General features: G+C 65.3%; 55 protein-coding genes, 1 tRNA gene and 2 pseudogenes (2 of these 58 only partly in view). 38 read left to right on the top strand and 20 right to left on the bottom strand.

Annotation, left to right across the window (positions count from 1 at the left end):
* Positions 1–1,524, bottom strand: partial view of an APC family permease gene (locus tag IWX64_RS02445; RefSeq protein ID WP_196865520.1) — the 5' portion only. 36 nt of this gene lie to the left of the window's left edge; the window shows 1,524 of its 1,560 coding nt (coding positions 1–1,524); its start codon is at positions 1,522–1,524; the stop codon falls past the left edge of the window.
* Between the two features lie 107 nt (positions 1,525–1,631).
* Here IWX64_RS02445 and IWX64_RS02440 point away from each other — a divergent pair, with 107 nt between their 5' ends.
* A complete protein-coding gene (locus IWX64_RS02440; RefSeq protein WP_196865519.1) occupies positions 1,632–2,174 on the top strand; it encodes a TetR/AcrR family transcriptional regulator in 543 nt (180 codons plus the stop codon).
* Between the two features lie 60 nt (positions 2,175–2,234).
* On the opposite strand, the gene IWX64_RS02435 is transcribed toward IWX64_RS02440, so the two are convergent.
* The gene (locus IWX64_RS02435) at positions 2,235–3,353 is read right to left on the bottom strand and encodes an alcohol dehydrogenase catalytic domain-containing protein (RefSeq protein ID WP_196865623.1); all 1,119 of its coding nucleotides are present in this window, start codon (positions 3,351–3,353) and stop codon (positions 2,235–2,237) included.
* A 107-nt stretch (positions 3,354–3,460) separates the two neighbouring features.
* Here IWX64_RS02435 and IWX64_RS02430 point away from each other — a divergent pair, with 107 nt between their 5' ends.
* Positions 3,461–4,687, top strand: a complete 1,227-nt coding sequence (locus tag IWX64_RS02430; RefSeq protein ID WP_196865518.1) for a TerC family protein — start codon at positions 3,461–3,463, stop codon at positions 4,685–4,687.
* Positions 4,688–4,888: 201 nt separating this feature from the next.
* Here IWX64_RS02430 and IWX64_RS02425 read toward each other — a convergent pair whose 3' ends face one another.
* Positions 4,889–5,113, bottom strand: coding sequence for a hypothetical protein (locus IWX64_RS02425; RefSeq protein ID WP_196865517.1), 225 nt, complete (start codon positions 5,111–5,113; stop codon positions 4,889–4,891).
* A 197-nt stretch (positions 5,114–5,310) separates the two neighbouring features.
* On the opposite strand from IWX64_RS02425, the gene IWX64_RS02420 reads away from it, so the two are divergent.
* Both IWX64_RS02420 and IWX64_RS02415 read left to right on the top strand, forming a co-directional pair.
* Positions 5,311–6,633 carry a M20 family metallopeptidase gene (locus IWX64_RS02420; RefSeq protein WP_196865516.1) on the top strand — a complete coding sequence of 441 codons (1,323 nt, stop codon included), beginning with the start codon at positions 5,311–5,313 and terminating at the stop codon, positions 6,631–6,633.
* A 70-nt stretch (positions 6,634–6,703) separates the two neighbouring features.
* Positions 6,704–8,278, top strand: coding sequence for an AbgT family transporter (locus tag IWX64_RS02415; protein WP_196865515.1), 1,575 nt, complete (start codon positions 6,704–6,706; stop codon positions 8,276–8,278).
* An 18-nt stretch (positions 8,279–8,296) separates the two neighbouring features.
* On the opposite strand, the gene IWX64_RS02410 is transcribed toward IWX64_RS02415, so the two are convergent.
* Complete coding sequence (locus tag IWX64_RS02410; protein ID WP_196865514.1) at positions 8,297–8,698, bottom strand: hypothetical protein; 402 nt, start codon at positions 8,696–8,698, stop codon at positions 8,297–8,299.
* Positions 8,699–8,864: 166 nt separating this feature from the next.
* On the opposite strand from IWX64_RS02410, the gene IWX64_RS02405 reads away from it, so the two are divergent.
* The 4 genes from IWX64_RS02405 (at position 8,865) to IWX64_RS02390 (ending at position 11,984) form a co-directional block, all read left to right on the top strand.
* The gene (locus IWX64_RS02405) at positions 8,865–9,839 is read left to right on the top strand and encodes an ATP-grasp domain-containing protein (RefSeq protein ID WP_196865513.1); all 975 of its coding nucleotides are present in this window, start codon (positions 8,865–8,867) and stop codon (positions 9,837–9,839) included.
* 90 nt (positions 9,840–9,929) lie between these two features.
* Positions 9,930–10,325, top strand: a complete 396-nt coding sequence (locus tag IWX64_RS02400; protein WP_196865512.1) for a ChaB family protein — start codon at positions 9,930–9,932, stop codon at positions 10,323–10,325.
* 110 nt (positions 10,326–10,435) lie between these two features.
* On the top strand, positions 10,436–11,500 hold the full coding sequence (locus IWX64_RS02395) for an iron-siderophore ABC transporter substrate-binding protein (RefSeq protein WP_196865511.1): 1,065 nt from the start codon (positions 10,436–10,438) through the stop codon (positions 11,498–11,500).
* 178 nt (positions 11,501–11,678) lie between these two features.
* Entirely contained in the window at positions 11,679–11,984 is a 306-nt protein-coding gene (locus IWX64_RS02390) for a PRC-barrel domain-containing protein (protein ID WP_196865510.1), read from the top strand.
* Between the two features lie 166 nt (positions 11,985–12,150).
* On the opposite strand, the gene IWX64_RS02385 is transcribed toward IWX64_RS02390, so the two are convergent.
* Both IWX64_RS02385 and IWX64_RS02380 read right to left on the bottom strand, forming a co-directional pair.
* Positions 12,151–12,384 (bottom strand): DUF6480 family protein, encoded by a 234-nt coding sequence (locus IWX64_RS02385; RefSeq protein ID WP_196865509.1) that lies wholly within the window; start codon positions 12,382–12,384, stop codon positions 12,151–12,153.
* 10 nt (positions 12,385–12,394) lie between these two features.
* Positions 12,395–12,661 carry a hypothetical protein gene (locus tag IWX64_RS02380; RefSeq protein ID WP_196865508.1) on the bottom strand — a complete coding sequence of 89 codons (267 nt, stop codon included), beginning with the start codon at positions 12,659–12,661 and terminating at the stop codon, positions 12,395–12,397.
* A gap of 252 nt (positions 12,662–12,913) precedes the next feature.
* Here IWX64_RS02380 and IWX64_RS02375 point away from each other — a divergent pair, with 252 nt between their 5' ends.
* Complete coding sequence (locus IWX64_RS02375; protein WP_196865622.1) at positions 12,914–13,849, top strand: bile acid:sodium symporter family protein; 936 nt, start codon at positions 12,914–12,916, stop codon at positions 13,847–13,849.
* Between the two features lie 67 nt (positions 13,850–13,916).
* On the opposite strand, the gene IWX64_RS02370 is transcribed toward IWX64_RS02375, so the two are convergent.
* Positions 13,917–15,302 carry a dihydrolipoyl dehydrogenase family protein gene (locus IWX64_RS02370; protein WP_196865507.1) on the bottom strand — a complete coding sequence of 462 codons (1,386 nt, stop codon included), beginning with the start codon at positions 15,300–15,302 and terminating at the stop codon, positions 13,917–13,919.
* A gap of 108 nt (positions 15,303–15,410) precedes the next feature.
* On the opposite strand from IWX64_RS02370, the gene IWX64_RS02365 reads away from it, so the two are divergent.
* Both IWX64_RS02365 and IWX64_RS02360 read left to right on the top strand, forming a co-directional pair.
* Complete coding sequence (locus tag IWX64_RS02365; protein WP_196865506.1) at positions 15,411–16,232, top strand: CPBP family intramembrane glutamic endopeptidase; 822 nt, start codon at positions 15,411–15,413, stop codon at positions 16,230–16,232.
* Positions 16,233–16,380: 148 nt separating this feature from the next.
* Positions 16,381–17,433: a mechanosensitive ion channel family protein gene (locus tag IWX64_RS02360; protein ID WP_196865505.1), complete on the top strand. Its 1,053-nt coding sequence runs from the start codon at positions 16,381–16,383 to the stop codon at positions 17,431–17,433.
* Positions 17,434–17,440: 7 nt separating this feature from the next.
* On the opposite strand, the gene IWX64_RS02355 is transcribed toward IWX64_RS02360, so the two are convergent.
* On the bottom strand, positions 17,441–19,312 hold the full coding sequence (locus IWX64_RS02355) for a glycogen debranching N-terminal domain-containing protein (protein ID WP_196865504.1): 1,872 nt from the start codon (positions 19,310–19,312) through the stop codon (positions 17,441–17,443).
* A 158-nt stretch (positions 19,313–19,470) separates the two neighbouring features.
* Between IWX64_RS02355 and IWX64_RS02350 the strand changes: the two genes are divergently transcribed.
* The 4 genes from IWX64_RS02350 to IWX64_RS02335 all read left to right on the top strand — a co-directional run bounded on the left by IWX64_RS02350 (position 19,471) and on the right by IWX64_RS02335 (position 24,155).
* Entirely contained in the window at positions 19,471–20,514 is a 1,044-nt protein-coding gene (locus IWX64_RS02350; RefSeq protein ID WP_196865503.1) for a LacI family DNA-binding transcriptional regulator, read from the top strand.
* Positions 20,515–20,598: 84 nt separating this feature from the next.
* Positions 20,599–21,864, top strand: a complete 1,266-nt coding sequence (locus IWX64_RS02345) for a sugar ABC transporter substrate-binding protein (protein ID WP_196865502.1) — start codon at positions 20,599–20,601, stop codon at positions 21,862–21,864.
* Positions 21,865–21,996: 132 nt separating this feature from the next.
* Entirely contained in the window at positions 21,997–23,250 is a 1,254-nt protein-coding gene (locus IWX64_RS02340; protein ID WP_395939785.1) for a carbohydrate ABC transporter permease, read from the top strand.
* Positions 23,247–24,155, top strand: a complete 909-nt coding sequence (locus IWX64_RS02335) for a carbohydrate ABC transporter permease (protein WP_196865501.1) — start codon at positions 23,247–23,249, stop codon at positions 24,153–24,155. The genes IWX64_RS02340 and IWX64_RS02335 overlap by 4 nt, the downstream gene beginning before the upstream one ends.
* 50 nt (positions 24,156–24,205) lie before the next feature.
* Here IWX64_RS02335 and IWX64_RS02330 read toward each other — a convergent pair whose 3' ends face one another.
* Positions 24,206–25,243: an NAD-dependent epimerase/dehydratase family protein gene (locus tag IWX64_RS02330; protein WP_196865620.1), complete on the bottom strand. Its 1,038-nt coding sequence runs from the start codon at positions 25,241–25,243 to the stop codon at positions 24,206–24,208.
* Positions 25,244–25,366: 123 nt separating this feature from the next.
* Here IWX64_RS02330 and IWX64_RS02325 point away from each other — a divergent pair, with 123 nt between their 5' ends.
* The 8 genes from IWX64_RS02325 to IWX64_RS16910 all read left to right on the top strand — a co-directional run bounded on the left by IWX64_RS02325 (position 25,367) and on the right by IWX64_RS16910 (position 33,007).
* Entirely contained in the window at positions 25,367–26,476 is a 1,110-nt protein-coding gene (locus tag IWX64_RS02325; RefSeq protein WP_196865500.1) for a YihY/virulence factor BrkB family protein, read from the top strand.
* A gap of 89 nt (positions 26,477–26,565) precedes the next feature.
* Complete coding sequence (locus IWX64_RS02320) at positions 26,566–27,552, top strand: glutathione S-transferase family protein (RefSeq protein ID WP_196865499.1); 987 nt, start codon at positions 26,566–26,568, stop codon at positions 27,550–27,552.
* A gap of 13 nt (positions 27,553–27,565) precedes the next feature.
* On the top strand, positions 27,566–27,754 hold the full coding sequence (locus IWX64_RS02315) for a hypothetical protein (protein ID WP_196865498.1): 189 nt from the start codon (positions 27,566–27,568) through the stop codon (positions 27,752–27,754).
* Positions 27,755–27,874: 120 nt separating this feature from the next.
* A complete protein-coding gene (locus IWX64_RS02310; RefSeq protein ID WP_196865497.1) occupies positions 27,875–28,930 on the top strand; it encodes an iron chelate uptake ABC transporter family permease subunit in 1,056 nt (351 codons plus the stop codon).
* Between the two features lie 56 nt (positions 28,931–28,986).
* Positions 28,987–30,000: a FecCD family ABC transporter permease gene (locus IWX64_RS02305; protein ID WP_442859022.1), complete on the top strand. Its 1,014-nt coding sequence runs from the start codon at positions 28,987–28,989 to the stop codon at positions 29,998–30,000.
* A gap of 1 nt (position 30,001) precedes the next feature.
* On the top strand, positions 30,002–30,889 hold the full coding sequence (locus IWX64_RS02300; RefSeq protein WP_196865496.1) for an ABC transporter ATP-binding protein: 888 nt from the start codon (positions 30,002–30,004) through the stop codon (positions 30,887–30,889).
* A complete protein-coding gene (locus IWX64_RS02295; RefSeq protein WP_196865495.1) occupies positions 30,886–32,022 on the top strand; it encodes a siderophore-interacting protein in 1,137 nt (378 codons plus the stop codon). The genes IWX64_RS02300 and IWX64_RS02295 overlap by 4 nt, the downstream gene beginning before the upstream one ends.
* Positions 32,023–32,317: 295 nt before the next feature.
* Positions 32,318–33,007, top strand: coding sequence for a M23 family metallopeptidase (locus IWX64_RS16910; RefSeq protein WP_312883921.1), 690 nt, complete (start codon positions 32,318–32,320; stop codon positions 33,005–33,007).
* Between the two features lie 152 nt (positions 33,008–33,159).
* Here IWX64_RS16910 and IWX64_RS02285 read toward each other — a convergent pair whose 3' ends face one another.
* On the bottom strand, positions 33,160–34,122 hold the full coding sequence (locus IWX64_RS02285) for a diacylglycerol/lipid kinase family protein (protein ID WP_196865617.1): 963 nt from the start codon (positions 34,120–34,122) through the stop codon (positions 33,160–33,162).
* A 109-nt stretch (positions 34,123–34,231) separates the two neighbouring features.
* Between IWX64_RS02285 and IWX64_RS02280 the strand changes: the two genes are divergently transcribed.
* The 11 genes and pseudogenes from IWX64_RS02280 to IWX64_RS02235 all read left to right on the top strand — a co-directional run bounded on the left by IWX64_RS02280 (position 34,232) and on the right by IWX64_RS02235 (position 43,696).
* Complete coding sequence (locus tag IWX64_RS02280) at positions 34,232–35,002, top strand: SGNH/GDSL hydrolase family protein (RefSeq protein ID WP_196865494.1); 771 nt, start codon at positions 34,232–34,234, stop codon at positions 35,000–35,002.
* Positions 35,003–35,058: 56 nt separating this feature from the next.
* Entirely contained in the window at positions 35,059–35,556 is a 498-nt protein-coding gene (locus IWX64_RS02275; protein WP_196865493.1) for a MarR family winged helix-turn-helix transcriptional regulator, read from the top strand.
* Positions 35,553–35,645: pseudogene (locus tag IWX64_RS16905) on the top strand (sugar phosphate nucleotidyltransferase); the annotation flags it as partial. The gene IWX64_RS02275 and the pseudogene IWX64_RS16905, both read left to right, overlap by 4 nt.
* A gap of 76 nt (positions 35,646–35,721) precedes the next feature.
* Positions 35,722–36,675 (top strand): glucose-1-phosphate adenylyltransferase family protein, encoded by a 954-nt coding sequence (locus IWX64_RS02270; RefSeq protein WP_312883922.1) that lies wholly within the window; start codon positions 35,722–35,724, stop codon positions 36,673–36,675.
* Between the two features lie 238 nt (positions 36,676–36,913).
* A complete protein-coding gene (gene rpmB / locus IWX64_RS02265; RefSeq protein ID WP_019481733.1) occupies positions 36,914–37,150 on the top strand; it encodes a 50S ribosomal protein L28 in 237 nt (78 codons plus the stop codon).
* Positions 37,150–37,317 carry a 50S ribosomal protein L33 gene (gene rpmG, locus IWX64_RS02260; protein ID WP_019481734.1) on the top strand — a complete coding sequence of 56 codons (168 nt, stop codon included), beginning with the start codon at positions 37,150–37,152 and terminating at the stop codon, positions 37,315–37,317. Before rpmB ends, rpmG begins: the two co-directional genes overlap by 1 nt.
* A 4-nt stretch (positions 37,318–37,321) precedes the next feature.
* On the top strand, positions 37,322–37,627 hold the full coding sequence (rpsN, locus tag IWX64_RS02255) for a 30S ribosomal protein S14 (RefSeq protein WP_171584607.1): 306 nt from the start codon (positions 37,322–37,324) through the stop codon (positions 37,625–37,627).
* A gap of 131 nt (positions 37,628–37,758) precedes the next feature.
* A complete protein-coding gene (locus IWX64_RS02250; RefSeq protein ID WP_196865492.1) occupies positions 37,759–38,928 on the top strand; it encodes an MFS transporter in 1,170 nt (389 codons plus the stop codon).
* Positions 38,929–39,066: 138 nt separating this feature from the next.
* Entirely contained in the window at positions 39,067–39,357 is a 291-nt protein-coding gene (locus IWX64_RS02245; RefSeq protein WP_019481737.1) for an HU family DNA-binding protein, read from the top strand.
* A 179-nt stretch (positions 39,358–39,536) separates the two neighbouring features.
* Positions 39,537–41,693: a cytochrome c oxidase assembly protein gene (locus IWX64_RS02240; protein ID WP_196865491.1), complete on the top strand. Its 2,157-nt coding sequence runs from the start codon at positions 39,537–39,539 to the stop codon at positions 41,691–41,693.
* Entirely contained in the window at positions 41,690–43,696 is a 2,007-nt protein-coding gene (locus IWX64_RS02235; protein WP_196865490.1) for an NHL domain-containing thioredoxin family protein, read from the top strand. Before IWX64_RS02240 ends, IWX64_RS02235 begins: the two co-directional genes overlap by 4 nt.
* A 66-nt stretch (positions 43,697–43,762) precedes the next feature.
* Here IWX64_RS02235 and IWX64_RS02230 read toward each other — a convergent pair whose 3' ends face one another.
* From IWX64_RS02230 to IWX64_RS02195, 8 genes and pseudogenes are all read right to left on the bottom strand, one after another.
* The gene (locus tag IWX64_RS02230; RefSeq protein WP_334683121.1) at positions 43,763–44,749 is read right to left on the bottom strand and encodes a hypothetical protein; all 987 of its coding nucleotides are present in this window, start codon (positions 44,747–44,749) and stop codon (positions 43,763–43,765) included.
* A gap of 154 nt (positions 44,750–44,903) precedes the next feature.
* A pseudogene (locus IWX64_RS16900) lies at positions 44,904–45,098 on the bottom strand (hypothetical protein); the annotation flags it as partial.
* A 16-nt stretch (positions 45,099–45,114) separates the two neighbouring features.
* On the bottom strand, positions 45,115–46,449 hold the full coding sequence (locus tag IWX64_RS02220) for an ABC transporter ATP-binding protein (protein ID WP_196865488.1): 1,335 nt from the start codon (positions 46,447–46,449) through the stop codon (positions 45,115–45,117).
* Between the two features lie 52 nt (positions 46,450–46,501).
* A complete protein-coding gene (locus tag IWX64_RS02215; protein ID WP_196865487.1) occupies positions 46,502–47,344 on the bottom strand; it encodes a carbohydrate ABC transporter permease in 843 nt (280 codons plus the stop codon).
* Complete coding sequence (locus IWX64_RS02210; RefSeq protein ID WP_442859020.1) at positions 47,344–48,321, bottom strand: carbohydrate ABC transporter permease; 978 nt, start codon at positions 48,319–48,321, stop codon at positions 47,344–47,346. The genes IWX64_RS02215 and IWX64_RS02210 overlap by 1 nt, the downstream gene beginning before the upstream one ends.
* Entirely contained in the window at positions 48,318–49,565 is a 1,248-nt protein-coding gene (locus IWX64_RS02205) for an extracellular solute-binding protein (protein WP_245345850.1), read from the bottom strand. The genes IWX64_RS02210 and IWX64_RS02205 overlap by 4 nt, the downstream gene beginning before the upstream one ends.
* A gap of 242 nt (positions 49,566–49,807) precedes the next feature.
* Positions 49,808–50,239, bottom strand: a complete 432-nt coding sequence (panD, locus tag IWX64_RS02200; protein ID WP_196865485.1) for an aspartate 1-decarboxylase — start codon at positions 50,237–50,239, stop codon at positions 49,808–49,810.
* 248 nt (positions 50,240–50,487) lie between these two features.
* Positions 50,488–51,348, bottom strand: a complete 861-nt coding sequence (locus IWX64_RS02195) for a LysR substrate-binding domain-containing protein (RefSeq protein WP_196865484.1) — start codon at positions 51,346–51,348, stop codon at positions 50,488–50,490.
* A 116-nt stretch (positions 51,349–51,464) separates the two neighbouring features.
* Here IWX64_RS02195 and IWX64_RS02190 point away from each other — a divergent pair, with 116 nt between their 5' ends.
* Together IWX64_RS02190 and IWX64_RS02185 are read left to right on the top strand one after the other, a co-directional pair.
* Positions 51,465–52,844, top strand: a complete 1,380-nt coding sequence (locus IWX64_RS02190) for an MFS transporter (protein ID WP_442859019.1) — start codon at positions 51,465–51,467, stop codon at positions 52,842–52,844.
* 74 nt (positions 52,845–52,918) lie between these two features.
* Complete coding sequence (locus IWX64_RS02185; RefSeq protein ID WP_196865483.1) at positions 52,919–53,257, top strand: YnfA family protein; 339 nt, start codon at positions 52,919–52,921, stop codon at positions 53,255–53,257.
* Between the two features lie 40 nt (positions 53,258–53,297).
* Here IWX64_RS02185 and IWX64_RS02180 read toward each other — a convergent pair.
* Positions 53,298–53,371, bottom strand: a tRNA-Gly gene (locus IWX64_RS02180).
* A gap of 196 nt (positions 53,372–53,567) precedes the next feature.
* Between IWX64_RS02180 and kynA the strand changes: the two genes are divergently transcribed.
* Both kynA and dcd read left to right on the top strand, forming a co-directional pair.
* Positions 53,568–54,422 carry a tryptophan 2,3-dioxygenase gene (gene kynA, locus IWX64_RS02175; protein WP_196865482.1) on the top strand — a complete coding sequence of 285 codons (855 nt, stop codon included), beginning with the start codon at positions 53,568–53,570 and terminating at the stop codon, positions 54,420–54,422.
* 34 nt (positions 54,423–54,456) lie between these two features.
* Positions 54,457–55,032, top strand: a complete 576-nt coding sequence (dcd, locus tag IWX64_RS02170) for a dCTP deaminase (RefSeq protein ID WP_196865481.1) — start codon at positions 54,457–54,459, stop codon at positions 55,030–55,032.
* Between the two features lie 3 nt (positions 55,033–55,035).
* Here dcd and IWX64_RS02165 read toward each other — a convergent pair whose 3' ends face one another.
* Positions 55,036–56,478, bottom strand: partial view of an MFS transporter gene (locus tag IWX64_RS02165; RefSeq protein WP_334683126.1) — the 3' portion only. 69 nt of this gene lie beyond the right edge of the window; the window shows 1,443 of its 1,512 coding nt (coding positions 70–1,512); its start codon lies off the right edge, out of view — the gene reads right to left on this strand; the stop codon is at positions 55,036–55,038.

Here is a 56,478-nt window from a genome sequence, read left to right as displayed (position 1 = left end):
ATCGGGGGAATCGGGGACGAGCACGGGGGTGTCGGCGTTTAGGCTCTTCCCCCGGAAGAAGGGCAGTGACCCGGAGCGGGTCCGCCAGAGAATCATCAGTACCAGCCCCAGGGCGAGGGAGCCGATGCCCACCACGAAGGTGCCGCCGACGCCGAGCAGCACGCTGTACCCGTAGTCGACGTCGGCCATGTCGATTGCCGACTTGATGAAGGCGGCGGTGAGCATCAGCGCACCCAGCAGGGGAAGCAGGAACCGGAAGAAGAAGTTGTGCCGTGAGTTGAAAAGCTCCCGGCGGAAGTACCAGACGCAGGCATACCCGGTGATGGCGTAGTAGAACGCGATGGCGAGTCCCAGGGACAGGATCGAGTCCGCCAGGATATTCTCGCTGACCAGGGTCATCACCACGTAGAACCCGATCGCGGCCACCCCCATCACCAGGGTGGAGAAGGAGGGGGTCTTGAAGCGGTGGTGCACGGTGCTGAACCGGTGCGGGAGTGCCCGGTAGACGGCCATGGACAGGGTGCCCCGGGCGGTGGGCAGGATGGTGGTCTGCGTGGAGGAAACCGCTGAGACGAGTACGGCCACCACCAGCAACCAGGCGGCAGGGCCCAGCACTGCGTCCTTGAGGGCGAAGAACACGTCCTCGGCGTTGACCTCGTTCCCGAGCCCGGATCCCTCCTCGCCCACCCCGGCGTACATCATCGCAGCGACGGTTACCCCCACGTAGGTGATGAGGAGCAGTACCGTGGAGATCAGTGCAGCCCGGCCGGGGATCCGGCGGGCATCGCGGGTTTCCTCGTTCAGGGCCAGGCAGGCGTCCCAGCCCCAGTAGATGAACAGGGCGAGCAGCACCGCCTCGGTGAACCCTTCAACGCTTTCGAAGGCGAACGGGTTGAACCAGTCCAGCGAGGGCGCGGTGGCGTTTTCGGCCGTGCCGTTGGCGATGCCGATCAGAGCGAACACCACGAACAAACCCAATGCCAGGTACTGGATGCCCAGGAGTACGTTCTGCAGCTTCGCGCCGATTTCAACGCCGCGGTAGCTGACGTACGTCATCGAGGCGATGAAGAAGACTCCGGTCGCGGTCACGAGAAGGGTGTTGTCAGCGAGGGACCCGTCGCCGATCAGCAGCCACAGGTAGATCCCGGCGATCTGGGCGAGATTGGCCAGAACGATGATCCCGGCAACAGCCACTCCCCAGCCAGCCATCCAGCCGACCCAGGGGCCAAAAGCCTTGGTGGCCCAGGTGAAAGACGTGCCGCAATCAGGGATTTCCCGGTTGAGCTCGCGGTAGGCGAAGGCGATGAACAGCATAGGGATGAACGCGAGGATGAAGGCGATGGGGGCCTGAGCCCCGACCGCAAGGACCACGAAACCAAGCGAGGCCGCCAGCGAATACACCGGGGCCGTCGACGCCAGGCCGATCACCACCGAGCCCCAGACGCCGAGCGTGCCGGTGGCAAGTCCCTTTCCCTCGCCCGACGGCGCGCCGGGGGCGTCCTTCCCAACTGTTGCGTGACTCATGGTGCGCCTCCGATGTCCGGTGGGCCGGCGTCGTTGGCCGGTAACCCTGTAACGCAAGTCACTATACCGACTAGTCGGTTTTTTTGGAAGGCCCTAGAATCGAGCCCATGGGTCACGCTCCGAGCACTGTTCACCGCCTGATTGACGCCTACCAGGACATTCTGGTGTCCGACGGCGAACGCAGCGCCACGCTCGACGCCATCGCGCAGCGGGCCGGAGTCTCCAAAGGCGGTCTCACCTACCACTTCAAGTCCAAGGACGAACTGGCGTCCGCGCTGTTCGAGCGGCTGCAGGCGTTGGTGGAGGCGGACCTCGAGGTGATGCGGGCCGATCCCGGGCAAGCGGCCACCTACTACGTGAAAAGCTCCCTCGACGTCGAGAGCTCGTTGGAAAGGTGCAACATGGCTGTCACCCGGCTGGCGCAGGGATCCTATCCGGAGGCCAACGAACTACTCGCCAGGTGCCGGACCCAGTGGTTTGACGTGCTCATGGACGCGGTCGGACATGAGGACATGGTCCACCTGGTGATGCTGCTCGGCGACGGGATCTACTTCAACGCCTCGCTCACCGGGACGGGGGCCATGCCGGAGGAGACCGATCCGGCCACCATCGACCGGATCATTGGCCTGATCGGGACCATCGATTACTGACCCGCGACGTTCACCGGCAGCGCCCACCGCGGGTGGCTGGCTCTACCGGGCAGCTAAGCCCTACCGGAGGGTGAAGATCCGACGAACTACCCGGCCGTCGGCCAGGGCGTCGAGGCTCTCGTTCAGGTCACCGAGATCCCGGGTATCCGTGTGGAGCAGCTCGACCGGCAGCTTTCCCTCCCGCCAGAGGGCAAGGTAGGCGGGGATGTCCCGGGCCGGGACCGAGTCTCCCATGTAGGAGCCGAGCAGCCGTTTACCGGCCCCGGCGAACTGCAGCGCCTGGGTGGTGATCGTCTGGTCGGGGTGCGGCAAGCCCACCGACACCAGGGCTCCGCCCCGGGTCAGCAGCGCCAGACAGGCCTCCATCACCCGTGCACTGCCGACCGCTTCGAGCGCCACGTCTACCCCGTCTCTGCCGAGGGCCTGCACCAGCGTCGATGCTTCGTCGGGGGCGCCCACGGTGGTCGCCCCGCAGCGCAGCGCCAGGTCACGCTTCGCGGGCAGCGGGTCGATCGCTATCACCGTGGTGCCCGGAACCTGCGCGGCAGCCATCACGGCCATCAGCCCCACCGCGCCGAGCCCAAACACGATGACCGACTGGCCCTCGGACACCCGGGCTGTGTTCAACACCGCGCCGATCCCGGTGAGCGCCGCGCAACCGAACATGGCCGCCACATCGAAGGGAACGTCGTCGTCAATTACCACCACCGACTCCCGGGCCACCACCGCGTACTCGGAAAACGCCGAGACGCCAAGGTGGTGGTTGATCCGGTCACCGTCAGCGGTCTGCAACAGGGCGGGCCCATGCAGCAGGTCCCCACTGCCGGTGACCTCGGCCGCGCGGTGGCAGAGGGCGGGGCGGCCGGCGTCGCACGCGCGGCAGGACCCGCAACTGGGCACAAACACCAGCACCACCCTGTCGCCAACTGTGATATCAGCGACATCCGGGCCCACCACATCGACGACGCCGGTCGCCTCATGCCCCAACGCCATCGGCAGCGGCCGCACCCGGGAGGCGTCGATCACTGACAGGTCGGAATGGCAGAGGCTTGCCCGTTCAATCCTTACGCGTACCTCGCCCGATCGTGGCGACGGGACATCCAGTTCCTGCAGGTGGAGGGGAGTGCTGTCCGCGTAGGGCCGGCCGGCACCGGCTTCGTAGAGGACGGCGCTGCGCATCGTAGAGGGGCTCATGGGTTCAATGTACGGCCTGAAGCTGTCTTGCCGTCCACTCCCTCGGCAAACTACCGTGAGTACACGCCACCTGCACGAGGAGAAAAAACCGCATGGACGTATCCCCAATTGTTTGGGCTCTGACGATCGCCGGAATTGTGGGGTTGCTGCTTTTCGACTTCTTCTTCCACGTCCGGAAGGCGCACACTCCCACCCTGAAAGAGGCGGCGGTGTGGTCCTCAATCTATGTGGGCCTCGCGATCCTCTTCGGCCTGGGCGTCCTGGTCTTCGGTGGACCCACCATGGGCACCGAGTACTTCGCCGGGTATGTCACCGAGAAGGCTCTCTCGGTGGACAACCTGTTTGTCTTCCTCATCATCATGGCCAGCTTCAAGGTGCCACGCGCCGACCAACAGAAGGTGCTCCTCTTTGGCATCGTGTTCGCACTGATTGCCCGCAGCGGGTTCATCTTCCTGGGCGCCGCACTGATCAACCAGTTCGCCTGGATTTTCTACATCTTCGGTCTGGTCCTGCTGCTGACCGCCGGTAACCTGCTCAAGCCGACATCCGAGGACGACCACGGTGACATGATCGTGGTGCGCCTGGCCAAGCGCTTCCTGCCAGCCACCGATCACTACGACGGCGACAAGCTGTTCACCATCGAGAACGGCAAACGCGTCCTCACCCCGATGCTGTTGGTCATGATCGCCATCGGCGGCACCGACATCCTGTTCGCACTGGACTCCATCCCGGCTATTTTCGGCCTGACCCAGAACGTGTTCATCGTCTTCACGGCCACCGCGTTCTCCCTGATGGGGCTGCGCCAGCTGTACTTCCTGATTGACGGTCTGCTGGACCGCCTCATCTACCTGTCCTACGGCCTCGCGATCATCCTGGGCTTCATCGGCGTGAAGCTGATCCTCCACGCACTGCACGAGAACAACCTGCCGTTCATCAACGACGGCGAGCCGGTTCCGGTGGTGGAAATCGCCACCGGGTTGTCCCTCACGGTCATCCTCGGAGTGTTGATCGTTACGGTCGTCGCATCGGTCATCAGCCCCAAGGGCAAGGCAAAGACTGCTGTCAGTGGCGCGAGGCGCCACGCCGTCGAGTACATGGATCTGGACTACGAGACAGATTTTGACGAGCGCGAAAAGATCTACAACCGCATGGTGGATGAAGAGAATATGCTCCGCAAGCTCCCCGAGAAGTACAAGCGGTTGATCCGGAACGAGACCGATTTCATGGACCTGATCAGGCGCGCCCACGAAGCCCATGGTGCGGCTATCGATCGGGAGCCGAACCACGAGTCAGGTGTGACCGGTCCAACCAGGCTCTAACCGGCTCAACTCAGAACCACCCAGGTCCGAGACGGACCCTAACGCAAAGGCGACCCCGCAGTTCATCACTGCGGGGTCGCCCTTTTGTTGCGGTGCCGGCGACTTTCAAACGCCGGCTAGCTGCGGGTGGTAGCCAGCTCGGCGGCCGTCGGGTCGCCAGGCCCGGAAACGCACTCACGGAGACTTGCTGGGGCGGTGCTGCTACTCGGCGCTGATCTGCCAGATCGCGTACTCGTCGGCATGCAGGATGGCCCGTCGGCCGTCGGAGAGGTCGCGGATCCACACGATCCCGAGGCCGGGCGCCGTGTCTTCCACGTAGCCGCTGTAGTGGACCTCGCGGTTGCGGTGAGCTTCAATTTCATCCCCCCGGCGGAGCATGCCGAGGTCATGGATGCGGGTGATGGCGGTGGCGGTAAGCAGGGGCATGGTGACTCCTTGGTTCTGTGGCCGGGTCAGGCAGGTCCGGCCGATGGTTTTATTCAACTCCTGTGGTGTTGCGGGGGTGTTTCAGCACGGTGAATTTGTCGCGACCAGTGCCGTGCAGCCGTGCCAGGACCCGCATTATTACCCAGGATTGCGCTCCGCGGCTGCCATGCCAGCAATTAGTTGCCTAAGCTACCAGGATGACCGAACCAGCCTTGCCGGACCCGGCATACCTTAATCAGATCGACGCCGATACCCAGCGCCGCCTCCTCACAGCCGTTCCCCCGACGTCGGAATTCGACGGCGGCGCGCCGGAAGACCTCCGCGCCGCCGTCGACGGCAATATCGCGGCTCTCCACGACGACCTGCAACGGATCGTGCACACCCTGCATGCCCACCCGGAGACCGCGTTCCAGGAGCATGACAGCGCCCGCCTGATCGCCGATATTCTCACCGAACACGGGATCGACGCCGAACTCGGCGTCCACGGCGTCGACACCGCCGTCCGGGCCGAGATCCGGGGGACAGGCGACGGGCCCACCATTGCCGTCCTCAGCGAGTACGACGCCCTCCCGGGTATCGGGCACGCCTGCGGCCACAACGTTATTGCTGCCACCGGTGTGGGCGCCTTCCTGGCACTCGCCGGGGTCCGGGACCGGCTCAACGGCACCGTCGTCTTCCTCGGCACCCCCGCCGAGGAGGGTCACTCCGGCAAGGAACTGCTGGCCCGCAACGGTGCGTTCGACGGCGTCGACGCCGCCATCATGGTCCACCCGTACGGCTACGACCTGGCAGACCAGGTCTGGCTGGGACGCCGACTGCTCACCATCACGTTCACCGGTATTGCCGCGCACGCCTCAGCCCAGCCGTTCATGGGACGCAACGCGCTCGACGCCGCCAGCCTCACTTACCAGGGCATCGGACTGCTCCGCCAGCAGCTGCCACCATCGGACCGCGTCCACAGCAACATCACCGAGGGCGGGCGCAGCCCCAACATCATTCCGGAGAAGGCAGTGATGAAGCTCTACGCCCGCTCCAAGTACCCTGAAACGCTGAAGGATCTCAGCAAACGGCTGGAGGACATCGCCCGCGGTGCAGCGCTGATGACCGGCACCACCGTGGAGCTGGACTGGGACCAGCACCCGCCGTCGCTCCCAATCCGCACCAACGACGCTCTCACCGGCCGCTGGGTCGAATCACAGCAGCGGCGTGGACGGAGCCCGCTGCCCGCCGGCGTGGTCTCTGACACGCTCGCCGCCTCCACTGACTTCGGGAACGTCAGTTACCGCATCCCGGGCATCCACCCGCTGATCAAGATTGCCGACCAGAGCACCGCGCTGCACACCACCGACTTCGCAGCCGCGGCCGCGTCCGAGGCAGCGGTGCAGGGTGCGTACGACGGCGCCGCCGGGCTCGCGCTGACCGCCCTGGATTACCTGATGGATCCGCTGCTTCAGCAGCAGGTCCGCCAGGAGTTCGACGATCAGGGTGGGGCCATCGACGTGCCTTCCTACTTCGACTGAACTCCTGCGCCACCGGCACGAACCCTCCGCCACTGAAACCCGCGTGACCTACGTCAAGGGAGCACGACCCATGTCCACCACCGCAAGCGCACCGAGCGGATTAACCGACAAGTTCCTCAACGGGGTGGAACGGGTCGGCAACAAACTTCCCGACCCGTTCATGCTCTTCCTTATCCTGTTCGGCATCACCGCCGTGGTGTCGACGGCGATGGCCTGGTCCAGCGTCACCGTGCAGCTGCCCGGCAGCGACGAGATCACCGAGATCAAGGGACTGTTCACCGCAGAGGGGCTCACTTGGCTGACTACCAACCTGGGAGCGAATTATCTGGGGTTCCCGCCACTGGCCACCGTGCTGCCGATCCTTCTGGCGGTCGGTGTCGCCGAGAAGTCCGGTCTGCTGGGTGCGATGATCCGCAAGGCCTTCGGCAGCGCGCCCCGCTGGGCGCTGCCTTACGCCGTCGGTGTTGTGGGCGTGACAGGTTCCATCATGTCCGATGCAGCGTTTGTGGTGATCCCGCCGCTGGCCGCACTGGTGTTCAAGGCCGCTGGCCGCCACCCGGTAGCCGGGCTGCTCGGCGGTTTCGCCGCCGCTGGAGCCGGCTATTCGACCAACATCCTGGTCACCAGCCTCGATGCTCTCTTCGCAGGGATCACGACGGCGGTCACCGAGACCCTGCCCAATGCGGGGTCCCCGGTGACCCCGGTGTCGAACTATTTCTTCAATGTGGTGGCATCGATTGTCCTGATGGCGATTGCCGGTTTCGTGATTGACAAGATCCTTGAACCGCGCCTGGAACGGCAGGGCATCCCCCGCGAAGAGACCGTCGATGAGGACGCCCCCGCTGCGCCCACCAGCGCCGAGCTGAGCGCCGACCTGACTCCCCGGGAAAGCAAGGGTCTGCGGTGGGCATTGATCGGAGGGGTCACCCTCGCCGTCGTCCTGGTGTTGGCGTTCGTGCTGCCGGGTTCGCCCTGGCGGAACGAGGAGGGCGGGTACCTGCCCACGTCGCCGTTGCTCAGCTCGATCGTGTTCGTGGTCTTCAGCATGTTCGTGGTGCCGGGGCTGGTGTACGGGAAAATTGTTGGCACCATTACCACCGGACGGGATATCCCGCGGGTGATGGGCGAGGCCATCAAGGACATGGCCGGGTTCCTGGTCCTGGCGTTCATTCTGGGCCAGTTCATTGCCCTGTTCAACTGGTCGGGCATCGGCCAGTGGATCGCAGTAGCTGGCGCGGGCGGGCTTGAAGCGATCGGGTTGACCGGGTATCCGGCGATCCTCGCGTTCATCCTGTTGGCCTCGCTGCTGAACCTGTTCATCATTTCCGGATCGGCGATGTGGACGCTGATGGCCGCCGTCTTCGTGCCCCTGTTTGTGCTGCTCGGCTACGAGCCAGCCTTCATCCAGGCTGCGTTCCGGGTCGGTGACTCGGCCACCCAGGTGATCACCCCGCTGAACCCCTACATGATCGTGCTCCTGACGATGCTCAGGAAGTACGAGCCCGACGCCGGCCTCGGCACCCTGATGGCGAGGATGCTGCCCTTCGTGGTGCCCTTCTGGCTCGCGTGGGTGGCCATCCTGAGCGTGTTTTTCTTCCTTGACCTGCCGCTCGGACCGGGTAACGGCATCTTTCTGCCCGAGTAACCAGCCCAGTGGGTCCCGCTAGTCCGCAGGGGCGACCACACTCAAACGAAGCCTTTCGGGAGCCGTCAGGGTTGGCTTGAGGCGCGCAAAAATCGACAATTCGTTCAACTCCGACCGGAGCGATTCCCACGTATGTGCTTCGCTCAGATCCAGAATGACGCGTGCCTGCGGCGAAAGTGCACTCGCCCGTCGCACCACCAGGTCCAGGCCGTGAATGTTGACCGGGGAGACGCATCCGTGCACCCGAATGTGCACACTGATGAAGTTGTCATCAGTGGTTACGAGGATTTTCAGTTTTCGTTGGGAGGCCGAGGGGTGTGCTGCCATGGCACGCTCGCGGGGCGTTTCCTCCCAGATGCCAGCCGCACCTTGTGTTCCGCCAGAGGCACCCGTTTCTGGTGACGGTGTGTGAGTCTTCATTGGTCTGGCACCTTGCCTCTCATGCCGAATCTTTGGCGTAGTACCTATGAGACCGGGATAACCTGGCGGCTGCTAGGGCACAAAGTCCTCGCTGGGCCGACCTGCTGGCGGAATACGCCCGCCGGCCGGGAGGTTGTGCCTAACGAACCCAAGCTGGAGGTACGTCGTGACCAAGATTTTTGCCCTGCACGAGAACCCTGAGTGGTTCCCACCCTTCGCCAAGGCTTTCGAAGCCGAGGGCGTCGAAGTGGAAGAGTGGCTGTTGACCGACGGCGTGCTCGATCTCGACCAGGCGCCACCCGAGGGCATCTTCTGGTCCCGGATCAGCGCCTCCTCGCACACCCGCGACCACCACCTCTCCAAGGACTACGCCCGCGCTGTCCTGTCCTGGCTGGAGGCGCACGGACGCCGGACCGTCAACGGGCGCCGCATCCTTGAGCTCGAGATGAGCAAGATCGACCAGTTGACGGCACTCAAGGCTGCGGGCATCGACACGCCGCGCACCGTCGCAGCCATCGGCAAGGATCGGATCCTCGACGCCGCGGCCGGTTTTCCCACCCCCTTCATCACCAAGCACAACCAGGGTGGCAAGGGCCTGGGCGTCCGCAAGTTCGAGAGCCATGAGGAGCTTGCCGAGTACGTCGGTTCGTCCGAGTTCGAGGAACCCCAGGACGGCATCACCCTGATCCAGGAGTTCATCCAGGCAGCCGAGCCCATCATCACCCGGGTGGAAATCGTCGGCGGCGAGTTCATCTACGCCATCCAGGCAGACACGGCGCGCGGCGGCTTCCAGCTGTGCCCAGCCGACGCCTGCGCGATCGACCCGGTCACCGGCAAACCCATCATGCCGCCCGGGGCCACGATCGAACCCGCGGAAGGCCAGCAGCTGTTCAGCCTCCGCGAGGGCTTCGATCACCCGATCATCGGGAAGTACCTTGAGTTCGCACGCCGGAACAACATCGAGGTCTGCGGGATCGAATTCATCGAGACCGCCGACGGCCGGGTCCTCACCTACGACGTGAACACCAACACCAACTACAACGCAGTGGTCGAAGCCCAGGCGCCCCGCTCGGCGCCTGGCGCGCTCGTTGAGTACCTGTCCGGCCTTACCGCCCCTGCGCCCGAACCCGCACTTCGCTAGGGTAGGCGCACGGGACGCGGTACTCGAGGACTTTCCGCGGCCCAGGAATGCGTGGCCGTCCTCGACGTCGAGGCGAGAAGGAGCCGAGCAATGAAGAAGAGCGACCTGCCGAGCACGCTGCAGCGCTCCGGGAAGAAGGCTCAGGACACCTTCGGCAAGACCCTGGAGTCGGCGGAGGAGGAGTACGGTGTGGGTGAGCGGGCGAGCCGGACCGCGTTCAGCTCGCTGAAACACACCCACGAGAAGGTGGGCGACCATTGGGAACCGAAAGAGGAAAGCGGCCCATCGGATGCAGCCGCCGAGCGCGGCGGGCGGAACCCCGGTGAGACGGCCGGCGGCGTGGACGCGAATGCCTCCAGGAAGCACCTGTACGAAATAGCCCGCGCGCTCGACGTCGCGGGCCGTTCACGGATGACGAAGACCGAGTTGGTGGAGGCCATCCAGCGGGCCAACGACCGTGAAACCCGCCGCGCGCGTGATGCCTAAGCCAATTACGCAACATAAACATTTCGTAATCGATGTGAGGGTAGGGTAGCCTTACTTCGTCCGTCCGAACGGGCGTGAGTCACAGTTTCCCGAAAGTCGAGGAGCCCTCCATGGCCCCCACCCGCATGCGCGGTTTCGCCGCGGCAGCTACGGCCGCCGCAGCAATCCTGGCCCTATCCGCCTGCAGCACCGGTCCCGCCGATGGCGGTTCGGGTTCCGAAGCCCCCGAAGCGGCCGGCGCCGCAGATCAGTTCCCCGTCACGATCGAACACGTGTACGGCGAGACAGTGATCGAGGAACTGCCCGAGCGGGTGGCCACCGTTGACTGGGTCAATGCGGATGTCGCCCTGGCGCTCGGCGTCGTGCCCGTTGGCATGCAGAGCGACGAATACGGCGGCAACGAGAACGCCTCTACGCCGTGGAAGGACGCCAAGCTGGAAGAGCTTGGTGCCGCGATCGGCACGGAGAACGCTCCCGTGCAGTACTCGGAAGCTGATGGGTACGCGTTCGATGAGGTTGCAGCGACGAACCCCGACGTCATCCTGGCCGCCTACTCGGGGCTGACACAGGAGGACTACGACACCCTGAGCGCCATCGCGCCGGTCGTCGCGTTCCCCGAGGTCGCCTACGGCACCCCGTGGCAGGAATCGACGCTCATCATCGGTGAAGCGCTCGGCCTGGCCGGTGAAGCTGAAGAATTGGTAGCCGAAACCGAAGAGACCGTTGCCAACGCTGCGGCCGACTACCCTGCGATCGTGGGCAAGACCTTCATCTATGGGAACCTCGAGCCCGCCAGCGCAGAAGGCGTCAGTATCTATACCGCCAATGACAACCGGCCCCGGTTCCTGGAGTCGATCGGTATGGTCCAGGCCGACGTCGTGACCGAAAACACTGAGGGTTCGGAAGAATTCTTCATCCCTTGGTCCGCAGAACGGGCCAACGAGCTGGAATCGGACATCTTCGTGACCTGGGTGCCCGACGAGTCCACGATCGAGGCCATCGGCGAGGACCCTTTGCTGAGCCAAATCCCGGCAGTGGAATCCGGCGCACTCGTTGCTGATCCCGACAACACCCTCACCCTGTCCATCTCGGCAGCCAACCCGTTGAGCCTGCCGTGGGCCCTGGACACCTTCCTCCCCATGCTGGATGAGGCGGCCCAGCAGGCGGAGGGCTAGGCTTCCCTCGCACAAACGGCCCCCAGGGCAAGAATCGCCGGTTGCACTCGGCGGGCCTTGCCCTGGGGGCCGTTTCTGTGGGTGCACCTGGTGTGGACGCGTCTCCAGTTGCTCGCAGGGGCATCCTCGGATGAAATAGGATCAGTCCACTTAGTTTTATCGACGATGGAGATGCACCATGGCACAGCCGGACATTCAGGAACTGCAGGAAGCCACCGCCTGGGACGCCGACGGCGAAAAGCTGGGAGAGGTGTCGCAGGTCCACCTCGACGCCCGCACCGGCGAACCCGTATGGCTGACCGTGTCGCTGGGACTGTTCAACACCCGGGAGCATTTCTTCCCCTATCAGGGGGCGCTGCTCGACGGCGGCGACATCCACGTGGCGTACACCAAGGACAAGATCACCGATGCCCCGGACCTGGATGCGGCGTCGGAACTCACCGACGAGCAGATGGCTTCCCTGCGCGAGTACTACGGGATCTAGGGCCTGCGCCCGTCGCGGGCGTTGGTTAAGCCAGAAACGCGCCCACGGTCAATGGGAGATACCGGCCCTGTATGGGCCGCTATCGCCCGCTGACTGTGGGCGCGTTTGCGTGGTGATGCTGTGAGGTGTCAGTGCTCTGGAAGTCAGTGCTTCATAACTCCGGGCTCTAGAAAAATTCGATCAGCCGGCCGACCACAAACAGGGCGATGCAGGCCACGAAGACCACGCCGATGCCGATCAACCACGGGAGCGGGTTATTGGACTTCGAGGTGCCCTCGTCATGACCCTGCGGTCCTACCGTTGAGGACTCACCAGGAGGGGTCTCACCCGGTGGGACGCCGCCGCCCGGCTCAAGCCCGGTGACCTTGTCACCTTGTGGATCGGGATTCTCTCCAGTCATGCAGTTCCTCCTAGATTTCCCAATCAGACCTCTTGGGTGATGGGTCTTTTGTGTCACGTGGCGTCCAGGACATAGTGATATCCGCGCCCTCTTCTGTTTCACGAACAAACAGGTGAAGGTCTTCACCGTAGAGGTTCTCATCCTCAACCACGTCACCCGCCTCGTGGGCCATTTCCACCAGACGGCTGATAGCCACAGCCATGGCGCGGCCCCAATCGTGGGGATGCTTGCTCGACGATTCCTCGGTTACAGAGAACTTTCTATCCATAGTTGCCATTGTGCTCCTTAGGTCTCTGCAGCGGGAACGCCAGCGGGGCAGCAAATTCATACCCCGCATCAAAGAATGGTAAGTCCCCTGTGCAGTTTCGGAATGATCCAACCCTAGCAGCACAGTCGTTAACATTGACCTGACAATTGCGGGCACCGTCTGCCGCCGTGATACTCCAGTAGACATGTCTTCCTCCCCAGACGCGCCCAAGACCCATCCAGCACTGTTGCCCCGCTCGCCGCCGAGGAGCGCAGCGCCCGGATCACCGTCACGTTGTTTCCGCTGCTGATTCTTGCGGGCGGCGCGGTGGCTGTCCTGCCCCCCGAAACGTTCGCGGGGATGGGCCCCTGGATCAACCCGCTGCTCGGGCTGATCATGTTCGGGATGGGGCTGACCCTCACCCCGCCGGACTTTGCGCTGATCGCCAAACGCCCCATCCCTGTCGCCATCGGGGAGGTGGCCCAGTTCATGATCATGCCTCTGCTCGGCTGGCTGATCGCAGCCGCGCTGGGGTTGCCACCGGCGTTGGCGGCCGGAGTGATCCTGGTGGGATGCTGCCCCGGCGGTACTGCCTCCAACGTGGTCGCCTACCTGGCGAAGGGCGATGTTGCCCTGTCCGTGGCGATGACCTCGGTGTCGACCCTCATCGCACGCCTGTTCACCCCGGTGCTGGCGCTCTGGCTCGCCGGCCAGTACCTGCCGGTTGACGCCGGCTCCATGGCTTTTTCGATTGTGCAGATTGTTCTGCTTCCCGTCCTGCTGGGCCTGGTGGTGCGCCGCTTCCTGCCCGGGCTGGTCGCCAAGTGCCTTCCCGCGCTGCCCTGGCTGTCGGTCGGGGCGATCACCCTCGTCGTCATCGTGGTAGTCTCCGGCAGTGCTGGCATCATCTTCTCCGCCGGACTGCTGGTTTTGGTGGCCGTCGTCGCGCACAACGGCCTGGGGTACGCGCTGGGCTACAGCGCCGCCCGCCTCTTCAAACTTCCGGTCGCCTCCCGGCGGACGACGGCGATCGAGGTCGGCATGCAGAACTCCGGGCTCGCCGCTGGCCTCGCCCGCCAGTACCTGACCCCCGAGGCCGCGCTGCCTGGTGCCATCTTCTCCATCTGGCACAACGTCTCAGGGGCGATACTGGCCGCCTACTGGCGCCGTCGGGACGCGCGCAACGCTGCCCTGCGCGACGAGCAGCCCGTCGGGTAGCTGGTCCGTCGGCTAGCAGGTCAGAAAAGGAGCGACACCGCAACACCCAGCCCCTACCCACGCGCTACTACCCGGCGGCCTCGCGCCGCAGCGCTGCGCGCGCCGCGTCGCCGATGATGGCCGTGTACGTGGGGTAGGCGAACTTGACCCGGGCCAGCGTCGCCACATCGGTCCCCGCCGCCATCGCTGCTGCAACCGCCTGGATCACTTCGACGGCATTCTCGCCCACCGCATGCGCACCCAGAATTAGCTCCCGATGCCTATCCACCACCAGTTTCAGGAACCCCTGTTCGCGGTCGTCGATGATCGGTCGTTCCACGTCCCCGTAGGGTACGACGACGACAGCCGCCTCCCGGTCCCGCACCCGGGCCGCCTCCTCCGTGAGGCCCACCCCCGCGTAGTCAGGATCGGTGAAACCACCGGCGGGCAGCAGATGGTGTGGGGTGGTCCGCTGCGTCCCGAGCACGGCGTTCTCCGCAGCCGTCTCACCCTCGAACACGGCCGCCTGTACCAGCATGCTGGAGCCGTTCGCGTCGCCCGCCACGAAGATGTGCTCGACGTTGGTGCGCAGATACTCATCCACCGGGATCGCATTCCGGTGCGCCTCGACACCGGCAGCGGCCAGCCCCAGCGCTTCGGTGTTCGCGGGCCAGCCCGCCGCCATCACCACCGCGTCGAGCACTTCGATATGGTCGCCAGCGGCATTGCGCCAGTGCAGGTGCAGCGCGCCGTCGTCGTCCCTGATGATTTTCTCGATCCCGGCGATCCCCGTCTCCACCCGTACCCCCCGGTCCCGGAAGCCGTCGGTGACGGCGGCGGACACGTCCGCGTCTTCGGTGGTGAGGATCCGCGGCGCCAGGTCCAACAGCAGCACCTGGGTCCCGAGCGCATGGAAGATGGTGGCAAGCTGCGCACCCGTGTGCCCGCCGCCGATGATGCCGAGGGTGCGCGGCAACGTCGGTAGGTCGAGCACCTCGGGCGGGAGCACCGCGTGCTCCGCGCCCGGGATGGGGAGCCTGCGTGCGTTGCCGCCCACACCGAGGATCACCGAACGGGAGGTCACCGTCCGGCCATCGACGTCCAGAGCGTGCGGGCCCGTGAAGGAGGCGTCGCCGGTCAGCAGTTCGATGCCCAACCGGCGGGCGACGGCGTCGTAATCCTTCGCCGCGAGCACCCGGTCCACCGTCGACCGGACCCGCCGGACGATCTGCTGCCAGTCGACGGCCGGTTCGACGACGACAATCCCGTAGTCGTAGGCGGTGCGCACCTCCCGGTAGAGCCGGGCCGTTTTCGCCAGGACCCTGGTGGGCACGCAGCCGGAGTTCACACAGGTGCCGCCGAGCCGCGCGCGCTCCACCACCGCCACCCGTGCGCCCAGCTCCGCCGCGCGCACGGCCGCGGCCATCCCCGCCGGGCCGGCCCCTACAATCAGGACGTCGAAGTCGTATTCCATGAGTTGCTCCCGGTGAGAAGTTGGACAGGTGTGCAGTACTGCTTCCTGTATAGCGCCAAACCGCTCCAAACTCCCGTCCTGATGCCCGACTTAGGTAACCTCATGGGTATGACTACCCAGCCGGCCGCGTTACGTCAGACACAAAAGACCGCTGCGAACCTTATTCCGGCGGTGCTGGTCGCGGCCTCGGGATTTGCCATGTTCGGACTGGATCAGCGGTGGTTGGGCTACCTGCTCCTCGCCGCGGCGTTGGTGTCAGCGTTCTTCATTGGACGGCAGCTGTTCAAGGATCTGGGCCTGCTGGCGCTGGGCCTGGTGATCATGTCCCTGGTGCCGATCACCACTGACATCAGCTTCAGCCACATGCTGATCATGGGCACGGCCATGTTCTTCGCCGTGGGTCTCCCATATTCGATTTCCCGGTTCGTGTTCAAGGACCACGCCATCAGGTTCCCGGTGCTCACCGGCCAGAAGTGGACCCGCACCGAACGCTGGTACCTGGCCGCCGTCGTCGTCATGGGCTATCTCCTGCTGCCTGTCTATATGATTCCCACCGGCGTGTACGAGAACTGGCCGGCAGCATCAGACGGCAGCACGGTGGCGCGGTTGTTCCTCGGTACCAACGTCCTGGGGATCTGGGATGAGCTGTTCTTTATCTGCACCGCCTTCACCCTGCTGCGCCGGCACCTCGCCGACTGGCAGGCCAACATGCTGCAGGCGGTATTGTTCACCTCGTTCCTCTGGGAGCTGGGTTTCCATGCGTGGGGCCCGCTGCTGATCTACCCCTTCGCCCTGGTACAGGGATGGATCTTCAAGAAAACCCAGTCCCTGAGCTATGTGGTGGCGGTGCACCTGCTCTTCGACTTCGTGCTTTTCCTGGTGCTGATTCACGCCCACAACCGGGAATGGTTCGACATCTTCCTGTACTGATTCCGTCGACTGTTCAGCTGCCCGGTTCCTCCGGTGTGTTACTCGAGTGGGCAGTGGCCTCGTTTGTGACGCGCTCGCGGTGAGAGCCTCCCCACAGTTCCGCGGCCCGGCTGGACAGGCACCCGCACACATCTGAGACCGTGAGGTCATGGACGAACTACTGAACACCCTGGCGCCGGTCGCCGCCGTCGTGGGAGCACTGCTCGCGGCAGTCATTCTGGCGTCGCTGCTGCGCCGGATCGCCGCACGGACCCTGCGCAAAGTCCCAGCCATCCAGGGGGCGTCCCGACGGGCGCTGAACCCGGTGCGGCTGGTGCTCGCGATTGTTGGGGTGCGCGTAGCCCTCGGGGTGACCGCCGGCAACACGGCGTGGTTCCCGCCCGTCGATTACGCGCTGGTGCTGACCCTGATCGGGGCGGTGGCATGGCTGATCGTCTCGCTCCTGCTCGTGGTGGAGGCCGTCGCGCTGCGGAAGTATGGGAAGGACACAGCCGACCACGGGCGCATGCGCCGCCTCAAGACTCAGATCATGCTGGCCCGCCGGCTGGGCGTGGCAGCGGTGATCACGCTCGCGCTGGCCAGTGTGCTGCTCACCATCCCGGAGGTGCGGGCGCTCGGCGCGGGCATCCTGGCCTCAGCCGGACTGATCTCGATCGTCGCTGGCCTCGCCGTGCAGAGCTCACTCGCCAACGTGTTCGCCGGGGTGCAGCTGGCATTCACCGACGCCCTGCGCATCGACGACACGGTCTTCGTGGAGGACCAGTTGGGCACCGTCGAGGAAATCACCATGACCTACGTGGTGGTCAAGGTCTGGGATGACCGACGGATCATCCTGCCGTCCACCTACTTCACCACCACCCCGTTCGAGAACTGGACGCGGAGCCGCTCCGAGCTGCTGGGCACGGTTGACCTGGACCTCGACTGGCGGGTCCCCATCGAATCGATGCGGGCACACCTCGTCGCCGTGCTCGACGAGACCACCCTGTGGGATGGGCGCACCAGCACCCTGCAGATCACGCAGGCCACTGACGGGATGGTGCGAGCCAGGGTCCTGGTCAGCGCTGCCGATAACGACGCCCTGTGGGACCTGAAGTGCCTGATCCGCGAGTCAATGGTGGTGTTCCTGCAGACGCACCACCGCGAGGCGTTGCCGCGGCAGCGCTGGGAAGCGGTCCACTCGGAGGCAGCCCTCACCGACTGACAGACGGTTAGGCGAAGCCGCCGAGCGCCGTCACGATTGGCACCGCCGACGCCGCTGCCCAGGCCTGCGGGCGGCAGGACGACGGGTACGGGACCGGCGGCCAGACATCGTCCGCGGAGTGTCCTGAGAACAGTTCCGGAAGCCGCCAGTCGAAGCCTTCGGCCGCACGGAGCAGCCCGGTCGCCAGGGTGCGTGCGTCCTCGGCGAAACCATCCTTGACCAGGCCGCTGATGATCATCCCGGTATCGTGGCTCCACACCGATCCCGCGTGGTAGCGGGTGGGCCAGAAGCCGCCGTTGGTGGTGGAGACGGTGCGGATGCCGTAGCCCGAGAACATGGTTGGATCCATCAGGCGGCGGACCACGGCTGCCTGCTCTTCGATGTTCAGGATGCCGGTGCCGAGCAGGTGTCCCATGTTGCTGGTCACGCCGTCGACCGGGCGCTTGGCCGCGTCCAGGGCGATGGCCGGGTAGGGCCCCAGCTCGTCGCTGCACCAGAATGCTTCTCGGAACCGCAGCTCCAGCTTGGTGGCGTAGTCACGCCAGTCGCCGGAGCCGGGTCGACCGAAGGCCTCGAGCAGCGCGGCACCGCCCATCGCTGCCTCGTAGGCGTAGGCCTGCACCTCCGCCAGCGCGATCGGCCCGTCGGCTAGTGCGCCGTCGTGCCAGCGGATGGAGTCCCCGGAATCCTTCCAGCCTTGGTTGGCGAGTCCGTGGCCGCTGGTGTCGAGGTACTCGAGGAACCCGTCGCCGTCGGAATCGCCATGGTCGCGCAACCAGACCAGCGCGGCCTCCAGATGGTCCAGAAGGGCCTCCACCTCAGCGGTGGGCAGTCCCGCCCGCCAGGCGTCGTGAAGCAGCGAGATCCAGAGAGGAGTGGCGTCGATGGTGCCGAAGTAGACCGGCGGCAGGGAGATCCCGGTGCCGTTCTCCTCGAACTGCAGCGTGCCGCGCCTCACCTCGTGCAGGATTTTGCCCGGCTGCTCGGCTGTCGCCGGATCCGTGCTGTCCCCCTGGCGGGAGGCCAAGGCGCGCAGGGTGCTACCTGCCAGGGCGGTGTCGAGCGGTAGCAGCATCCGTGCGGCGATCAGGGAATCGCGCCCAAACATGGTGAAGAACCAGGGAGCGCCGGCTGCCAGAAAGGTGTCCTTCGGTCGGTCAGCGGTGGCCATCCGCAGCCCGTTGAGGTCGGAAACCGACTGGCTGAGCAGGCTGTTCTGCCGTGGTTCGCTGAGCCGCGGAGACGCCAGAGGAGCAGTGCTCGGAGCCACCATGGGGGCCGTGGAGTCGGTCAGGGAGACCCGCCAGGGCAGGACGACGGCGCCGCCCGGCTCCACCTCGGTCACCCAGGTGAGGTTGATCCGGTTGCCGTTGTACTCGGTGCGCGCGCCGCCCGACTCCAGCGCGACCGTGGTGTCTGCGCCACGCCAGTTCCACTGCGGGCCAACGACTGTGACGTCGGCCTGGGTGGCGGCGCCGGACTTCACCTTCTCCATCGGGGTGCTGTCGGCGACGAGGCGGCACTGCACTTCGAGGTGGGCCAGGAAGCTGTGCGCCGACTCGATTCTGATCTCCTCGCTGATGCCCTGGGCATCGGCGATCCGGGACCGGGTGAGGTACAGCAACGGGTCTGCGACGGGGGACTGGACCCGGACGAAGTAGAGGTAGTCCACCCGGCTGGCTGATCGCACCTGGGTGGACACCCATTCGGGCTCTTCGCCGTTGACGGTCAGGATTGCCTGCTTGAGGACGCGGTCGTCGCCGCAGTGGATGCCCTGGGCACCATGGCCGCGAATCTGCCCATGTTCGTCAGCCCAGGCCTGGACCGGTGCACTGAAAACGCCGGTGAGGTTGTGCAGATAAGGCTGGCGGTAGGCCACATGAACTCCTGGATAGTGGATGTTGTCGCCTTGACACTATCGTCAAAACGTTATTTGATCGTTCAACTTAGTGATTGACATCATATTTGAACGTTCATATTCTTGTAAACAGGCAGCCGGTCGAAAGCTGCCGTGAGAGTGAAGCGCGAGGGAGTGCAATGGCGAAGACAACGCTGGTCAGCCTGGCCGAGTCCCTCGGCGTGTCCCGGCAGACCATTTCCAACGTTATCAACGCGCCCCACCGCGTCAAACCGGAAACCCGGTTGCGGGTGGAACACGCCATCGCCGAAAGCGGGTACCGGCCCAGCGCCGCCGCCCGGCAATTGCGGACCCGCCGCTCGATGAACCTCGGCATCCGGATGATGCCGGTGGTCGATGGCATCAACGGATCAATCCTCGACCGTTTCCTGCACGCCCTGACGGAGGCCGCCCAGGAGGAGGGCTACCGCCTGACCCTCTTCAGCGCCGCCACCGACGACGACGAGGTTCGCCAGTACGAGGACCTCCTCAACGTCGCTGACCTGGACGGTTTTGTCCTCACCGGCACCCACCACGGCGACCAGCGGACCGCCTGGCTGCTGGAAAACGAGGTTCCGTTCGCCTCCTTCGGGCGCCCCTGGAGCGACACCGAGGACCCATTCACGTCCCTGCATCCCTGGGTGGACGTCGACGGTGGTACTGGCACCGAACAGGCCACCCGCCTCCTCATCGATCAGGGACACACCGCGATCGGCTTCATCGGCTGGCCGGCAGGTTCCGGTGCCGGCGATGACCGCCGGGACGGCTGGCGCCGTGCAGTGAGTGCCGCCGGCTTGTCCGCTGACCAGCTTGAGCTCCGCGTGCCCGACGGTGTCCCCGCCGGGGCGCGGGCTGCCGAGCAGGTCATTGCCGCCGGGGCCACCGCAGTGGTGTGCGCCAGCGACAGTCTGGCACTCGGGGCGTTGTCCACCTTCCGGAGCCGGTATCCGGCGCCCACCACCCCGGATGTGATCGGTTTCGACGACACTCCGGTGGCCGCCGCCGTCGGGCTGTCCAGCATTGCCCAGCCAATCGAGGACGCCGCGCGGCACATCATTAGGGTGCTCGCCCACACACTCTCGGGTGACGCGGCGAGCGGCCGACCCGACAAACACCTGCTGCTCACGCCCACCCTGGCGCAGCGCTTCCCGCACCCGCTGGCCGGCGACGGCTGGCTGGCGTGACCCCACCCGCCCATCCCCCTAGATAGCCCGAAAAAAACAAACGCTAGTTAGCCCGAAATAAACAAAAGAATGAGGAATCAGACAATGAAGACTGGAAACTTCCGCACCCGCAGGAAGACGCTCGCCGTCGCCGTGACAGCCGCGGCAGCCCTGGTACTAAGCGCCTGCGGCGGATCAGGATTTTCGGGCTCCGAGGGCGAATCAGCCGAGGCGGAAGGCGCAACTGACGCACCGATCTCGGTGCTGATCGGCTCTTCCGGCGAAGCCGAGACCACCTCCGTCACTGAGGCAGTCGACGCGTGGGCCTCCGAGTCCGGCATGGACGCCAGCGTCAGCGTGGCCTCCGACCTGCCCCAGCAGCTCAGCCAGGGCTTCGCCTCGGGCGAACCCGCCGACGTCTTCTACGTCTCCACCGACCTGTTCGCTGGCTATGCGGCCAACGGGTCCCTTGAGCCGTACGGTGACGACCTGGAAAACAAGGACGACTTCTACCCCGCACTGCAGGAAGCGTTCACCTACGAGGACCAGCTCTACTGCGCACCGAAGGACTTCTCCACCCTGGGCCTGGTCATCAACAACGCCCTCTGGGAAGAAGCCGGCCTTACCGAGGACGACGTGCCGACCACCTGGGAAGAACTGGCGTCAGTGGCTGAGCAGCTGACCACCGACGATGTCGTCGGCCTCGGCTACGGCCCCGAGTTCCAGCGTCTGGGAGTCTTCACGGCCCAGGCCGGTGGCGGACTCGTGACCGACGGCGAAGCGACCGTCAACAGCCCCGAGAACGTTGAGGGTCTCACCTTTGTCCAGAAGATGATGAACGACGGCGTTGCCGCGTTCTCATCAGACCTCGGTTCGGGCTGGGGTGGTGAGGCCTTCGGTAAGGGCCAGGCCGCCATGGTGATCGAGGGCAACTGGATCGCCGGTGCGATGAGCAACGACTTCCCCGACGTCGACTACCAGGTCGCCGAGCTGCCCGAGGGTCCTGCCGGCCCCGGAACCCTGCAGTTCACCAACTGCTGGGGCATCGCCGCCGACAGCGACAACATTGAGGGCGCCAAGGAACTGGTCGCACACCTGACCACCGCCGATACCCAACTCAGCTTCGCTGAGGCCTTCGGCGTCATGCCGTCACTGCAGTCAGCAGCCGAGGACTGGTCAACCCAGTACCCCGACCTGGCAGCGTTCATCGCCGGTGGCGACTACGCGCAGAACCTGCCAGCCCAGCAGGGTGCATCGGACGTGCTTGCAGAGCTGAACGCCCAGCTCGAGACGATCAAGACCGCCGACCTCCAGCAGCTGCTGGACACCCTCCAGACCGACATGGAGTCAGTCGTGGCGGACGCCGGATAACCGGTAACCAAACAACCGCAGGAGCACCCTGACCGTCCAAGAGATCGGGTGCTCCTGCGGTACCACCAGCAATTCACCACCAGCAATTCACCACTCAGTAATTCACCCCCGGGGTAACAGAACGAGGACGCAGTGGCACGACGTACAGCGGCAAAGAAGCCGTCCGGCACCAAGGATGCACCTCCTGCGTTCCGCCGCCGCACGGGAATCCAGGGCCGCACCGGCCTGACCGGTTGGCTTTTCATCTCCCCGGTGGTGCTGATCCTCGGACTCTTCCTGGTGATTCCCGTCCTGATGGCAGCCTGGGTCAGCATGTCGGACTGGACCGGCCGCGGCAGCCCCTTCGGAAGCGACGTCACCTTCGTCGGCGGGGAGAACTTCTCGGCCATCCTCGGCGGCGAAGGACTATCCGCCCGGGACTTCGGCACCGCGATCCGCAACAACTTCTACTACGTGCTGCTGGTGGTTCCGCTGCAGACCGCGCTGGCCATGTTCCTGGCAGTGATGGTCAACAAGCAGGTCCTGAAGGGCCGCGGTCTGTTCCGGACCGCCTTCTACTTTCCCTCGGTCACCAGCTCCGTGGCGATCACCGTCCTCTGGCTGTTCCTTTTCAGCGCCACCGGCGTGGTCAACAAGGTGCTGTCCTTTTTCGCCATCTCCGGGCCGAACTGGTTCCAGGATCCCCGCGGGATCTTCCACATCCTCTTCTCGGTCTTCGGTCTGAACCAGGCGCCCGCCGGGTTGCAGGACCCCGGTTTCCTGGGTATTCCGGGCTGGGAATGGCTGGCCGGACCCTCCGTCGCGATGAGTGCCTTTGTGCTGATGGCCATCTTCACCACTTCCGGCACGTTCATGCTGTTGTTCATCGCCGCTCTGCAGAACATCAGTGGGGAAGTGCAGGAAGCGGCGATGGTCGACGGCGCCAGCGCCTGGCAGCGGTTCTGGCAGGTGACTCTCCCCATGCTTCGTCCCACCCTTTTCACCGTTCTGACCCTGGGGCTGATCGGCACCTGGCAGGTCTTTGACCAGATTTATGTCGGCACTCAGGGTGGACCGGCGAAGACCACCCTGACGCCCGCCTACCTATCCTTCAACTCGGCCTTCAACAATCAGCGGTGGGGCGAAGGCGCCGCCATTGCCTTCATCCTCTTCGGCATCATCGTGGTGCTCACCATCCTGCAGCGGTACGCGCTCAGGGAGCGGGACGTACCAAAACGAAGCCGCATGGTCCCGGTCGGCGCTGACCCCAGGACCGCCGCCGCAGCGCAATCCAGTGTCCGTCACGCGGACCGCGTGAAGGGCCGGGATCCCGGTGACACTGGTCCGGGAGACTCCAGCCCGGGCGGCACCAACCAGACTGGCACCACAGAAGGAGACCGGCGATGAGCACCACCGTAGCCCCATCCCCGGCACCCGAACCCGCCTCGGCGCCCGAGGTCCCGCAGCGAATCAAGAACCGACGCAAGAAGGTCACCCGCGGCGTCTGGATCTCCTACGTCGTGCTGATCATCCTGGCCATAATCTATATTTTCCCGTTCCTGACCCAGGTGGCGACGTCGTTCAAAACCGAGCCCGATGCCGCGCAGGACCCGCTGGGCCTGATCCCGCAGCACTGGACGTTCGCCGCGTACGAAACCCTGTTCGCCAACTCCGACTTCCCAATCTGGGGTCGGAATTCGTTCATCGTCACCGTGTTCGTGACCGCTGGGCGGGTGTTCTTTAACTGCCTCGCCGGGTACGCGCTGGCCAGAATCAATTTCCGTGGCCGTGGACTGGTGTTCGCCCTGCTCGTCGCTGTCATGGCGGTGCCCGGCGTCGTCCTCCTGATCCCGAAGTTCCTGGTGATCAACCAGCTCGGTATCTACGACTCCTACGCAGGAATGATCCTGCCGCTGCTCGCCGACGCCGCGGGTGTCTTCATCATGAAGAACTTCTTCGAATCCATTCCGCCCAGCGTCGAGGAACAGGCGCGCGTTGACGGGGCGGGGACGTTCCGCACCTTCTGGTCGATTGTGCTGCCGATGGCCCGGCCCGCGGTGATGACCATCGTCATCCTGTCCTTCCAGGGCTCCTGGAACGAGCTGAACCACTTCATCATCTCGACCCAGGACCCAGCCCTGACGACCCTCACCAAGGGCGTGGCGCAGCTGGCGTCAGGCCAGCTCAGCCAGGGGACCCAGTACCCGCTGAAACTGGCGGCGGCGGCCCTGATGACCATTCCGGTGGCGATCGTGTTCTTCATCTTCCAGAAGAAGATCATGAACGCCTCTGCCGGGGCAGTGAAGGAGTAGCGCCGGGGAGAGGGTCCGAGGGTCAGCCCCGGGGTTTGAGGGGCCGAGGGTCAGTTCCGGGGTTTGAGTGCGGGGGAGGCGGTGACGCCGTCGCCCGCACTGAGCCCGGTAAGGGCGGCGCTCAAGGCGTCGAGCGAGGAGTGCTCGGGCTCCCACCCGAGCAGCGTCCGGGCACGGTCCGTCTCCATCAGCGGCGACTGGGCTGCCATATCGATCCACCCCGGATCGGTGCGTTGCAGTCCTAGAGCCCAGGTCACGCCGACGACGGCGCGCAACAGCCGCACAGGAAGCCCCACGACCCGGCGGGCGCCCAACTGGGAGGCCAGCCGGGTGGGTGTAAGGACCGGTTCGGCGGCGATGTTGAACGCACCCGGAACGCGGCGGTCGACGGCGCGCCAGTACGCGTCGGCAACGTCGTCGGCGTGGACAGCCTGGAAAACCAGCTGTTCCGGGATCGGAAGCAGGGGCAGGCGAAGGTGGTCCAGCAGGAACTTCGGAACCAGTGGGCCGAGGAAGTACCGCCCGATCTCACTGCCCGCCTCCTGCTGGAAGATCAACCCCGGGCGGAGACGGGTGACAACCGTGTCCGGGTGTCGCGTGGCGAAGTTGTCGAGGAGCGCCTCCTGTTCCCCCTTGTGGCGGCTGTAATGCGAGGTCTTGATGCCGCCGTGGGGCCATCCCTCGTCCACCCGTTCGCTTTTCTTCGCGGGGAGGTACGCACCGACCGAGGACGCACAGACAAAATGCGGGATCCCGGCATCGGCCGCTGCCTGCAGGGCATGAGCAGTGCCCGTGACGTTGGTGCGGTGCATTGCCGCTTCGTTGCGGTTCGGCTGGATTGCCCAAGCGAGGTGCACGACGGCGTCGACGCCGTCGAGCGCGGCGGTCAGTGCACGTCGACCGTCATCAGTTCCCACATCCAGCGCGTGCCACTCGCAGCCCGCATAGGGTGCCTGGGTGGTGTCGGGAAGCCGGCGGGCGAAGCCCAGGATCTTCACGCCACCTGGACGTTCCTGGTTCGCACGCTGCAACCGACGCAGCACAGCGGTTCCGACGTTGCCGGTCGCACCAATCACGGCAACGCGCAGAGGTTCGGCAGAAGATTCAGGGGTAAGGGCCATGCCTCAACGGTAATCCTTAGGTACGCTTAGGTACTAGTAAGCGTCCTTACGATTTGGTCAGGGGCACAGCAGACAACGTGGAGGTACCAATTGGTACAGAGCAGCGGGACAGCGGCGGATTCCCCCGAAGCGCAGACCCAGGACAAGGCGCAGAACGCGCCGCATCCCGACGACGATCGGAAACCCGATAGTCCTGCCGATCTGAAGAAGCCAGCCTGGGGGTACGTATTCAAGCGCACCGTCCGCGAGTTTGGCAAGGACCAGTGCACTGATCTGGCGGCCGCGCTCACCTATTACGCGGTGCTGGCCATCTTCCCGGCACTGCTGGCACTGGTGTCACTGTTGGGTGTGTTTGGGCAGGCGCAGACCACCACCGATACGGTGCTGGAGGTCCTGGATGGGGTCGCGCCCGGCGCCGCAGACAACAAGACGCTGACAACCACGATCCGAGGTCTTGCCTCCTCATCCGGGGCAGGAATCACCTTGGTTATCGGTATCCTCGGCGCCCTTTGGTCCGCATCCGCGTATGTGAACGCGTTCAGCCGGGCGATGAACCGCGTCTACGAGGTGGAAGAGGGCCGGCCAATCTGGAAGCTGCGCCCGGTGATGCTCCTGATCACCGCCGTCGTCCTCCTGCTGGTGGTGCTGATGGCGCTGCTCTTGATCCTTTCCGGCCCGATCGCTGAATCGGTCGGAAATGTGATTGGGCTGGGAGATACGGCGCTGCTGGTGTGGAACATTGCCAAGTGGCCGGTCATGGTTGCCTTCGCCGTCCTGATGATCGCTATCCTCTACTACGGCGCACCCAACGTGAAGCAGCCCAAATTCCGCTGGACGAGCATGGGGTCGCTTGTGGCGCTGCTCGTCCTCGCGATCACCACCGCTGGTTTCGCCTTCTACGTCGGAAACTTCGGCAGCTACGACGAAACGTACGGCGCGATCGCCGGCGTGATCGTGCTGCTGCTCTGGCTCTGGCTGGCGAACCTCTCCCTCCTGTTCGGTGCCGAGTTCGACGCCGAACTGGAGCGTGGGCGTCAGTTGCAGGCCGGTATTGAAGCTGAGGAAACCCTGCAGCTTCCCCCACGGGACGACACTGCGAGCCGCAAGAAGCACGACAAGGAACTCCAGGACATCGACAAGGGCCGGGAACTGCGCCGGAAGTACGAGCGCGAGTCCACTCAGCACAGCAACGACAGCTGAGTGCCATCCGGCATTCACAGTGATTAACTCCACCCCCCGCTGCGGGCTGTTCTGATCGACAGCCCGCAGCGGGATATTAGGCTGAGGATATGACTGACAACGAGCACAGCATGCGCGGCGCCTATGTGAACACGGGCAAGGAATTCAGCCGCGACACCACTTACATTGAAACCCGGATCACCCGCGACGGTGCGGACGGCTTCCCAGTGGAGGCGGGACGTTACCGGCTGATCGCGGCCCGCGCCTGCCCGTGGGCCAACCGCGCCATCATCGTGCGTCGGCTGCTCGGACTGGAAGACGCCATTTCCCTCGGCACTCCCGGTCCCACTCATGACAAGCGGTCCTGGACTTTCGACCTGGATCCCGACGGCCGCGACCCGGTCCTGAGTATCGAACGTTTGCAGGAAGCATTCTTCAAGCGGGACCCCGAGTACCCGCGCGGCATCACCGTGCCGGCGATCGTTGATGTGCCCAGCGGCGCGGTCGTTACCAACAACTTCCCGCAGATCACCCTGGACTTCTCCACCGAGTGGAAAGACTTCCACCGCGAAGGTGCACCCGACCTCTACCCGGAAAAATTGCGCGCTGAAATCGATGAGGTCAGCAAGAGGATCTTCACCGAGGTCAACAACGGCGTCTACCGCTGCGGTTTCGCCGGTTCACAGGAGGCCTACAACGAGGCCTACGACCGCCTATTCGCGGCGCTGGACTGGCTTGAGGAGCGGTTGAGCCACCAGCGGTTCCTGGTCGGAGATACGATCACCGAAGCCGACGTCCGGCTCTTCACCACCCTGGTGCGCTTTGACGCCGTCTACCACGGCCACTTCAAGTGCAACCGGAGCAAGCTCACCGAGATGCCAGCCCTGTGGGGCTACGCCCGGGATCTTTTCCAGACTCCCGGATTCGGTGACACCGTGGACTTCGACCAGATCAAGGACCACTACTACATCGTGCACGAGGACATTAACCCCACCGGCATCGTGCCCAAGGGCCCGGAACTGGCCAACTGGCACACCGAACACGGTCGGGAGCGCCTCGGCGGGCGACCGTTCGGAAACGGCACCCCTCCCGCCTAGCTTTCTCGAAAGTATGACTGAGTGGAAAGCATCCTCAGTCATGAGCCCCGCCCGTACCGGATTCCCCGGCTACCGGCGGGGCTTTCTGCGTGTCGGGGGCAACACGCCGGGGTACGACAACGGCGGACTGCAGTACCTGGGGAAACCTGCACGCCGCCGACGTCGGGCGGGCCGGAAAACCACTGAGCAGGGACCGAATTAAGGAACACAACCGTTTCCTAATGGAAGTAACCCTAGGCTAGCCTTACTTAGGTCGAAGTTTTGTTCCCGGCGATCGACGGCCCGGACGGTTGAGGACGACACAGACGGAGAAGGAGGCGCCATGGCAGTGCAGACTGCGCCTGCGCCCCCGCAGAGCCATCCCGCCGCCCCGTCGAAGCCACGTAGCCGACGCCGGATGCTCAAGCTGGGTGGGGCCGTGCTGGCGCTCGCCCTGGTCTGCGCCGCGTCCCTCGCGTTCGGATCCCGGCCCATCAGCTTCGACGTCCTGATCGCTGCGCTGACAGATTACGACCCGACCAACGGCGATCATGCGGTAGTCCATTCCAGGATTCCGCGCACCGTGACCGGTCTGATGGTGGGTGCCGCCCTCGGCCTCGCTGGTGCAGCCATGCAGGGAGTGGCCCGTAACCCGCTCGCCGACCCCGGCATCCTCGGCGTCAATGCGGGGGCAGCGCTTGCCATCGTGATGGGCATCTACCTCTTCGGTGTGGCCGACGTGAGCGGCTACATCTGGTTCGCCTTCGGCGGGGCGGCACTCGCCGCCGTCGTCGTCTACGCCATTGCCAGTCTGGGCAGGGAAGGCGCTTCCCCGCTCAAACTGGCGCTCGCCGGCGCAGCGCTCTCCGCCGGCCTGGGCAGTCTGATGAACGCCGTCCTGGTATCCAACCAGGAGACCCTCGACCGTTTCCGGTTCTGGCAGGTGGGAACCGTGTCAGGCCGGGGCTGGGACATCCTGCTTCCGGTGCTGCCTTTCCTGATCATCGGCACCCTGCTGACCCTCGCGACCGGAAAGGCCCTCAACAGCCTCTCCCTCGGCGACGACATCGCCCGGGGACTCGGCCAGAACGTTGCGGTGGCCCGCGGTGTCGCAGCCCTCGGCGTCGTCATTCTGTGCGGCGCTGCCACCGCTACCGCCGGGCCCATCGCCTTCGTAGGGCTGGTGATTCCCCACATCGTGCGGGTCCTCACCGGCCCCGACTACCGCTGGATTCTCCCGTTCTCGGTAGTACTGGCACCGGTGCTCCTGATCAGCGCCGACATTGTCGGCCGCCTGATCCTGCCCCCTGGCGAGGTGCAGGTGGGAATCATGACCGCCGTCATCGGCGCCCCGGTCTTCATCTGGCTGGTTCGAGCGCGGAAGCTGGCCCAGCTGTGAGCCTGCAGACCTCCCCGCCCGTCACGCCAACCGGCCCGGTGAGGAACACCCAGGCCATCCTGAGCGGCGCCCGGCGGCACCAGTCGGCGCAACGCCGACGCGTGATCCTGATCCTCGCCGCGATCACCGCGGTGCTGTTTATCGTCAGCGTACTGCTCGGCAGCTACACGGTGACCATCCCCGATTTCTTCAGGATCCTCGGCGGTGCGGAGATCCCCGGGGCCACCTTCATCGTGATGGAGAACAAGCTGCCACGCGCGGTCATCGCTGTTCTGATCGGGGTGGCCTTCGGCCTCGCGGGCACTATCTTCCAGACCATGCTCCGCAACCCGCTCGCCAGTCCCGACATCATCGGGATCAGCTACGGTGCCAGCGCCTCAGCGGTCGCGGCGATGGTGCTGTTCGGCGCGGCCGGGGTGGCCGTGTCCCTCTCCGCCCTCGTCGGGGCGCTGGCCGTCGCCGGCGCGATCTACCTGCTCTCCCGCCGCGGATCGGTGGCCGGGTACCGGCTCATCCTCGTGGGGATCGGGTTCGCCGCCGTCATGCACGCACTGGTCAGTTTCCTGCTGACCCGCACGGACATCCGCACCGCCTCGGATGCGATGGTCTGGCTGAATGGTTCCCTCAATTCGAGCAACTGGGACCGGGCCACCATCCTGTTCCTGGCCCTGCTGCTGCTGATTCCCGCCGCCGCGATCCTCTCCCGCGGACTGCGCGGACTGGAGCTCGGCGACGACACAGCAGCCAGCCTTGGACTGAGGGTGGAGCCGTCCCGGCTCGGCCTGATCACCGTGGGAGTGGCCCTCGCCGCCGTCGCCACAGCTGCGGCCGGCCCGGTGGCTTTCGTCGCTTTCCTCGCCGGCCCGATTGCCCGCCGTCTCGTCAAGGGCGCGGTGTCCCTCACCGCCGCCGGTCTGGTCGGCGCGGTCATCGTCCTTGCCGCTGATTTTGTGGCCGCCAATATGATTCCCGGTGTCTCGCTGCCGGTCGGAGTGGTGACGGGCGTCCTCGGCGCACCGTTCCTTCTCTGGCTGCTCGTCACCGCCAACCGCTCAGGCCAGGGAGGCTGATATGGCATTGACCGCCAGCGAGCTGACACTCGCCTACGACGACCGCAAAGTGGTCCAGGACCTCACCCTGGAGTTGCTGGCCGGCAAGGTGACCGTGATTGTCGGCGCCAACGCCTGCGGCAAGTCAACGCTCCTCCGCGGGCTGGCCCGACTGCTGAAGCCATCCGCCGGCGTCGTCAGCCTCGACGGCAAGGACATCCATTCGCTGTCCACCCGCGCCGTCGCACGCACCCTGGGCTTGCTGCCCCAGACCCCGGTGGCACCGGATGGCATCACCGTCGCGGACCTGGTGGGCCGCGGACGCTACCCCCACCAGGGTTGGTTCCGCCAGTGGACCGACGACGACGACGCCGCCGTCGCCGCAGCGCTGGAAGCCACCGACACCCTTGAGCTGGCGGACCGTTTCGTCGACGAACTTTCCGGCGGCCAGCGGCAGCGCGCCTGGATCGCGATGGCGCTGGCCCAGCAGGCCGACATCCTGCTCCTGGATGAACCCACTACCTTCCTCGACGTCACCCACCAGGTGGAGGTGCTCGACCTCATCACCGACCTGAACCGGCGCGACGGCACCACCGTGGCCATCGTGCTCCACGACCTCAACCTTGCGGCACGCTACGCCGACCACCTCATCGCCATGACCGACGGCCGGATCGCCGCCCAGGGGAGCCCCGCCGAGGTGGTCACCGAGGAGACGGTGACAGCCGTCTTCGGCCTGCGATGCCGGGTCATCCCGGACCCCGTGTCCGGCACGCCCATGGTGGTCCCGGTCGGCCGGCACCACTCCGGCGACGGAAGCACTCCCGCAGCACCCGAATCGACCACCGGGCAGGGGTTCCTGCCTAACCCGCAGGACACGCTGTCCGCGCACTATCTGGAGGCAGCATCATGACCGAAGTCAGCAACCGGACCGCCCGGCCGGGCCAGCGGACCGCGCAGCGCACCGAGTCCGCCGCCGCGGCAGTGACGGCGTTCGACGTCGTCGTCACCCGGGTGCAACGCCTCAGCGACAACTTCCAGCGGATCACCTTCGGGGGAGCCCACCTCCGGGACTTCGGCGTCCTGGGTCCCACCCTCGACCTGCGGATCAAGGTGATGATCCCTGCCACGCGCGACGGCGACGCGCCCCGGCTGAACCTGCGCGAACTGCTCGAGGCGCCCACCGACGGGCCCGGCTGGTATCAGCAGTGGCTCGCCATGGACCCCGCCGAGCGTGGGTCGATGCGCACCTACACGGTCCGGGAAACCCGGTGCGGCGCCGAAGAGCCCGAAATTGACGTCGACTTCGTCATGCACTTCGATGCCGACGGCAACGGGGGGCCGGCATCGCTATGGGCCGCCGCGGCTACCCCCGGCGACCGGATCTGGGTGATCGGCCCGAACGTCCACGCCGCCACCTGCACCACCGCCGGCTCCTACGGCGGTATCGAATGGCGTCCCGGACTGGCCCAGCACGTGTTGCTCGCCGGTGACGAGACAGCCGTCCCCGCCATCAGCGCCATCCTGGAATCCCTCCCCGCCGACATTGGCGGACATGCGTTCCTTGAGGTGCCGGACCCCTCCGATTTCCAGGAGGTCGGAACCACCTCAGCGGTCAAGATTACCTGGCTGGCCCGGGGGACCCGGCCCCACGGGGAACTCCTCGACGCCGCAGTGCGCGACGCCGTCCGGGTGCCGGGCTGGGTGTCCCTGGCCGCGCCCTTCGCCGTCGGTGTGGATCCCAGTTCACGGGCGGGGCTGACTCTCGCCGCGGCGGCTGCCGCCGCTGCAGGACCAGAGCCCGAGGAAGTCAACATCGACGAGACGATCCTGTGGGAAACCCCGCAGCGGCTCAACGCCTCAACGCTGAATATGTCGATGAACCCGGACCGGCCCTCCGGTGCACTCCCGTTCTACGCCTGGATTGCCGGCGAGGCCGCCGTGGTGCGCGGGCTCCGGCGCTACCTGGTCCGTGACGTGGGCATCGACCGCAAGCAGGTGGCTTTCATGGGTTACTGGCGACGTGGACGGTCTGAATTAACCTAATCGCCACGCTCTAACCGAAGTAACGAAATTGTAACTCTTTAGCAACTCGCCTACGCTGGTGGGAGCTAACCGCATTTTTTTGGCTCTCCGTCTGCACGCCTGACCCTGCCAGCAGCCGGCCCCCAATTCATCGTGGCAGGGGTGGAGGATTGCCTTCCGGCAGCCTTGGCTGACCAAAGCGCCGTTGCCCTCCGCGGATCTTACCTCCCTCTCGCGGGAGTCGCAGCAGTGGACCGAGCCCTCCTGTGCTCGAATCCGACAGCTATCCCCACCGGCGTTGAGAGAGGTAATCGTTGTGCTTCAACCGGTCACGTCCGGACGCCGCCGCGCGCCCGCCCAGCCCACATCCACCCGCCGGTCCGCCACATTGGCCACCGTTGCTCTCGCTGCGGCAGCGGGAATCGCGCTGACTGCATTCTTCCCTTCCCCGGAGGTGTCGCCCACGGCGACTCCCACCGCAGGCGATGGCCCCGCCGTGGCAGCGCCCGTCACCGCTGATGTCCAGGCCGTGATCGACTTCGGCAGGGAATCACCGCAGGCCACCACCGCGACCAAGGCACCCAAGACCACTGTCCTGTCCACGCCCGTCGACGACGCCGCGTTCGCCCCACCCATCAAGGGCGCAGCAATCGCCTCGTCATTCGGGTACCGGGTCAACCCCATGGGTGGATTCGGCAACGAGCTGCACACCGGAACCGACTACGCCGGCGCCTGCGGCACGCCCGTTCTGGCCTCGCGGGCCGGCACGGTGGTCGAATCAGGGTGGCACGCCTATGGGGGAGGCCAGCGGATCGGGGTGGACCACGGCGGCGGTCTGGAAACCTCCTACAACCACCTGAGCGTGCTCGGCGTCAACGTCGGCACGAAGGTATCCAAGGGGCAGAACGTGGGCGCGGTCGGCAACACCGGCAACTCGACCGGCTGCCATCTCCACTTCGAACTCCTGGTCGACGGCGAGAAAGTTGACCCGCAAAGCAGGCTCTAGCAGGATGACCCAGCCTTACGGCGTCGGGCTCCACGGCGAACATCCCGCCATTTTCCCGCCGACCGGGCCCAGCCAGTGGGATTGTCCAGACAATCCCATTGACCGCGACGGGCCAGTGGGAAAATTTGCAACCCGGTCAGGCTGGAACCGCCCTAGGGCGTCGGGTTGGTGACTACCGCTGGGTCTTTCTTGCCGTAGGGCATCCGCAACCGCAACGAGTTCGGGTCCACCCGCAGGGCCATGTGCGTTCCCTTGCCGAGGGGGTCCCCATCGAGCTGGATCTCCTGCGGCTCGTCCAGCTCGATTTCGGCGGTCTTGCACTGGAAGTACTCCAGCGACGGGTCCTTGCCCTTGCCCCGGGCGAACAGCTTGCCCACGACGCCGAACCAGCCCAGCCGGCCGTTCGGGGCCACGGTCATAATGTCGAGCAGCCCGTCGTCGATCTTTGCTCCCGGGAAGATCTCCAGGCCGCCCATGATCTTGCCGCAGTTTCCGCCCATCACGCTGCGCAGCCGGCGGGTGATCGTTTCGCCGCCGTCGAGCGTGATCCGGGTGCGGGCGGGCTTGCCGCCGAGGTTCCGGATGCCGGCGTCGACGTAGGCCAGCCAGCCCACCTTGTCCTTCAGATCATCGCGGGTATCGGCCATGATCGACGCGTCGAAGCCCAGCCCGGCCATCACCAGGAACACGTGGGAGTCCTGGGCGCGGTCCACGGTGACATGGACAACGTCGACGTCGCGTTCGGTGCCGAAGAGGGCGGCCTTGGCGGCCTGCTGCGGGTTGTCGACGGCAATGTCCAGGTTCCGGGCCAACAGGTTGCCGGTGCCGAGCGGGATCAGCCCCAGGGCGACCCCCGTGCCAGCCACCACCTCGGCGACGCAGCGGACCGTTCCGTCTCCGCCGGCGGCAATGACGACGTCGACGCCGGCGTCGACCGCCTCCTGGGCCTGGCCGCGGCCTGGATCGTCGACGCTGGTCTCCAGATACAGGACGTCTTCCCAGCCCTCGGCCGTGCAGAGCTCCGAAACGATCGCACGAATGTCAGCGCCGGTGTTCTTGACCGGGTTGATGATCAGCGCGGCGCGCTTGGCCCGGGTATCGGAGGGCTGGGTCATGATGTCCTTCTTGGCTGAATGGATCTGGGGGCGGGGATACTGCACGGAGAAGTTGTCAGCATACTTGCTACCCACCTTATCCCCCGGCAAGAGCAGGTAGCCTCGTCTAGTGGAATTCTCTCAGCGTTATGTGGCCCTTGGCGATTCGTTTACCGAAGGTGTCGGCGACTGGCATGCCGCGAGCCCCAACGGGGTGCGCGGGTGGGCGGACCGGGTGGCCCAGCAGCTGATCCTCGCCGACAGCACCTGGGGGTACGCGAACCTTGCGGTCCGTGGGAAGAAGGTGCGCCAGGTGCTCGACGAGCAGGTGGACCGTGCACTCGCCCTGGAGCCCACCTTGATCACCGTCTACGCTGGCGGCAACGACATCCTGCGGCCACGCATCGACATCGACGCGCTGATGGCAGCGTACGACGACGGCGTGGCCCGGCTGGCGGGCTCGGGCGCCGCCGTCGTGCTGTTCACCGGGTTCGACTCAGTGGGTTCGGCGGTGTTCGGGAAGACCCGCGGCCGGACCGCCATCTACAACGAACTGGTCCGTGAGATCGCCGACCGCCACCACGCCGATGTGGTGGACTACTGGCGGTTCAGGGAGTTCCAGAACTGGGGTTACTGGGACACCGACCGGATGCACATGTCCGCCGCCGGTCACACACTGATGGCCAAACGGGTCCTCGAAGTGCTGCGGGCCTCCCACGAGATTGACCTGCCCGAGCTGGAGGCTGCGCCGGCCGTGTCCCGAATCGATCAGTTGCGGGCCGACGCCCAGTGGGCCCGGGACTACCTCTCACCCTGGGTGGGCCGCCGGCTGCGTGGGGTCTCGTCGGGGGATGTGCTGACGGCCAAGTACCCGGAGCTGACTCGCCCGGTGTGGCAGTAGTCACCGAAGCCTTCGCGGGCAGGAGCGTGCGACACGGTGTGTGCCAGAATGACGAGATGAATGGTGTCAGGTGGTTGAATCCCGAAGAGCGGCAGGCCTGGCTGGCGCTCTACGCGGTAACCACCATCCTTCCGGGATCCCTTGATGGGCACCTGTTCCGGCAGGCGAAAATCACTCTCTTCGACTACCACGTCCTCGCGATGCTCTCCGAGGCCGAAGAGCTGACCCTCGCCATGAGCGACCTTGCGGCCCGGTCGAATGCCTCCCTGTCCCGGCTCAGCCACGTAGTGAAGAAGCTGGAGCAGCGGGGCTGGGTGTCCCGCAGCCCCAGCGCCGTCGACGGCCGCGTGACCACCGCCACCATCACGGACGACGGGCTGAAAAATCTCAAGTCGCTGGCCCGCAAGCATGTGGAGCACGTGCGGCAGGCAGTCTTTGATGCACTGACCGACGACGACGTCCGGGACCTGGAGCGGATCGGCAAGAAGATCCTCGCCAGCCTCGACGACACCCACTGGATCCTGAACGAACCCTCACCTGGAGTACAACCGTGAAGCCACCTTCAGTCCTCGCCATTGTCTTGGCCGGAGGGTCGGGCGGCCGGCTGGGAACGCTGACTGACAAGCGTGCCAAACCGGCCCTGCCCGTCGCCGGCACCTACCGCCTGATTGACATCCCGCTGTCCAACCTGCACAAACAGCGGGTTTTCGGATGTCTGGATGGTGCAGCAGTATCAGCCGAACTCCCTCAACGATCACCTGGCCAACGGCAGGCACTGGGATCTCGACCGGACCAACGGGGGCCTGCGCGTGATGCCCCCGTTCGAGGGGCGGGACGGCGAAGGGTTTGCCGACGGCAACGCCGACAGCCTGCACCGGCAGGCAGCATTCATCAGGGAGTTCAACCCCGATCTGGTGCTTCTGCTCAGCGCTGACCACCTGTACCAGCTGGACTTCCGCGACGTCGTCCAGACTCACCTGGACGCCGGGGCCACCGCAACGATCGTGACGACACGGTTCGACGGCGACGCCTCCGACCACGGGGTGGTGGAGGTGTCCGATGGTGCCGTGACCGGCTTCGAATACAAGCCTGAGAAGCCAAAAACGGACCTGGTTGCCACCGAAGTGTTCCTGTTCGACGCCATGCACCTGCTGGACACCCTGGAGGAGCTGGAGAAGGAAGAGGGCGGCCTCGACGATTACGGGGACCAGTTGCTGCCCCACCTGGTGGAACACTCGACCGTGGTGGAGCACCGCCTCGAGGGGTACTGGCTGGATCTGGGGACCCCCGATAACTACCACCGCGCGCACATGGAACTGCTCGATGGCGAGGGCCTGCGGTTCGACGACCCCGCCTGGCCCATCATCACCGGCAGCCCCCGGCGTGTGCCCGCGTTCGTGGGAAAGGGCGCCGTCGTCGCCGATTCGATGCTGGCACCCGGCAGCAAGGTTTTCGGCGAGGTCACCCACAGCGTGATCGGGCCGGACACGGTCGTGGAAGCTGGCGCCGTCGTCGTTGATTCAATCCTGCTGGACGGTGTCACCGTCCCGGCGGGCGCCCGGGTTCATCGCTCAATCGTGGACTCCGGTGCCACACTCCACGTTGGCGCCCGGATCGGCAGCGACGTCGCTGTCACGGTGGTGGATCGCGACGGCGACATCACCAGCGATTAGCCATAACCGGCGCCAACTCCTAGAATGGAAGGGCATCAGGTGGCGGAGCGTGCGCAATTGCTCCGATTTTTCGGGACACATCTCCCGGTAAATCGGTAGTTAGGGGCTCAAGTTGCGCGAAAACCGCTAATAATCCTTACAGTTTCGACTGTTGTTTTGGGCGCCCCTGGCCGCATTCCAAGGCGGGTAAGACTGCCGGTACCTAGGTACATTTCATTTAACTCTTTGGAGGATCGTCATGGCAGCTCACTGCCAAGTGACTGGAGCCGAGCCGGGCTTTGGGCACAGCATTTCCCACTCACACCGCCGCACCAAGCGCAGGTTTGACCCGAACATCCAGAAGAAGCGCTACTGGGTTCCGTCCCTGCGCCGCAATGTCACGCTGCAGGTTTCTGCCCGCGGCATCAAGACCATCGATGTGCGCGGTATTGACGCCGTCGTCGCGTCGATCCTGGCCCGGGGAGTGAAGCTCTAATGGCAAAAGATAAAGACGTACGCCCGATCATCAAGCTGAAGTCCACGGCTGGCACCGGGTACACCTACGTGACCCGCAAGAACCGCCGCAACGACCCGGACCGCATGGTTCTGATGAAGTACGATCCCAAGATCCGTAAGCACGTCGAATTCCGAGAGGAGCGCTAAACACATGGCTAAGAAGTCCAAGATTGCCCGCAACGAACAGCGCAAGGTAATTGTTGAGCGCTACGCTGCAAAGCGCCTCGAACTGAAGAAGACCCTGGTTGACGCCAACGCAACCGACGAAGCCCGCGAAGAAGCACGCCTCGGCCTGCAGAAGCTTCCCCGCAACGCTTCGCCAGTGCGCCTGCGTAACCGCGACCAGATCGACGGTCGCCCCCGCGGAACGCTCCAGAAGTTCGGTATCTCCCGTGTCCGCTTTCGCGACATGGCCCACCGTGGCGAGCTGCCCGGTGTAACCAAGTCCAGCTGGTAACCCCCGCTGGCTGGTAGCTACCAGCAACGCACAAGGACGACGACCCACGGGTCGTCGTCCTTGTGCGTTAAGGCCCGTGCGTTAAGTTGGGTACGTCGGTGACCGAATCCCCGGCCTGAAAGGTCAACGCCGTGCCGCAGCAGAAACTGCTCCAACCACCCATGCTGCTCCTGGCCGTCGGCGGGTTCCTGGCGGTCGCCACCGAAGTGCTCCCCATCGGGTTGCTGCCCCTGATGGCCGAGGACCTGGGCGTCACCGAGTCCTTGATCGGGCTCCTGGTCTCCGCGTACGCCGCAGTGGTGGTGTTCGCGTCGATCCCCCTGAACGCCTGGACCAGCGCACTGCCCCGCAAGCCGCTGCTGGTGGGCTTGCTGGCCGGCTACGGCCTCAGCAATGTGATCCTGTGCCTGGCGCAGGACTATTCGGTTGCGTTGACCGGCCGGGTGATCGCCGGCGCCTGCCACGCACTGTTCTTCGCGGTGGTATTCGGTTACGCCACCCGGTTGGCGCCACCGGGCCGGATGGGCGCCGCCGTTGCCCTGGTCAACGCGGGAAACGCCGTCGCTATCGCGGTCGGGGTGCCGCTGAGCACATGGCTGGGTGCCACAGTGGGCTGGCGATGGTCCTTCGGCTGTGCCGCAATCATCGCGCTGCTGCTCGCGGTCGGCGCCGCCGTCGTGATGCCAGCGATCCGCGGGTCGGCTGTGTCCGGCGGGACGCAGCTGAAGGAAGCCCTGGCAGAACCCGCACTCCGGCGGGTGATCGTCGCGGTGGTGGTGATGATGACCGGCCAGTTCGCCCTCTACACCTTCATCACCCCGGTGCTTGTGCAGCCCGGGTTCACAGCGACGAACGTGGGGTTTGCGCTTCTCGCCTACGGGGGAGCCGGGGTCCTGGGGCTGCTGCTGTGCAGCCGGCTGACCGACACGGCGTTACGGCCCGCCCTCCTGCTGTCCCTGCTGGTGATGACCGGCTGCTTCCTGGCGATCGCCCTGCTTGGCGGCGCCCCGGCGTGGACGCTCGCCGCGGTGATCGTGTGGGGTCTGCTGTACGGGCCGGTGCCCTCCTACGTGACCACCGCGGCGCTCAGCGCCTTCCGCGACCACCCCGACACGGTGGCCGCCGTCCACAATTCGACCTTCAACATCGGGATCAGCGCGGGTGCGCTCGTGGGGGCACAAATGCTGTTGGTGGGCGATCCCTCGGTGATCGGATTCGCCGCGGCGGCGCTGACACTCCTCGCGCTAGTGGTCGTGTTCACTGGCGCCAGACAGGGATTTCCCCGAATGAGCCCAAAATAGTGCCCTTTGGCATCTAAAAACCCCCAAAAACGCCGGAAACGACCGGAATTTGGTGCTCAAGCTGGTAAGTTTTCGCACAGAGGCTTTCAGAACCGTGAAGGCTTTACAAATAAACGCACAAGTCCAGGAGGACGTAAATTGGCAACGAAAGAAACCAAGAACCGCAGCGAACTGGTAGCAGAAGTAGCAGCGAAGGCTGACACCAGCCAGACCGCCGTTAACGGCGTTCTTGACGCACTGTTCGATGTACTGGCAACCTCAGCTGCCAACAACGTCAAGGTCACCATCCCAGGTTGGCTCGCTGTCGAGCGCACCGAGCGTGCCGCCCGCACCGGCCGCAACCCTCAGACCGGCGAGACCATCCAGATTGCAGCAGGCAGCAGCGTCAAGCTGACCGCCGGCTCCAAGCTGAAGGCTGCTGTCAAGTAGTCACTCACGCCGTCCGCTAAGGACTGTAGGCCGCCACCCTTTCCGGTGGCGGCCTTCCTTTTTAACCCGGAGCGTAGATAACCCGCGGCGCCCCGGCTTGCTACCCGCCGAGGGAACGGTGTCGGGGAATGACTCAGCCGAATTGTTACCCCTTCTACGCAGGGTAGACAATAGGAAGCGTGGCTACGACAACCAAGGTGCCCCGGCCGACCGACCGCCCGGGAACAGATACCCCCGGGGTGAAGGTGGGCTGGCTGATTGCTGGCGGGGCCGCCGTCGTCGTGGCCTTGGTTTTGGCCCTCCTGTTCTCGGGTGCCGCGGGGCCGCGGCAGCTCGGCGACCCGGGGCCTCTCACCCGCTGGGGGTTGCCCGCGGCGAAGGCGTTGAACAACATCTCAGTGGCCGCGGTAATCGGCTCACTGGTTTTCGCCGTCATGATCCTCCCGCGCCGGGTCAGCCCAACCCACCGCCGCTCCAACGCCGGACAGCCCGGCGAGGAACACCCCGCCTTCAGCGCGGTGATGACCCTTGCGTCGGTCGCCGCGGTGTCATGGACCCTCTCCGCCGTCGGCGTGCTGCTCTTCACCTACTCCGACGCCGCCGGGCTGCCGCTGAGCAGCGACCCCGGCTACACCGAGGGCCTGGCGTCCTACCTCATTGATTTCGACACGGGCAGGGCCTGGCTGTCGACGGTCATGATCGCCGCAGTAGTGGCCACCATGACGTTCGGCGCCCGATCCAGCGGATGGCTGGCACTGACCGGCATCCTGTCGCTGGTCGGGTTGCTGCCGATGGCGCTTATCGGCCACTCCTCCAGCGGCGATGACCACTACGCCGCCATCAACTCGATAGCCCTCCACCTGGTGGGGGTCTGCCTCTGGATCGGCGGGATCACCGTCCTGGCCGTGATTGGCGGACGCCTGGGGTCGCTCACCCCGAGCGTGCTGCGCCGCTTCTCCGCGCTGGCAGGGTTTGCCTTCATCCTGGTGGTGCTCTCCGGGGTGATCAACGCGAGCCTGCGGATCGACAACCTTGGCCAGCTGGGATCTGAGTGGGGACTCCTGGTCACCTTCAAGACGATCGCCACCCTCCTGCTGGGCGGGATCGGCCTGATGCACAGGCAATGGATCATCCCCCAGCTGGGCGAAGGGACAGGGTCGCTGAGCGGTGGCCAGCTCTCCGCACGGAGGGTCCTCTGGCAGCTGATCGCTGTGGAACTGCTGATCATGGGTGCGGTGTCGGGAGTCGCCGTCGCCCTGGCCCGCACCGCACCGCCGGTCAGCGACGAGATCGCCCCCGACGCATCGCCGGCCAGAATCCTCACCGGTTACGAGCTGCCCCCTGAGCTGACGGGTGAACGGTGGCTCACCGAGTGGCGGTTCGACTGGCTGTGGATCGCCTTCGCCGCCGTCGTCGCTGTCGCCTACATCTCGGGTGTCGTGAAGCTGCGCCGGCGCGGAGACACCTGGTCCCTGCTGCGGCTGGCCTGCTGGCTGATCGGACTCGCCCTCCTGACCTACATCACGTCCGGCCCGCTGGCGGTATACGGGATGGTGCTGTTCAGCTCACACATGGTGGGCCATATGGCGTTGACCATGGTGGTGCCTCTGTTCCTGGTGCTCGGCGCCCCGGTCACGCTCGCGTTGAAGGCCCTCACGCCACGCGGCGACGGATCCCGGGGGATCCGCGAGTGGATCCTGGTGATCGTTCACTCCCGTGCCTCAGCCCTGGTCACCCACCCGCTGTTCGCGGCAGCCAACTTCGCGGGCTCCATCGTGATCTTCTACTACTCGCCGTTGTTCGGGTTCGCCATGCGGGAGCATGTGGGCCACGAGCTGATGTACGTGCACTTCCTCATCACCGGCTACATTTTTGTGCTGTCAATGCTCGGCTCTGACCCGGTGCCGCGTCGGGCACCGTACCCGCTGCGGATCCTGCTGCTCTTCGCCACCATGGCCTTCCACGCCTTCTTCGGCGTCGCTTTGATGGGGTCGACGTCGCTGCTCCAGGCCAGCTGGTTCGGCAACATGGGCCGCGACTGGGGCCCTTCAGCGCTCGAGGACCAACAACTGGGCGGCGCACTGACCTGGGGAATCGGCGAGATTCCGACGCTGCTGGTCGCGATCGGCGTCGCAATCATGTGGTCGCGCGACGACGCCCGGGAGTCCAAACGGACCGACCGCGCCGCGGACAGGAATAACGACGCCGACCTGACCGCTTACAACAACATGTTCGCTTCGCTGGCGGAACGCGACAACCGACGCGGTCCAGGCACACCGGGACCCGGTAAGCCAGCACCATCCCAGAAGCCTGACCGACCAGGAGCACGTGAATGACTGAGACCTCGATCCGCACCGACTACCGGGTGCGCGCCTCCGAACTGGTGGGCCGCAACTGGTTGAACACCGGCGGGCGGCAGCTCACCCTGGAGGATTTGCGCGGAAAAATCGTGATCCTCGACTTCTGGACCTTCTGCTGCATCAACTGCCTGCACGTCCTGGACGAGCTGCGGCCACTGGAACAGAAGTTCAGCGATGTCGTGGTCACCGTCGGCGTCCATTCGCCCAAGTTCGAACACGAAGCCGATCCGGACGCCCTGGCCGCTGCCGTGGAACGTTACGACATCGCGCACCCCGTCCTGGATGACCCCGAGCTGACCACCTGGCAGAACTACACCGCCCGCGCCTGGCCCACCCTGGTGGTTGTGGATCCGGAAGGCTACATCGTGGCGCACCTCTCCGGTGAGGGCCACGCTGCCGGGTTGGAGTCCCTGGTCCAGGAACTCGTCGAGGAACACTCGGCCAAGGGGACCCTGCACCGTGGCGACGGGCCCTATGTTCCCGCCGAGACCACCGCCGGTGATCTGCGCTTCCCCGGCAAGGCGGTGCCGCTGGCCGGCGGAACCCTGCTCGTCGGTGATACCGGCCACCACCGGTTGGTGGAGCTCGACGCCGACCTCGTCACTGTGCACCGCACGATCGGCTCGGGGGAGAAGGGCGCCGCTGACGGCACTGCCGCCGAGGCCCAGTTCAACGAGCCGCAGGGCCTCGCCGTCCTCCCACCGGAGGTTGCACAGCGGGTGGGCTACGACGTCGTCGTCGCCGACTCCGTGAACCACCTCCTCCGGGCGGTGTCCCTCGCCGATGGGTCAGTCAGTACCATCGCCGGCAACGGCGTGCAGCGGCTCCTCGATGCCGGAAACCACGTCAAGGCACGCCCGGCCGAGCTGCAGGAGAGCCCCGACCAGCTGGGCGCCTACGACGTCGACACCCCCGAGGACGCCACACCGCGCCTCACCGACACCCACCTGGGCACCGAGCCGTTGCAGGTTTCCCTGTCCTCGCCGTGGGACGTCCTCTGGTCAACGGTGCTGGAACGGGTGGTCATCGCCATGGCGGGAACCCACCAGCTGTTCACCTTCGACCCGCTCACCGGCGCGGTGGACATCCTCGCGGGCACCGGGCTGGAGGGTCTGCTCGACGGCGACGCCTCCGAGGCCTGGTTCGCCCAGTCCTCGGGCCTCGCCGAGGACGCCGCCGGCAACCTGTGGGTCGCCGACTCGGAAACCTCAGCGGTCCGGACCCTGTCCTTCCCTGAAATCAACGGCCACCGGCGCACCCAGGTGCGCACCGCCGTCGGGACCGGACTGTTCGACTTCGGGTTCCGGGACGGCGCAGCCGACCAGGCCCGCCTGCAGCACCCCCTGGGAATCACGGCGCTCCCCGACGGATCGGTCGCCATCGCCGATACCTACAACGGCGCGGTACGGCGCTTCGACCCCGCCACCGGACAGGTCTCAACCCTGGCACGCGGGCTCTCAGAGCCCTGCGACGTCCTCGTGGACCTCACTCCCACCGCGTCGGGCAGCGAGCCGCTCCTGATCGTGGTGGAAGCCAACCGCCACCAGCTGGTGCGGGTGCCTATCCCCAAGGAGGCGCTGGCCGTCGACGAAGGGGCTTCCCAGACGCAGCGCCCGCAGACACCCGTCGCTCCGGGCATGCACGCGCTGACCGTCCGGTTCGCCGCCCCGAAGGGGCAGAAGCTCGACGACCGGTGGGGCGACCCCACGCAGTTGAAGATCTCCTCGTCACCCGAGACGCTGCTGCTCTCCGGCGGTGGGACGTCGGTGGGCCTGACCCGCGAGCTGATTCTGAACGACGCCGTCACTGAGGGTGTCCTGCACATCACCGCGCGGGCGGCCGCCTGCGACGGTGAGCCGGGCGGCGAGATCCCCGACCACGCGGCCTGCCACCTGTACCAGCAGGACTGGGGTATCCCGGTGCGGTTGAGCTCCGACGGCGAGACCGAACTGACGCTGGACCTCCGCGGCCTCGACTAGACCCGGTCCACTTTCACTGGCCCGCACGGCCCGGTCCGCCGTTGTGGGACTACTGATGCTGGACCGCTAGTACTGGACGACCGGGGTGACGGTAACGTCGTCGCCGTCCACTGATAAGCGGGCGGTGAATCCGAATTCGCGGGGAACCGTGACCGCCTCGATGGTGCCGGTGAACAGGTCCTGCAGCGAGGTGGTCAGTTCAGCGGTGCCTGAGAGCGGCTCTATCTCCCAGCTGCCGTCAAACGGTTCAATGGCCACGGTCGGATACTCGGTGATGGCCCAGCGGATGTCTCCGGCCACCCGGCTTTCGGTCTGGAAGTTGAACGGACAGTTCGCCGGCTGGAAAACGGTCTGTGCCGCGCATTCGTCGAGGAAGCGCCGCACCTGGGCGGTGACCTCTTCCACCAGAACGGCGGTGGCAGCGGTGGGCAGGGCCATCTGGTGGCCCTCAGAACGCTCGGTGACCGCCACCGTTTGCGCCGGTGCGGCGAAGTAATCGCTGGTGTAGTGGGCTTCGAAGCTGCCCGGGTAGAACACGGCGAACTGGTTCCTGCCCTCCGGCATCGCGACCCGGGTGTCGTTGAGGGTGGCTTCGCCCTGGTTGATGACCGTGAGGTCGACGGTGGGCAGCATGGTCGGCACGAACTCCCACGTATCGAAGAAGAGCCATTCGGCGCCGGTACGCTCCAGCGGGAAGGTCGTGGCGTGCTCGGTGCCACGAACCGTGTAGGTGACGGTGACGTCCGCCCGGTTGTCCCCGACCGGCACCGCGTCGCCGACGACGACGTCCTCGACCGCAGCGGCTGACTGCTGCAGCCCAGCGCCGTCGAGCATTGCCGCGTTGGCGGCTGGCACGGAGGCGTTCAGCAGGCCCAGCGCGCGTTCGCCGTCACCGTCGGAGAGGGCCTCAAGGTAGTCGTGCACCTGCTCTTCAGGGCTGAAAATGAACGAGTTGGCGACCACCACCGCCGTGATTGCGCCCGCGATCACCACCAGCAGCCCAAGCAGCCAGGCTGCGAGGACTTTGGTCACCGAGGACGTTTGCACGCTCATCACGTTACCTGTTGAGCGCGGTGTGCCTACCAACGACGTCGGCTGCGCCTCCGCTGCGTTCCGAACAACCCTCGCGCCAGCTCGGCTCCGATCGCTCCCGCCGCCTGCAGAGCGAAGGCGATAAGTTCGCCGGTTGGCATGCTGGGCCAGCACGTCCGCCGGCACCCGCCACCAACCCATGACGGTTCATCATGGCCAGTAACAGCCGCACCTCCGCCTCGGGGTACGGCGTGCCGTCGAGCAGCGCCGCCCCGAGGTGGATTGAAGGACCCTCGAACGTGTAGCCGGAGATGATCCCGGCTATCAGCTCCGACTCCTCAAGCGGTGCGGTCTCCTCATCTTCAGTCATGGACTACCGCGGAAGATCAGCTGGCTGCGGCGTGCTTGCCGCCACCGTTCTGATCACTGCCGTCGGCTGCAGCAGCCTGCGAGCCGCCAGAGCCGTGGCCGTTTACCCGGTCGGCCTCCTGAGCGGTGGCGATCTCCTCGGCGCGTTCCTCGCCTGCCTCGGCCGTGAGGGCGGCGCCGGCCTCGGCGTCACGGGTGAGGTTCTCGCCGGACTCGGGATCGAACAGGTGCAGCTTCCGCGTGTCGAGCCAGATCTCGGCCTCGCGACCGCCGCGGATGCGGCTGCCGGCGTCGAGCGTGACCACAATCTGAGGTCGCAGCTCATCGGCGTCCATCTCGCGAGCCAGGTTGTTGAGCAGCTCGCGCATCTCCGGGTCCGGATTGAAGTTGATGTAGCCGTACTGTTCGTTGCCGAGCCACTCGGTGTGGGTGAGGGTGGCCGTGAAGATGGAGCCGTGGGGCAGCTTGGACTCCTCGACCAGTTTCGCGTCCTCGAAGAACTCGGGCCGCACACCCACCAGGACCACCTTCTTGCCTTCGACCTTTGCCAGCTTGTCGGCGGGGACATCGAGCTCGCCGAGGACAGTCTGGAGCTTGCCGTTCTCGATGGTCGCGGGGATGAAGTTCATTGACGGCGAGCCAATGAACCCGGCCACGAAGAGGTTGCGTGGCTGCTCGTACAGTTCACGCGGGGAAGCGATCTGCTGCAGCTCGCCCATCTTCAGCACTGCCACCCGGTCGCCCAGGGTCATGGCCTCGGTCTGGTCGTGGGTCACGTAAACACTGGTGACCCCGAGCCGACGCTGCATCTGGGAGATCTCGGAGCGCATCTGCCCGCGCAGCTTTGCATCCAGGTTGGAGAGTGGCTCGTCGAAGAGGAACGCATCGGCCTGGCGCACGATGGCCCGGCCCATGGCAACCCGCTGGCGCTGGCCACCGGAAAGGTTGGCTGGCTTCCGCTGCAGGTGGTCGGTCAGTTCGAGGGTGGACGCAGCCTCGGTGACGAGTTTCTTGACCTGCTCCTCGCTGTGTTTGCCCTTCGTGAGGCGCAGCGGGAAGGCAATGTTCTCGTACACCGTCAAATGCGGGTAGAGGGCATAGTTCTGGAACACCATGGCCAGATTGCGGTCCCGGGGTGCCTTGTCGTTGACGCGCTCGCCGTCAATCAGCAGCTCCCCGTCGGTGATGTCTTCCAGGCCCACGATCATGCGCAGGAGGGTCGACTTGCCACAGCCAGAGGGGCCCACCAGGATGATGAACTCGCCGTCGGCGATGTCAATGCTGATGTCATTGACGGCGGGGAACCCGTCGCCATATTTCTTGACCAGGTGGTTGAGGGTAATTGAAGCCATTTTCTGGTGATCCTTTTCTATATAACTGGCGCAAGTGGCTGGGACTGCGCCTCTAGCCCTTGACGGCGCCCGAGGTCAGGCCGGAAACGATTTGGCGTTGGAACAGCAGTACCAACAGAACGATCGGGATGGTGACGATGATCGCAGCGGCCGAGATGGCACCGGTGGGTGACTCGAACTGCGAGGCGCCGGTGAAGAATGCCAGCGCCGCCGGGACCGGCCGGGCGGCCTCGGTGGAGGTCAGCGAGATGCCGTAGACGAAGTCGTTCCACGCGATGAAGAACGCGATGATCGCCGTCGTGAAGACCCCGGGTGCGGCCAACGGAACGATGGCCTTGCGGAAGGCCTGCCAGGTGGTGGCGCCGTCGACCTGTGCCGCCTGCTCCAACTCCCACGGAATCTGCCGGAAGAACGCGGCAAGCGTCCAGATGGAGATCGGCAGGGTCAGGGACAGGTAGGGGATGATCAGCCCGAGCCACGTGTCATACAGCCCGATGTTGCGCCAGAGGTTGAACAGCGGGGTCACGATCGAGATCACGGGGAAGATCGAGACCGCCAGCGCAGTGGTGAGGACCAGCTTCTTCCCGGGGAAATCGAGGCGGGCAATTGCATAGGCGCACAGGGTGGCCAGGACAACCGCGATCGCGGTCGCGATGAGCGAGATGCCGATTGAGTTCCGCAGGGACGTCAGGAACAACTCCTGCGCGTCGCCGACCAGGATCTGCTCGTAGTTGGAGATGGTGGCGGCCCCCGATGAGGGAAGGAAGCTTCCGTTGGTGAGGTCGCTGGGGGACTTGAAGGAGGTGGCCAGGATGGAGGCCACCGGGAACAGTGCGTAAACCAGCACCAGGACCGAGATGACCGCCCACCAGATCTTTTCGCGACGGGAAGACATTATTTTTCTCCTCTCGTGCCGGCAAGATCCACTTTGAAGATCTTGATGGCAGCGAAACTGATCAATATGACGCAGAGGAACAGCAGGACCGACACGGCCGAGCCGAGGCCGATCTCGAGGCGGCTGATCGACGTCCGGTAGGCGAGGAGCGAGAGCACTTCGGTGTTGTTCTCGCCATTGGTCATGATGAACACGTTGTCGAATATTCGGAACGCATCGAGGGCCCTGAAGAGCACGGCGACCATGATCGCCGCCTTCATGTTCGGGATGACCACCTTGCGCATCTGCTCCCACCAGGTGGCGCCGTCGACCTTGGCGGCGTCGGTCAGCTCATCGGGGACCTGCGACAGACCCGCCAGCAGCAGCAGGGAGATGAAGGGGGTGGTCTTCCAGATCTCGGAAGCCATGATGACGAACAGTGAGGTGCCGGTCTGTGCGAACCAGTTCAGGTCCGAGTCGATGCCGGGCACCCAGTCGAACCAGGCGTTCACGTACCCCGAGTTGATATCGAAGGCGTAGAACCAGGCGTAGGCGGAGACCACTGTGATGATGCCATAGGGCACCAGGATCGCGGTCCGGAGAATGCCCTTGAGCGACTTCAGTGCCTTGCTCATCACCAGTGCCAGGGCGAACCCAAGCACCAGTTCGACGGCGACAGTGATCACGGTGATCAGGACGGTGACGAGGAGGCCCTGCCACCAGACGCTGTCCCCGAGGATGGTGATGTAGTTGGCGAACCAGATGAATTCACGCTCATCGGGAGCGGTGAGCCGGAACGCGAACAGGGATTCGAAGAACGCCTGCAGGATCGGGTAGAGCGTCACCAGCAGCATCACCACGAAGGCGGGGCCCGCGAGGTACCAGCCCATCCGCCGCTCGGCTCTGACCCGGTCGCTGTGCTGTTTCTTCGCCCTCTTGTCCTTGTCCGGATTCGGTGTCTTGCCGGCGTCGGGCTTGTTGATCGTTGAGCTACTCACAGTAGCCTCTCCCCTCTGAGCACTGCGGTGATGAACTCCTGGGACCGTTCGGGGGTTGTGTCAGGATCCACTTCGTTCGGTGGTGACCATTCCTGCTGCAGTCCGGTGGAGATTTCGTTGTAGAACGGTGTCTGGGGGCGTGGTGCTGCGAGTTCGAGGGAGTCCCGGATTGTCGTCGCCATCGGGAAGTCTTCCTCAATGGCTGGGTCCTCGTACGCCTCCGAGTTGGACGGCGGGTTGCCGTTGGTGATGAAGTACTCGGTCTGGTTTTCCGGCTGGACGATGCATTCGATTGCCTCGTAGGCCAGGTCCGGGTTGTCGCTGTCTGCGCCGACGCCAAGGTTGATCCCGCCCAGTGGTGGGGCGGCGTCCTCGCCTTCGGTGACGGCGGGGAACAGGGCCCAGCCGATGTCGTCGACTACAGACTGGTCAATCGACCCCGCTTCGACGGCGCCAAGGGTGGCGGGCCAGACGAACGGATAGTTGACCATGAAGGACCCGTCGTCGCCCTGGAACAGGGTCAACGAGGTGTTCTCGGTGGAGGTCGGCAGGCCCGGGCCGCCGAGGCCCTCGGTCCCGATGGTCCCGATGATACGTGCCGCCTCCTGGCCGGCCTCGGAGGTGAGGCCAAGCTCCAGTTCGTCGGCAGGGGCCTCGGGGTTCTCGAGGATCTGGCCACCGGCGGATTCCACCAGTGCGTTGATCCAGACGGTCATCGATTCGGCTGGCGAACCCTGGACCCCGAGGAGCTTGTCCTGCTCGGTGGCTGCGTCGATCAGCTGGTCCCAGGTGACCGGCTGGGACATGTCCAGCCCGGCGGCCTCGGCAACCGATTCGCGGTACCAGAGGATCTGGGTGTTGGCCCAGAAGGGGACGGTCACCAGTTCGTCCTTCCAGGTGGCACCGGCGAGGGCGCCTTCGAGGACATTCTCGGAGAAGAGGTCCACCGAATCCTCGGGGATGGGTGCCAGGAAGCCGGGCTCCGCAAGCTCGGGGATGAACGGCGGGTCAATGCTCATGATGTCCATTGACGTGTCCCCGGCCGCGAGACGGCGGGCGAGCTGTTCGCGCTGGGCGGCAGCATCGGTCGGGAGGAGCGACGTCTCAATCCGGTAGGCGCCGTCGGCCTCTTCGGTGCAGCTGGCGGCAATCGCTGCCTGCCCGCCCGCATCGGGATTGATGTACCAGGTCAGCGTCGTGACGCTTTCTGCCGGACCACAGCCCGTCAGCAGCATCGTTCCCATTGCCAGTGTTGCCACAGCCGCCGCCTTCGGCCTGCTCCGGACTGGATCGATTTTCCTTCGCCTGATCGGCATTCCCACCGTGCCTCCACATCGTTGTAGATAGCCCGGTCGCCCTAGGTACAGTAGGCGATCCGGAGCAACCTTGTCTTTGAGACCATATGCTCTGTGTGCGAAATTCGCCACAACATCAGGTTGCAATCCGGGCAAGGTTGAGGTGGAAAGGTGCCCCTGAACGTAAGCGCTTACTGAAGCAGTGCTGAATTATTCAGCGCGTGGGGTGGCCGCTCGAGGCCGTCGACAACGCTCTCGGCGGGGTCGTTGCCGAGGTCGACGATGCGGTTCTGCCCATCGACATGCACCACGGTGGGCAGGTACTCATGCGCTTCGGCGTCGGTGAGCTGCGCATAGGTGATGAGGATGACCGTGTCACCCTGGTGGACCAGATGCGCCGCAGGACCATTGATGCCCAGCACTCCCGAACCGCGTTCACCGGCGATGGTGTAAGTCTCCAGGCGTGCGCCATTGGTGACGTCGACAATCGAGACCATCTCTCCGGGGAGGATGTCTGCCGCTTCGAGCAGGTCAAGGTCCACGGTGACGGACCCCACGTAATGAAGGTCAGCGTGGGTTACCGTCGCGCGGTGGATTTTGGACTTAAACATTGTGCGATTCATCAGAATCAAGTATACGGTCGCCGCGGAGGACCCGGCTATGTGGTGTTGCGCACTGGCAGCTCGACCGCATCCACACTGGCCCGCTCCCACTTTCCGAGCGTTGGCTCCAGCGGGTTGCGGGCGGCTGGTCGACGTAGCGTGCAGGTCCTCCCACTTCCTGGTGCCCGACGACGTCGTGAACCGGGGTGTCCCCCGAAGACACGCCCTTCGGGTGCCAGAACCAGGGGAAACCTGCACGGCCCAGCCCCTCACGCGTCCGGGGCCTTCCGGAGGGCGCGGCCCATGATCGCGGACGTCAGTGCGGCCACCAGTTCCTGGTTGGCCAGAGGATTGCTGAGCAGGGTGAAGTCCACGGCGCCGACCGCGGGGAGGTCGAAGCGGTTACTGACCTGGACCAGGTCCTCAGGGATGAGGGATTGCGGGAAAACGGCCAGACCAATGCCGGCACGCGCTGCGGCCAGGACCCCATTAATCTCCCGGGTGTTGCAGGTGATGCGCCAGGTCCTGCCGGCCTTTTCCAGAGCATCGATGGTCATCTGACGGGTGAGGCTGGGGGACTGGTAGACGATCAACGGAACCGGTGCGCCGTCCTCAAGGGTGGTCTTCCCGTGACCTGCCCAGACCAGCTGGTCGCTCTGCACCAGGGTTCCCTCGCCGGTGCCGCTCATGTACTTGATGAAAATCAGGTCCACCTGGCCGGCCCGCAGCCGGCGCAGCAGCAGGGGGCTCTGGGTGACAGTGAGCTCGAGGTTGATCTGCGGGTAGAGCTGACGGAAATGACGGAGGATGCGGGGAAGCTGGGTGACGGCCAGATCATCGGCCACCCCAAACCTGAGCCGGCCCCGCATGGCCGAGCCGGAAAAGTACGCCACGGCCTGTTCCTGCGCCGCGAGGATGGTCCGGGCGAACCCCGCCATCGCGTCCCCGTTGTCGGTCAGGCTGACGCCCCGGGTGTCCCGCAAGATCAGTTGACGCCCCGCAGCCTCCTCCAGCTTCCGGATGTGCTGGCTGACCGTGGGCTGGCTCAGGTTTAGCCGGCCCGCTGCGCCGGTGAAGCTGAGGGTTTCCGCCACGGCGAGGAACGTTCTGAGCTGAACCGGGTCGTACATGGCGGGCCCACCTATTACGTTTTCGAATACAAGTTATAGCCACCATACGCTTTCATGATGAATCGGCGGTGCGTAGCGTGGAAAGCGTTCCCCCACTCCCAGCACAGGAAGACACCTTGGCACCCCCACCCCCCTCCGCCGGCCCGGCCGGGGACCCCACGCTGACCGCCCCCATGCCGATCACCAGCGCGCGCCCTGCTTGGCGCGACACCTTCATCTCCCTCCGTATCCCCAATTTCCGCCGGTTCGCGATCTCCCACCTGATCGCCGTCATCGCGATGTGGATGCAACGAATTGCCCAGGACTGGATGGTGCTGGAGCTCTCCGGATCGGTCACTGCCGTCGGCATCACCGTGGCCCTGCAGTTCGCCCCGTTCCTCCTCCTGGGGCCCTACGGCGGGATCATCGCGGACCGCTACCCCAAACGCATCCTTTTGATCATTACCCAGAGCTTGGCGGCACTGATGGCCGCGGTGATGGCTGTCCTCGTTCTGACCGGGCTTGTGGAGGTATGGCATGTCTATGTCATCGCGTTCACCCTGGGGCTGGTCACCGTGGTCGATGCTCCGGCGCGACAGGTCTTCGTCAATGACCTGGTAGGCCCAATGCACCTGCGCAACGCCATCAGCCTGAACTCGTCGATCTTCCAGGTGGGTGCAATGGTGGGCCCTGCGATCAGCGGTGTGCTGATCACCGCGATTGGCGGCGGCTGGGCTTTCGCAGTGAACGCCGTCGCTTGCCTCTACACGGTGATCACCCTCGCACTGCTGCGGACCGACCAGTTGTCGGTGGCCGCCCGGGCGCCCCGGGCCAAGGGGCAGCTCCGCGAAGGCGCCCGGTACGTGATGCGGAAGCCCGCGATCTTCTGGTGCATGCTCACCGGAGCGTTCGTTTCGGTGTTCGCCATGAGTACGCCCGTGCTGATGGCGGCGTTCGCGGACACCGTATTCGAATCCGGCGCCCAGGGGTACGGATTCCTCAACACCGCGCTGGCCACCGGGTCGCTGGTCGGTGCGCTCGCCTCCACCCGACGGACCACCCTGAGGCTGAGGGGCGTGCTCGGCGGCGCTGCCGCGTTTGGCGGTTTCATGGCCCTCGGTGCGGTTGCCCCGAACCAGGCAGTCTTCGCCATCCTGATGTTCCTTGCCGGGATCGGCTGTCTCTGGTTCATCACCGGTGCCAACCAGCTGGTGCAGATCTCGTCCAACCTCGCGATCCGGGGCCGGGTGATGGCCCTGTACATGATGGTGCTCATCGGCGGGCAGGCGATCGGCGGCCCGATGATCGGCTGGCTGGCTGAGAACATCGGGGCTCCCACCACGGTGTTGATCGCTGGTGGCGTGCCACTGCTGGCGTCCGGAGTGATCGCCGTCGTCCTCGCCCGGAAGGGACAACTGACCCTGCGGTTCCGCTACACCCACACCTCCCAGAGCCGACGGCGGCTGGTGGCGATCGTCCCGAAGGATCCCGCTGCGCGGCGCCACGCAGCTGTCTGACGGGGGACGCACCTACCCGGAGCCCCGTGCACCTTCCGTCGCCCGGGCTCCGAGGGTGGGCGGGATAATGCACTATGACAGTTGCCCTGGTTGTGGTTCTTTTCGTCTTCGCCGCGCTCGCCGAAATCGGCGGTGCCTGGCTTGTCTGGCAGAGCATCCGTGAGGGCAGGCCATGGTGGTGGGCGGGGCTTGGGGTGATGGCTCTCGCCGCCTACGGGTTCATTGCGACCCTGCAACCGGACGCCAACTTCGGCAGGATCCTCGCAGCCTACGGAGGGGTCTTTGTCGCTGGCTCGCTCGCGTGGGGAGTAGTTTTCGATGGGTTCCGCCCAGATCGCTGGGATCTGGCCGGGTCTGCGCTCTGCCTCGTGGGGGTGGCGATCATCATGTTTGCGCCGCGGCCGGTGGTCTGAATTCAGAGCCTCAGAAAGCCAGAAGCGTTCCCGGGGAGATTGGAGCGGGCGACGGGAATCGAACCCGCGTATCGAGCTTGGGAAGCTAGCGCTCTACCATTGAGCTACGCCCGCCTGGAGACCAGGCCACACTGCGGCTCTGATCCCGGCAAAAACAACGAGATTCAGCCTACCCCAACCTCACCGTTGCGAAAACACGTGACCTGGGAAAACCCGGGGTACGGACAGGCAGCCTCGGGCAAGCGGTCCAATCACCGTGCCGAAGTGACTCCCAGCCCCCGGTTCCCACCGGTGTGGGTACCCTAAGACCATGAGCGTCGAGAAGAACACCCGGGACATCGAAGCGGGAATCGAAAAGGATTTCACAGCAAAGATGAGCTACGGGTCGTACCTGGCGCTGGATGAGTTGCTGTCCGCCCAGCACCCGGTGAGCCGGCCGGCGCACCACGATGAAATGCTGTTCATCATCCAGCACCAGACGTCGGAGCTGTGGCTGAAGCTGGTACTCCATGAGATGCGCGCCGTCCATGCGAAACTGCAGGGCGATGACCTGCGCTCAGCGATGAAGGGCATCGCACGCATCAAACACATTCAGCGCTCCCTCACCGAGCAGTGGTCGGTACTGGCCACCCTGACACCTTCCGAATACGCAGAGTTCAGGGGAGACCTGGGGGCGTCCAGCGGATTCCAGTCCTATCAGTACCGGGCCGTCGAGTTCCTGCTCGGCAACAAGAACGCGGGCATGCTGGAGGTTTTCACCAATGACCCGGCAGCCCGGGAACTGCTGTCGGAGCTCCTGGACCAGACGAGTATCTACGACGAGTTCATCCGGCTGCTCTCCCGCCGGGGCCACGCCATTCCCGCCGAGCTGCTCGACCGGGATGTCCGCACGGCGCACGTGTTCAACCCGGATCTGGTCCAGGTCTACAAGGCGGTGTACGAAAACGCGGCCGAACACTGGGACCTGTACGAGGCGTGTGAGGAACTGGTGGACCTTGAAGACAACTTCCAGCTCTGGCGGTTCCGGCACCTGAAGACCGTTGAACGGACCATCGGATTCAAGCGCGGCACGGGCGGGTCCTCGGGCGTCGGCTTCCTGCAGAAGGCCCTTGAGCTCACGTTCTTCCCCGAGCTGTACGCCGTGCGCACCGAGATCGGTCGATAACCACTAACGCCCTGGACTGCGGTATTTTTGAACCGTGCTGATCTCCGACCGCGACATCCGAACCGAAATTGACCGCGAGCGCATTGTGCTCGATCCCTATGATGAGGCGATGGTCCAGCCCTCCAGCGTGGACGTCCGGATTGACCGCTACTTCAGGTTGTTCGACAACCACAAGTACGCCCACATCGACCCGGCCGAGGACCAGCCCGACCTGACCCGGTTGGTGGAGGTGGACGCCGATGAGCCGTTCATTCTGCACCCCGGTGAGTTCGTGCTCGGATCAACCTACGAGACCGTGACGCTGCCCGACGACATCGCCGCCCGGCTGGAAGGCAAGTCCTCCCTGGGCCGGCTCGGCTTGCTGACGCACTCCACTGCCGGCTTCATCGATCCAGGCTTCTCCGGTCACGTCACCCTCGAACTCTCCAACATGGCCACCCTGCCGATCAAGCTGTGGCCAGGATCAAAAATTGGGCAGCTCTGCTTCTTCAGGCTCACCTCCCCGTCGGAGCATCCTTACGGGTCAGGACCGTACGGCAACCGCTACCAGGGACAGCGCGGCCCGACGGCGTCGCGCAGTCACCAGAACTTCCACCGCACCGCTATCTGAGACCTAGTAGGACGGCACGACGGCGGGAGCCACCTTCGCCGGTGGCTTCACCGGGAGCAACACCAGGAGCCCGGCGAGCAGCACCACCAGAATGCCGATGATCCCGTAGCGCTGCTCACCGAAGATGGTGATCGACGCGGCGAAGAGGGCCGGGGCGAGGAAGCTCACCGCGCGGCCGGTGGTGGCGTAGAGGCCAAACAGTTCACCCTCTTCTCCCGCAGGCGCCAGGCGGGCCAGGTAGGCGCGGGAGGAAGCCTGCGCCGGACCGACGAACAGGGTCAGCATCAGCCCGAACACCCAGAACGTCACGTCTCCGGTCCAGGTGAAGCCCAGCACCTCGTGGGTGCCCGGTCCGAGGATCAGGACGGCGGAGCCAGCAATCAGCAGGCCAATCAGCGCGACGATGATGACCCGTTTCGGGCCCACCCGGTCGTCGAGGAAGCCACCGACGATCGCGCCGACCGCGGCGATCAGGTTCCCGGCGATGGCGAAGACGATCACCTCGCTCAGTGTGAACCCGAAGGTACCCGCCGCGATGATGCCGCCGAACGTGAAAACCGCCGCAAGACCGTCACGGAAAATGGCGCTCGCCAGGAGGAAGAAGATGGTGTGCGGGCTGGTCCGGTAGATCGCCCTGACCCGGCGGAACAACAGCCCATAGGACGCGAGGAAGCCCAACTGCGCTGCCTTGTCCTGACGCGGGACTTCCGGAACCGCAAACATCACCGGCACCGCGAATGCCAGGAACCAGAGGGCCGAGAACACCGCGACCAACCGGATGTTCAGGCTGTCAGTGGTGTCGGAGCCAAACCAGGTGAAGGCTGGCTCCACAAACGCGACCAGCACCAGAATGAGCGCGACAATTCCGCCGACATAACCCATCGCCCACCCGAACCCGCTGATCCGCCCGATACTGCGTGGGGTCGAGATCTGGGTCAGCATCGCGTTGTAGTTCACGCCGGCGAACTCGAAGAAAATGTTGGCCAGGGCGATCAGGGCGACGCCCAGGAGCAGGAACTCTGGTTGGGGGAAGACGAAGAAGCAGAGGCCGGTGAGCAGGGCCACCAAAAGGCTGTTCACCCCCAGCCAGAGCTTCCGCCGTCCGCCGTTGTCGGAGCGTTGGCCGGTCACCGGCGCGAGTAAAGCGATCATGGCGCCTGCAATGGCGAGGCCCCAGCCCAGCACCACCGAGGCGCGGGCTTCCCCGCCGAAGGCGTCACTGGTGAGGTACACCGTAAACACGAAGGTGGTCATCACCGCGTTGAACGCGGCCGACCCCCAGTCCCATGACGCCCACGCGAGTACCGGCCGCGACAGCAGCCTGCCCGCACCGCTCGCCTGGCCTGGAACTGCGTCCTTCTCCCGGGCGCTGGAGGAGTGCTGGGACGGTACCGGCTGGGGGGATTCCACGCTCATAGGGTGAATGCTATCCCGCGTTGCCCCCTG

Source organism: Arthrobacter sp. CAN_A212, from assembly GCF_015752345.1.
Lineage (GTDB): Bacteria > Actinomycetota > Actinomycetes > Actinomycetales > Micrococcaceae > Arthrobacter_D.
The sequence above is the reverse complement of the archived record's forward strand: the minus strand, read 5'-3'. Positions and strand labels throughout refer to the sequence as shown.

Coding starts and splice junctions, on each gene's coding strand:
- IWX64_RS02390 (WP_196865510.1), top strand. CDS start 11,679: ATGGCACAGCCGGACATTCAGGAACTGCAGGAAGCCACCGCCTGGGAC.
- rpsN (WP_171584607.1), top strand. CDS start 37,322: ATGGCTAAGAAGTCCAAGATTGCCCGCAACGAACAGCGCAAGGTAATT.
- IWX64_RS02420 (WP_196865516.1), top strand. CDS start 5,311: ATGACCGAACCAGCCTTGCCGGACCCGGCATACCTTAATCAGATCGAC.
- kynA (WP_196865482.1), top strand. CDS start 53,568: ATGAGCGTCGAGAAGAACACCCGGGACATCGAAGCGGGAATCGAAAAG.
- IWX64_RS02320 (WP_196865499.1), top strand. CDS start 26,566: ATGACTGACAACGAGCACAGCATGCGCGGCGCCTATGTGAACACGGGC.
- IWX64_RS02335 (WP_196865501.1), top strand. CDS start 23,247: ATGAGCACCACCGTAGCCCCATCCCCGGCACCCGAACCCGCCTCGGCG.
- IWX64_RS02310 (WP_196865497.1), top strand. CDS start 27,875: ATGGCAGTGCAGACTGCGCCTGCGCCCCCGCAGAGCCATCCCGCCGCC.
- IWX64_RS02285 (WP_196865617.1), bottom strand. CDS start 34,122: ATGACCCAGCCCTCCGATACCCGGGCCAAGCGCGCCGCGCTGATCATC.
- IWX64_RS02295 (WP_196865495.1), top strand. CDS start 30,886: ATGACCGAAGTCAGCAACCGGACCGCCCGGCCGGGCCAGCGGACCGCG.
- panD (WP_196865485.1), bottom strand. CDS start 50,239: ATGAATCGCACAATGTTTAAGTCCAAAATCCACCGCGCGACGGTAACC.
- IWX64_RS02400 (WP_196865512.1), top strand. CDS start 9,930: ATGAAGAAGAGCGACCTGCCGAGCACGCTGCAGCGCTCCGGGAAGAAG.
- IWX64_RS02205 (WP_245345850.1), bottom strand. CDS start 49,565: ATGGGAACGATGCTGCTGACGGGCTGTGGTCCGGCAGAAAGCGTCACG.
- IWX64_RS02215 (WP_196865487.1), bottom strand. CDS start 47,344: ATGTCTTCCCGTCGCGAAAAGATCTGGTGGGCGGTCATCTCGGTCCTG.
- IWX64_RS02360 (WP_196865505.1), top strand. CDS start 16,381: ATGGACGAACTACTGAACACCCTGGCGCCGGTCGCCGCCGTCGTGGGA.
- rpmB (WP_019481733.1), top strand. CDS start 36,914: ATGGCAGCTCACTGCCAAGTGACTGGAGCCGAGCCGGGCTTTGGGCAC.
- IWX64_RS02365 (WP_196865506.1), top strand. CDS start 15,411: ATGACTACCCAGCCGGCCGCGTTACGTCAGACACAAAAGACCGCTGCG.
- IWX64_RS02350 (WP_196865503.1), top strand. CDS start 19,471: ATGGCGAAGACAACGCTGGTCAGCCTGGCCGAGTCCCTCGGCGTGTCC.
- IWX64_RS02380 (WP_196865508.1), bottom strand. CDS start 12,661: ATGGCAACTATGGATAGAAAGTTCTCTGTAACCGAGGAATCGTCGAGC.
- IWX64_RS02235 (WP_196865490.1), top strand. CDS start 41,690: ATGACTGAGACCTCGATCCGCACCGACTACCGGGTGCGCGCCTCCGAA.
- IWX64_RS02315 (WP_196865498.1), top strand. CDS start 27,566: ATGACTGAGTGGAAAGCATCCTCAGTCATGAGCCCCGCCCGTACCGGA.
- IWX64_RS02440 (WP_196865519.1), top strand. CDS start 1,632: ATGGGTCACGCTCCGAGCACTGTTCACCGCCTGATTGACGCCTACCAG.
- IWX64_RS02270 (WP_312883922.1), top strand. CDS start 35,722: ATGGTGCAGCAGTATCAGCCGAACTCCCTCAACGATCACCTGGCCAAC.
- IWX64_RS02195 (WP_196865484.1), bottom strand. CDS start 51,348: ATGTACGACCCGGTTCAGCTCAGAACGTTCCTCGCCGTGGCGGAAACC.
- IWX64_RS02185 (WP_196865483.1), top strand. CDS start 52,919: ATGACAGTTGCCCTGGTTGTGGTTCTTTTCGTCTTCGCCGCGCTCGCC.
- IWX64_RS02230 (WP_334683121.1), bottom strand. CDS start 44,749: ATGAGCGTGCAAACGTCCTCGGTGACCAAAGTCCTCGCAGCCTGGCTG.
- IWX64_RS02275 (WP_196865493.1), top strand. CDS start 35,059: ATGAATGGTGTCAGGTGGTTGAATCCCGAAGAGCGGCAGGCCTGGCTG.
- IWX64_RS02410 (WP_196865514.1), bottom strand. CDS start 8,698: ATGAAGACTCACACACCGTCACCAGAAACGGGTGCCTCTGGCGGAACA.
- rpmG (WP_019481734.1), top strand. CDS start 37,150: ATGGCAAAAGATAAAGACGTACGCCCGATCATCAAGCTGAAGTCCACG.
- IWX64_RS02415 (WP_196865515.1), top strand. CDS start 6,704: ATGTCCACCACCGCAAGCGCACCGAGCGGATTAACCGACAAGTTCCTC.
- IWX64_RS02395 (WP_196865511.1), top strand. CDS start 10,436: ATGGCCCCCACCCGCATGCGCGGTTTCGCCGCGGCAGCTACGGCCGCC.
- IWX64_RS02385 (WP_196865509.1), bottom strand. CDS start 12,384: ATGACTGGAGAGAATCCCGATCCACAAGGTGACAAGGTCACCGGGCTT.
- IWX64_RS02435 (WP_196865623.1), bottom strand. CDS start 3,353: ATGCGCAGCGCCGTCCTCTACGAAGCCGGTGCCGGCCGGCCCTACGCG.
- IWX64_RS02425 (WP_196865517.1), bottom strand. CDS start 5,113: ATGCCCCTGCTTACCGCCACCGCCATCACCCGCATCCATGACCTCGGC.
- IWX64_RS02300 (WP_196865496.1), top strand. CDS start 30,002: ATGGCATTGACCGCCAGCGAGCTGACACTCGCCTACGACGACCGCAAA.
- IWX64_RS02430 (WP_196865518.1), top strand. CDS start 3,461: ATGGACGTATCCCCAATTGTTTGGGCTCTGACGATCGCCGGAATTGTG.
- IWX64_RS02220 (WP_196865488.1), bottom strand. CDS start 46,449: ATGGCTTCAATTACCCTCAACCACCTGGTCAAGAAATATGGCGACGGG.
- IWX64_RS02345 (WP_196865502.1), top strand. CDS start 20,599: ATGAAGACTGGAAACTTCCGCACCCGCAGGAAGACGCTCGCCGTCGCC.
- IWX64_RS02370 (WP_196865507.1), bottom strand. CDS start 15,302: ATGGAATACGACTTCGACGTCCTGATTGTAGGGGCCGGCCCGGCGGGG.